This window comes from Limnohabitans sp. TEGF004, assembly GCF_027924965.1.
Taxonomy (GTDB): Bacteria; Pseudomonadota; Gammaproteobacteria; order Burkholderiales; family Burkholderiaceae_C; genus Limnohabitans.
Genome location: NZ_AP027056.1, coordinates 1,650,045 through 1,704,325, shown reverse-complemented (window position 1 = coordinate 1,704,325; position 54,281 = coordinate 1,650,045). Strand labels below are relative to the sequence as shown.

The window sequence follows — 54,281 nt, the reverse complement described above, 5'->3', positions numbered from 1 at the left end:
GCACGCAATCGCGTGCACACGCCACAGTGCTGGCCAGCAGCTGTGCCAAGTGCGCGTGTAGTTCGGCGGTGCTGAGTGATGCGACCAAGTTGGCTTCGAGATAAGACAGGTCTATTGCTGTATCGCTGTTGGTTTGTGAACAACGAATCTTGGCTTGCTCCACATCGTGTGCCATGTGGTGGCCGTAGCGCTCGGTCAGCACGCGCATCAATCGGTCATGCAAACGCACATCGCTGTAATTGACTTGCAGAGCTTTGGCTTGCGCTACAGCTTTGGGCTGGTATTGCCAGTTGATCAAGTGCCAAGTGGCCAAGTCAAAGAACACGCGGTTGGGTACCTCGCGTTTGTCGGGGCCTAAGTGGCCATAGCCCAGCAAGGGCATGACTTGTCCGAGGCTCAGCTTTTGGTCAAAGTCGGTGCCGCCAATGTGCACGCCGGTGGTGGCCAGCACATCGTCGGCACGGTTGGGCTTGTGCATCAGCGATGGCCCCAAGCGCACCACGGTGAAGTCAGAGGTGCCACCGCCAATGTCGGCCACCAGCACGGTGGTTTCGCGCGTGAGGCGTTGCTCATAGTCCAGTGCGGCAGCGATGGGTTCGAGTTGAAACGCAATGTCTTTGAAGCCCACGGCTTCAGCCGCTTGGCGCAACGAGGCTTCGGCTTGTGCATCACGCTCGGCATCGTCATCTACAAAGTGCACGGGGCGACCCAAGACCACACGCGTGGGTGCAGTGCCAAGGTGTTGTGCGGCACGCTTGCGTAACTCGGCTAGGTAGGTGGTGATGATGTCTGAGAAGTTCACCAACTGGTTGTTGATGACCGTGGTCTCCATCAGCAACGGGCTGCCAAGCAAGCTTTTGAGCGAGCGCATCAAGCGGCCCTCTGTGCCCTCTAGGTAATGCGTGACGGCCTCGCGACCAAAGTGCGTGCTGCCTTCTTCTGCGTTGTAAAACACAGCCGTGGGCATGGCCAGTGCATCGCCCTCTAAGGGGATGAGTTGGGCTGAACCTTGAGCCGATGCCCAAGCGATGGCGGAGTTGGAGGTGCCGAAATCAATGCCTAAGGTACCAAGGCCATCTTGTGTTGCAACTGTCATGCGTGAAATTAACCTGCCAGCCCCACGTAGACGTTTTGCACATCGTCGTTGTCGTCAATGGCAGAGAGGAAGGCTTCGACTTCTTCCAAAGCTTCTGGGCTCAGGTTGGCTGGATCTACAGGGTTCTTTGGCTTGTAGCCCAGCTTGGCTGACAACACATTGAAGCCATGCGCGGGCAGGGCGCGGCTGACCAAGTCCAACTCAGTGGGCTCGGTGATGAAGACCGTTGAGCCTTCGTCACCCGCTTCCACGTCTTGAGCGCCTGCTTCGATGGCGGCCATCTCGGCGTCTGCGTCAGGGGCGGTGGGTTCGGCTTCAATCAAACCAATGTGGTCAAAGTCCCACGACACCGAGCCCGATGTGCCCAGTTGACCTTTGCGAAATAGCAAGCGCATTTCAGGGGCGGTGCGTTTGACGTTGTCGGTCAAGCACTCCACCATCACCGCCACTTGGTGTGGCGCGTAGCCTTCGTAAATTACGCGTTCAAACTGCACGGTTTCACCCGTGAGTCCCGCCCCTTTTTTGATGGCGCGGTCCAGCGTGTCTTTGGGCATAGACACCTTGCGGGCTTGCTCCATCACCATGCGCAAACGCGAGTTAGCAGCGGGGTCTGCGCCGTTGCGAGCGGCCACCATGATGTCTTTGGCGAGTTTGCCAAACATGCGGCCTTTGGCGTTGGCGGCTAAGTCTTTGCCTTTGGCTTTCCATTGAGCGCCCATGTGTGTGTTCCTTTGTGTTTTGTATTGGGTGTTTAGTTATCGGTACTTGCGCTCCAGCGCGCGTCCCATGCGTGCTCGATTTGGCGACGGTCGCGCTTGGTGGGCCGGCCGTGCTCAATGCTGTGCGCAGGCTCTGCGGCCATGCGGTTTTGTTCGGCCAGTTTTGCGCGCAGCGCGATGCTCTCTGGCGTTTCTTCGTAAAGCTGTTGCGCCACGGGCGCGGAGCCACGTGCGGCGCTGATGCCTTTGACGACGATAGTTTTAGTGATGTTGCCTTGGCGCACGGTGAGGGTGTCGCCCACCTTTACTTCGCGTGCAGGCTTGACATCTTGCCCGTTGATTTGCACGCGGTGTTTGGTCACTTCATCACACGCGAGGCTGCGTGTTTTATAGAAGCGTGCAGCCCACAGCCACTTGTCAATGCGCAGGCTGTCCATCAGTGGTTGAACACGTCCAACACGCGCTTCAGGTCGTGGCCGGTGTAAGTGGGGTGTGGCCCGATGGTTTCAAAGGGTAACTGTTGGCGATTCACCCATAGCGTTGTGAAACCAAACCAAGTGGCACCCAATGCGTCCCAGCCGTTGCTGGAGACAAACAAAATGTCTTGCTTCTCTGCGGGGATGGTTTGTTGCACCAAGCCGTAGGCTTCAGGCGATGTTTTGAAGAGGCGAATGGGGTCAACTGAGATGACGTGGTCAATCAAATCCGTCATGCCTGCGCTCGATACGGCCGTGCTGAGCATGTCCATGCTGCCGTTCGACAAAATGGCTGTGGTGATGCCACGCTCTTTCAGGCTTTGCAACACGTCTAAGTTTTCAGCGAAGGGCGTGAGCTTGGCGTATTGGCCCATCAAGGCTTCGACGTGTTCGGGCTTGGCGTCTAGCTTGTAACGCTCTAGCGTGTAGAGCAAGGCGCTGCGCGTGATGTCCCAAAACGATTGGTAGTAGCGGCTGCCCTCAGCGCGGTGCGGGTCAGATAGGGTGATGAGTCGCGTGTAGTCAATCTGCTTGTCACGCCACAGCACCGAGATGGCCGCGCCTTGGCCGGGGTACAACTGCTCGGCCAAAGCACCAATCGAATACACATCGAACAGCGTGCCATAGGCATCGAACACAACGGCTTTGATGGACATGTTCAGCTTTCGTTGGGCAGCAAGCAGCAGGTGTCGCCACTGGCGGGGCGCTCAATCTTGATGCGGTGGATGTTGGGCAGCGTGTCTTTGAGATCGTTGTAAATGAAGGCGCACAGGTTCTCGAGCGTGGCGGGGCCAAGACCTGCCACTTCGTCGAGGAAATGGTGGTCCAGCTTCTCGCGCACTTTTTCAACTTCTTTACGCAAGAAGGCGAGGTCCATCATCATGCCGGTTTCAGGGTCTGGCTTGCCTGCAATGGTCACTTCGGCGTGATACGTGTGGCCGTGGATGCGCAGGCTGCCTTCTGCATCAATTTTGCGGCGCAGGGTGTGTGCGGCTTCAAAGTAGAAGCGCTGGCTGAGTTCGTATTTCATCGGATGCCAATCAACTTATGAGTTTGCACGCTCAGACGCCAGCGGGGATTCGCTTGGCAATAGGCCACGGCCGCAGCGGTATTGGCCGCTGCGTTTGGCCCATCCATGGGCTGCAAGTAGAAATTTTCAAAATTCAAAGCTTCATACAGCGCGGGTTCGGCGCCCACTTGCGGAAACACCAACTTTAGTTCTTGGCCTGTATCCACCACGCGCTGGCTGCCGGCCTTGGGGCTCATGCATAGCCAGTCAATGCCTTTGGGCGGCAGCACCGTGCCGTTGGTTTCCACCGCAATACTGAAGCCTTGCGCGTGCAGGGCGTCGACCAAGGCCTCGTCCACTTGCAGCAAGGGCTCACCACCGGTCAGCACCACAAAGCGGTGCTGGGTGTCGCTGGCAGGCCAAAAGCTGGCAATGGCAGAAGCCAAGGCTTGGGCGTTGTCAATCTTGCCGCCGTGTGTGCCATCGGTTCCTACAAAGTCGGTGTCGCAGAACTGGCAAATGGCCGTGCTGCGGTCTTCTTCGCGGCCGCTCCATAGGTTGCAACCGGCGAAACGGCAAAACACTGCAGGTTGCCCTGCATTGGCGCCTTCACCTTGCAGGGTATAGAACATTTCTTTCACGCTGTACGTCATCCCGCTATTTTCGCAGCAAGTTACGTGTCACCTTCTTGTGGGCAAATTAGGGCATGATAAATACCGCTCAACCCCTTGCCAACACCTTCGCGCCCACCGGTGAACTTCGCGTCGCCATCAACGTGGGCAACCCTATTCTTGCCCGCCGCCACCCTGACACGGGTGAGCCCGAGGGCGTGTCGATCGACCTGGCCACCCAGCTGGCGCAACGCTTGTGCGTGCCCTTGAAGCTGGTGGTGTTTGAAGCCGCCAGCAAATCGGTGGAAGCCGTGTCGGGTGAAGAAGCCGATGTGGGCTTTTTCGCTATCGACCCTCTGCGCGGCGCTGCCATTGCCTTTACAGCGCCCTATGTGCTGATTGAAGGAGCCTACATGGTCAAACAAGACTCGCCTTTGCACAGCAATGACGAGGTGGACCAAGCCCAACACACCGTGGTGGTGGGTAAGGGCAGTGCTTACGACCTGTACCTGAACCGCGAAATCAAACATGCCCAGCTCGTGCGCAGCCCTACCTCGCCCGAAGTGGTGAGCTACTTTTTAGAACATGGCCACGATGTGGCAGCAGGGGTAAAGCCCCAGCTCGAGGCGGAGCTGCCCCGCATTCCCGGCTTGCGCATGTTGCCCGGCCACTTCATGGTGATTTCGCAAGCCATGGGCTTGCCCAAGAGCCGTGGAGAAGCAGCGGCCACCTATTTGCACCAATTCGTGGAAGACATGAAAGCCACAGGTGTGGTGGCCCAAGCCATGGCGCGTCACCGCATCGAAGGTGCGACACTTGCACCTTTGGCTAATTAACAAAAGGTTCGGGCGATGGACGTCTTGACGACGCAAACCCTCTCAGGGGTGCAAACAAGCATTGAGGTTGCAGGCACGGTGGCCTTTGCCCTCTCTGGCGTGATGGAAGCTGCCCGCAAAAAGCTCGATGCCGTGGGCGTGTGCGCTGTGGCCAGTGTGGCGGCCTTTGGTGGCGGCACTCTGCGCGATGTGTTGCTGGACCGTCGCCCCTTGTTTTGGATTGAGCAGTCTTGGTATTTGTGGACGGTGTTGGCCTTGTGTTTGGCCGCGATGTTGTTGATGCGCGCCAAACATTTCAAGCCCACCGAACAATCCATTCAGTGGCCCGATGCGTTTGGCTTGGGGCTGTTTGCTGCCAGTGGCACACAAATCGCGCTCGGCATGCAAATGCCTGCGCTCATTGCTGTGTTGATGGGCGTCATCACCGCCACCTTTGGCGGCGTGTTGCGTGACATCGTGTGCAACGAAATCCCCACGGCGTTTCACGACCACCACCCTTACGCCGTGTGCGCGTTTGCGGGCGGCTGGGTGGTGGTGCTCTTGCACTACTTGGGCTTTGATCCGAATGCGGTGGTAGCCATTGGTGCCGCGACCGTGACGTTGTTGCGTTTGGCCGCGCTGCAGTTGGAGTGGCGCTTGCCCACGTGGAAGATTGAGGACTGAACACCTGCCACCTGAAACAAAAAAACCCGCCTAGGCGGGTTTGTTTTTGTGTGTAGTTGGTGTTTACTTGGCGGCCACTTCGTGGGCTGCCATCAACTCCAGCGACTTCACCAAGGCTGAATGGTCAAGCTGCCCCCAACCGTTGGATGCGCAGGCTTGCATGAGTTGTGCTGCCGATGCGGTTTGTGGCAAAGACACACCAATGGCTTTGGCGCCGTTGAGGGCCAAGGCTAAATCTTTTTGATGCAAGGCAATGCGAAAGCCAGGGTCAAACGTGCGTTTGATCATGCGTTCGCCATGCACTTCCAAAATGCGGCTAGCTGCAAAACCACCCATCAAGGCGGCACGTACTTTGGCAGGGTCAGCGCCTGCTTTGCTGGCAAACAACAAAGCTTCGCCCACGGCCGCAATGTTCAAGGCCACGATGATTTGGTTGGCCACTTTGGTGGTTTGACCGTCGCCATTGCCGCCCACGAGGGTGATGTTTTTGCCCATCAATTCGAACAAAGGCTTGACGGTGTTGAAGGTGGCTTCCGCGCCGCCCACCATGATGGTGAGGCTGGCAGCTCTCGCGCCCACTTCGCCGCCTGAGACGGGTGCATCAAGGTACTCGCAACCGAGGGCATTGATTTTTTGCGCAAAGGTTTTGGTGTCCATTGGCGAGATGGAGCTCATGTCCACCACGATCTTGCCTTGGCTCAAACCTTCGGCCACGCCGTCTTTGCCAAACAGCACAGCTTCTACATCGGGCGTGTCGGGCAACATCAAAAAGATGATGTCTGCGGCGCGGGCCACGTCGGCATTGGTGGCGCACACATGGGCGCTGGCCAATTCGGCGGGTACTTTGCTGCGTGTGCGAATGAACATCTCGTGTTGGGCTGCCAACAAATGTTGAGCCATGGGTGAACCCATGATGCCTAAGCCGATGAAACCGATTTTCATGAAAACTTCCTTTGTGAAATTAGTAAGTGCCAGAAGACGTGGCTGTCTTCGAGGCGTGCATTTTTGAGATGACTTGTTGTGCACCTGCAGCCATCAAACGTGCGTCTGAGCTGACGGTGACGAATTGAAAGCCTTTGGCGATGCGCTTGAGCGCAGACTCTGGCGTGCCGTTATGAATGCCAGCCACCACGCCGTGTGCTTTGGCGCGTGCCAAGATGTGGTCTACCGCCTCGGCGGCTTTGGGGTCGAGGTCGTCAAAGGTGGGGTTGCAGCCCAAGGCCAAGGACAGGTCGGAGGGGCCGATGTAAATCGCATCCAAACCTTCTACTGACAAGATGTCGTCCAAGTTGTCGAGTGCCGCAGCGGTCTCGATCATGGCGAAGGTGACGATGGTGTTGTTGGCGTGCTTGGGGTAGTCGGCACCGCCGTAGAGCAGGGCACGCACGGGGCCAAAGCTGCGTGTGCCTTGGGGGGCGTAATGGGTGTAGGCCACCAGTTTTTGAGCGTCCTCTTTGGTGTTGACCATGGGGCAAATCACGCCGTAAGCGCCTGCATCCAAGGTCTTCATCAAGATGCCGGGTTCCAACCAAGGCACGCGCACCACGGGCACGGTGTCGGTGGTGGAGATGGCTTGCAGCATGGTCACCATGGCTTGGTAGTCGACCACGCCATGTTGCAAATCGATGGTGAGGGAATCCCAGCCTTGGTGGGCCATGGTTTCTGCGGAAAAGCTGTTGGGAATGGCGAGCCAGCCGTTGACGACGGCTCCGCCTGCTTGCCAAATTTCTCTGAGTTTGTTGGGGCGCATGGTGTGAGGTGTGTGTGAAAAATTTATCGAACCATGCAGGGGCGTTTGTGGTCAAACGTCCAGCCGGGAATGAGGTATTGCATGGCCGCGGCATCATCGCGCGCGCCCAAGCCGTGTTGCAGATAGAGCTGGTGGGCTTTTTCAACTTCGACCATGTTGAGCTCAACGCCAAGGCCTGGCTTTTTGGGCACTTCCACATGGCCGTTGACGATTTGCAAAGGCTCTTGCGTGAGGCCTTGGCCGTCTTGCCAAATCCAGTGGGTGTCGATGGCCGTGACTTTGCCGGGCGCTGCCGCAGCCACATGGGTGAACATGGCGAGCGACACATCGAAATGGTTGTTGGAGTGCGAGCCCCACGTCAGCCCCCAATCACGGCAGGTTTGCGCCACGCGCACCGAGCCGGCCATGGTCCAAAAGTGCGGGTCTGCCAAGGGAATGTCCACGCTTTGCAGCGAGAGCGAGTGCACCATTTGTCGCCAGTCGGTGGCCACCATGTTGGTAGCGGTGGGCAAGCCAGTTTCGCGTCGGAACTCGGCCATCACCTCACGGCCGCTGAAGCCTTCTTCTGCACCGCAAGGGTCTTCGGCATAGGCCACCACGCCGCGCATGTCGCGCATCAAACGCACGGCGTCTTTCAGCAACCAGCCGCCGTTGGGGTCTAGGGTGACACGTGCTTGTGGAAAGCGTTGGTGCAGGGCGGTGACGGCTTCAATCTCAGCCTCGCCCGCGAGCACGCCGCCTTTGAGTTTGAAGTCGTTGAAGCCATATTTCTCGCGTGCGGCTTCGGCCAAGCGAACCACCGATTCAGGCGTCATGGCCTTTTCGTTGCGCAAGCGGAACCACGCGTTGTCCGCATCGTGTTCGGTGCGGTAGGGCAGGTCGGTTTGGGTGCGGTCGCCAATGAAAAACAAATACCCCAACATCTCCACCGAGCTGCGTTGTTGGCCTTCACCCAAGAGCGCGGCCACTGGCACGTTGAGGTGCTGACCCAGCAAATCGAGCAAGGCGGATTCAACAGCGGTGACGGCATGGATGGTGGTGCGCAAATCGAAGGTTTGCAAACCACGCCCACCCGTATCACGGTCTGCGAAGCGAGTGCGCAGGGTGTTGAGCACCGCTTGCACATTGCCAATGCTTTGATCCACTACCAACTCAGTGGCATCTTCCAGTGTGGCTCTGATTTTTTCACCGCCTGGCACTTCACCAATGCCGGTGCGACCGGCGTTGTCGGTGAGGATGAGCAAGTTGCGTGTGAAGAAAGCGCCGTGCGCGCCTGAGAGGTTCATCAACATGCTGTCATGCCCCGCAACGGGGATGACGCGTAACTGTGTGATGACGGGAGAGGAGTGAGGCATGACGTGATGTACTTGAAAGGACGGTTTAGTCGGCTTTGATGTTGCGGGTTTCGATCAGCTTTTTCCAGCGTGCGAATTCGGCCGCTTGAAATGCGGTGAATTGCTCTGGCGTGTTTGCCACCAGCTCGAAGCCCAAATCCAACAACTTGGTTTTGACTTGTGGGTCGTTCAAACCGGCCACGATGGCAGCATGCAACTTGGCTTTGATGTCTGCAGGCAAACCTTTGGGCGCTGCAATGGCTTGCCATGAATACACATTGGCTTCTTTGATGCCCAGCTCTTCGAGTGAAGGGACGTTAGGCAAGAGCGGCGAACGCTTGGCGCTGGTAATGGACAGAGGACGTAACTTGCCTGCCAAGATTTGTGGCATGGCGGTGTTGATGTTCATGAACGATGAGTCCACTTGGGCGCCGAGCAAATCGGTCATCACGGGACCGCCGCCTTTGTAGGGAACGTGAATGCCTGTGGTGCCCGTTTGTTGCCAGAACAACTCGGCGGTGAGGTGGTCACTGCTGCCGTTGCCTGATGAGGCGAAGGTCATTTTGTTGGGGTTGGCTTTTTGGAACGCGATCACATCGGCCATCGATTTGTGCGGCGAGCTCGCGGGCACCACCAACACATTGGGCGCTTGGACGGCGATGCTGATGTAGTCGAAGTCTTTCAGCGCGTCGTAGGGAACTTTGGCTAGAAGGTGGGGCGCAATCACGTAGGGGCCAAGAGATGCAACCAGCAAGGTGTGGCCATCCGCAGGTGCACGAGTCACAAAGCCTGCACCAATCGTGCCGGTGGCACCGGCTTTGTTGTCGGTGATGAAACTGCCGCCCAGTTTTTCTTGCAGCTTGGGGGCTAAGGTGCGGGCTATCAAATCGGTGGCGCCGCCAGGTGGGAAGGGCACGACCAAGGTGACGGGTTTGTCGGGCCAAGCGTATGCGGCACTTGTCATGACGAGGCCTAAAGCGAGGGCGATAAGTGAACGACGTTGATGTTTCATGAGAGGTCTCCGATTTGATTTTGGTAGCGCTACCATTTGAGGTGAGTGGATGTTAGCCACGGCAAAACTGGCCGTCAATGCTTTTACGTCAGGGTTTTCGCTAGGCGCGGGTGCTGTCGCGCTCGATGATGGAAAAGCCCACATCCACGACGCGTGGCTCTACGTCACGGCCTTCGGCGCGGTCCATCAAAAAGCGGGCTGCGAGGGTACCAATTTGCCCGCCATTGATGCGCACTGTGGTGAGTGCGGGCACCATGTCGGCCACAAAAGGCACATCGCCAAAGCCCATCACGGCGATGTCGTCTGGCACGGTCAAGCCACGTGCGCGGGCTTCGGTCATGACGCCCAAAGCGAGCAGGTCAGAGCTGCAAAAAATGGCTTGCGCATCGGGGGCTTCGGCCAAGATGTGAGCCATGGCTTCGCGGCCACTCTTGAGTGAGCGCGAGGCGCCCACATTGGCTACAAACACAGGGGGTAAATCCAGTTGCGCCACGGTCTCTTGAAAGGCTAGGGTGCGGCGCTTGGCGCGCTCATCTTCGGCGCGCACGATGGCAAATTTTGTGTAGCCTCTGCGCACCAAAAATTGGGCCACTTCACGGCCAATGTCCGAGTGAGAGAAGCCAATCAGCATGTCAATCGGTGTGGGGGTCAAGTCCCAGGTTTCGACCACCGGAATGCCCGAGGCCAGCAAGCGTGTACGCGCCTTGCCCGGCGGCAAAATGCCAGTGATGAAAATGCCATCGGGTCGGCGACCAATGATGGCTTCGAGCAGCAGCTCTTCACGTTCGGCGGAGTAGCCCGATTGGCCCAGCATCAGCTGGTAGCCGGCGTCAAACAAGGTGCCGTTCAAAGACTCGATGGTTTCCATGAACACCGACACCACCGTGCTGGGCACCACGGCCGCAATCAGGCGGCTGCGCGAGGAAGCCAAACCACCGGCCATGCGGTTGGGTACGTAGCCGGTGCGTTGCACCGCCTCTTGCACTTTGCGCAACACATCGGGCGAGACTTGGTTGGGTGTGTTGATGGCCCGCGACGCCGTGATGGGGGCCACGCCCGCGAGCATGGCCACATCGCGCAGAGTGATGGCACCGCTGCTGCGGCGTGAGCGTTTGGGCTGTTCTTTGTCGGTCATGGAATTCTTTGTTTTGCCTGACTTGCGTGTTTACAAATGGTACCGCTATCATTGCGTTTGTAAAGGTTTCGATGCGAAGCCGAATGATAGGAGACCTTGATGACCCCACTCACCATCCGCATGCAGCCCCGAGACAACGTGGCGATTGTGGCCAACCACGGTGGTTTGCCAGCAGGCACGGCATTGCCAGATGGCTTGTGCTTGCGTGACGCTGTGCCCCAAGGGCACAAGGTGGCGTTGGTGGAGATTCCTGCGAATGGTGCCGTGCTGCGCTATGGCATTGCCATTGGCTATGCCTTGAAAGACGTTCCTGCGGGCAGCTGGGTGCATGAGCGTTTGCTCCAAATGCCTTCCGCTCGCGAGTTGGACAACTTGCCTATGGCCACCGTGAAGCCTGAACCCTTGCCGCCGCTGGAGGGCTACACCTTCGAGGGCTACCGCAATGCCGATGGTTCGGTGGGCACGCGCAACATCTTGGCGATCACCACCACCGTGCAATGTGTGTCGGGCGTGGTCGAGTTTGCTGTGGCGCGCATCAAGACCGAGTTGTTGCCCAAGTTCCCCCATGTGGATGACGTGGTGGGCCTTGAACACACCTATGGCTGTGGTGTGGCCATTGATGCCGATGGAGCAGAAATTCCCATTCGCACCCTGCGCAACATCAGCCTCAACCCCAACTTTGGCGGTGAGGTGATGGTGGTGAGTTTGGGCTGCGAAAAACTGCAACCTGAGCGTTTGATGCCACCGGGTGCCATTCCCATCAACGACCAACGTGGCGAAGCCCTCGATGTGGTGTGTCTGCAAGACGATGCGCATGTGGGCTTCATGTCCATGATCGACGACATCATGCAAACCGCCACGCGCCATCTCGAACGCCTGAACTCGCGCCGCCGCGAAACCGTGCCTGCCAGCGAACTGGTGGTGGGCGTGCAGTGCGGGGGCAGCGATGCGTTTTCGGGCGTGACCGCCAACCCAGCGGTGGGCTACTGCACCGATTTGTTGGTGCGTGCTGGCGCGAGCGTGATGTTCTCAGAGGTGACCGAAGTGCGCGATGGCATTGACCAACTCACCTCACGTGCCACCACGCCCGAAGTGGCTGAGGCCATGATTCGTGAGATGGCGTGGTACGACGCTTACCTGGCCCGTGGCCGCGCAGACCGCAGTGCCAACACCACGCCAGGCAATAAAAAAGGTGGCTTGTCCAACATCGTGGAAAAAGCCATGGGCTCAATCGTCAAGTCGGGTTCTGCGCCGATTTCGGGCGTGTTATCGCCGGGTGAAAAGCTCAAACAAAAAGGCCTGATTTATGCTGCCACGCCAGCCAGCGATTTCATTTGCGGCACGCTGCAATTGGCCGCAGGCATGAACTTGCATGTGTTCACCACAGGGCGTGGCACGCCTTATGGTTTGGCGGAGGTGCCTGTCATCAAAGTGGCCACGCGCACAGACTTGGCCCGTCGCTGGCATGACTTGATGGACGTGAACGCCGGCACCATTGCCGATGGCACCAAGACGATTGAAGAGGTGGGCACTGAGCTGTTTCAGCTCATGCTCGATGTGGCCAGTGGCCGCAAAAAGACATGGGCTGAACATTGGAAGTTACACAACGCGCTGGTGTTGTTCAACCCCGCGCCTGTGACTTAAGGCCAGGGCTGCAACAATCTTGGCGTGATGCCCATTCTTTATTCTTTTCGCCGTTGCCCCTACGCCATGCGCGCACGCTTGGCCCTGGTTGCCAGCGGTGTGACGTATGAACACCGTGAAGTCGCGCTGAAGGCCAAGCCCGTTGAGATGTTGGCGGTGTCGCCCAAAGGCACCGTGCCTGTGTTGTGTTTGGCGACAGGTAAGGTGTTAGAGCAAAGCTTGGACATCATGTGGTGGGCGCTGAAGCAAAGCGACCCACACGGATGGTTGCCCCTCACGCCAGAGGCGTTGAGCGATGCGCAAAACATGATTGCCACCCTTGATGGGAATTTCAAAGCCAACTTGGACCGCTACAAATACCCGCAACGGTTTGGCTTGACGGAAGGGGCGCGTCACCGCGATGAAGCGGCGGCGTGGTTGTTGACGCTTGATGTGCGTTTGCAGAGCCAAGCGTTTTTGTCTGGTCAACGGTGGGGCTGGTTGGATGCTTGTGTGGCGCCGTTTGTACGGCAGTTTGCGCGGACGGACCGTGCATGGTTTGATGCACAACCTTGGCCGCAATTGGCGCAATGGCTGGTGGCGTTTGAAAACTCAGAGGCCTTTGCTGCCGTGATGCACAAGCACCCGCTGTGGGGGTCGCCGCAAACTTAACCTTGACCGACTTAGCGGCTCGCTTTCAAGAAATCTCTCACCAATTGCCATTGCGCAGGCACATTCAATGCAGGCGCATGGCCGCAACCGGCAATCTCTTCCGTGCGTAGCAAACCTTTTGCCCCTGGGCCGCGCGTGCGCATGGTTTGGATGGTGTCGGGGGAAATCAGATCTGAATTTGCACCGCGCATCACCATCACGGGCATATCGAGTGTGTCGTACTCGGTCCACATGGGGTACTCGGGTACTTCGCGGAAAAACTGTTGGGTGATGTGGGGGTCGTAGTGCGGTGTCACGCTGCCATCCGGCAAACGGCGGGTGGAGCTTTCGCTCAAGTGCCGCCATTGCGCATCGGTGAGTGCGCCAAAGGGCGCATAGGCAGCGCGAAAGAACGCTTCTAACTCAGGCACGGTGTCAAACGCAGGAGGCTGGCCTGCATAGGCTTTGATGCGATCGACAGCGGCCACCGAAATTTCAGGTGCGATGTCGTTGAGCAAAAGACTGCGAATGCGCGCTTTGAAGCCAGGCTGTACCAAACCCGCCGCGCACACCAAGCCAAGTGCGCCCCCCATGGAGGTGCCAATCCAGTGGGCTTGAGGGATGTTCAAGGCTTGCAACATGTCCCATGCGATGTGGGTGTAGGTGACAAAGCTGTAGTCTTCTTTTGGGTCGCGCGCCCATTGGCTCAAGCCTCGGCCAATTGTGTCGGGGCAGATGACGTAATAGTCGTTGCACAGCTGCTCGGCCAACCAATCGAAGTCACGGCCCGTGCGGGCCAAGCCGTGCCATGCAATGACGGCGGGTTGCGATGCATCGCCCCATGTGGTGACATGCAAGTCAAAGCCGTGGCAGTGGAGGTAGTGCGAAGAGGGTGTCATGGCGTGCCTTGTGAATCCAATGATTGTGCCCATGCGCCGATGGGCTAGTGCTCAGCGTTTACGATTGCACGTATGCAATTGCAAGATATTTTGTATTCCCAAGGTTTTGGCACGCGCCGTATTTGCGCGGGTCTCATTCAACAAGGCTATGTGCAGGTCGATGTGGGCGAGGGCTTGGTCACCTGTGACGATGCGCTGGAAGACATCGACGTGCATGAAGGTCTGCAGTACTCGGTGCAAGGCGTGGTGTGGCCGTATCACGCCAAAGCTTATGTGCTCCTGCACAAACCCGCAGGCTACGAGTGTTCGCACAAGCCTTCGGCGTGGCCCAGCATGTACACCTTGCTGCCACCACCCTTGCGCTACCGTCCGCAAAAAAGCGCGGTGCAAGGCGTGCAAGCGGTGGGGCGCTTGGACCAAGACACCACGGGCATGTTGGTGCTGACCGACGACGGCCCGCTGATTCACCGCATGAGCTCACCGCGCCACCATGTGCCCAAGGTGTATGAGGTGACCACGGACGACCCGCTGGACGACCAACAAGTGCAACGCTTGCTCGATGGTGTGGTGTTGGACGACTCGCCCAAGCCCGTCAAAGCCGCAGCGTGTGTGGCGGTGGCCGAGCACCATCTGCGCCTGACCTTGACCGAAGGCAAGTACCACCAAGTCAAACGCATGTTGGCCGCGGTGGGCAACAAAGTGGTGGGGCTGCACCGTTCGCAAATTGGTGCCATGCCATTGCCTGCTGATTTGGCGCCGGGTCAGTGGCGTTGGATCAGCCCTGACGAGTTGAAGCTGCTAGCTACAAACGCTTAATTTCATTCCGCGTTTGTGGCTTGTGCCCTTTGCGCAGGTTTGCGTAGCTTGGCTCGTTACACTGAGAGTAGATTTTTCAAGGTGTTTTTTGTGTTTTTGATTCAACGTTTAACGCTGGCTTTTGCCAGCGCGCTGCTGTTGGCGGCAACCCCTGCAGCGCAAGCCGGTAACCCAATTTTTGTGCTGAATTCGCAAGACGCGAATGTGAGCGTGATTGACCCCGCCACATGGAAAGAAACCCGTCGCATCGCCACGGGCAAAGAGCCGCATCACATCTACCTCACGCCCGATGAAACCTCGGTCATTGTGGCCAACGCGGGTGGCGATTCACTGACCTTCATCGATCCACGCACCGCCGAAGTGCAACGCGTGGTGCGTGGCACCTTGGACCCTTACCAGCTGCGTTTTTCACCCGACATGAAATGGTTTGTCACGGTGGCCAACCGCCTGAACCACATCGACATTTACCGTTGGGACGGCAAAGAGTTGACGCTGGCCAAGCGCATTCCATCCAGCAAAACACCCAGCCACATTTGGATTGACACCAAAAGCACCACGGCCTACGCCACCATGCAAGACAGCAATGAGTTGGTGGCTGTCGATTTGGCCACGCAAACGTTGAAGTGGCGCATGAAAACAGGTGAAATGCCTGCCGACGTGTTTGGCACACCCAACGACAAATACCTGTTGGTGGGACTCACAGGCGACAACCATGTGCAGGTGTTTGACGTGTCGGGTGCTCAGCCTAAATTGTTCAAAACCATTCCCACCGGTGCAGGCGCACATGCCTTCCGTGCGGCGGGTGATGGTCGCCATGTGTTTGTGGGCAACCGTGTGGCCAACACCATCAACAAAATCGATTACCTCAGCTTAGAGTCGGTCATGCAGTTCGCTGCACCTGGCGGACCTGATTGCATGGAGGTCACGGCAGACGGTAAGTTGTTGTTCGTGTCCTCGCGCTGGATCAAAAAAATGAGCGTGATTGATACGGCCACAGGCCAGCTCGTGCGCCAAGTCAAAGTCGGCAAATCGCCTCACGGCATTTGGACTTTGGACCACGCCAAACGGTATTGATGTTGATGCGTTGCTTGCGTTGGGTTGTCTTAGCCTCACTGAGCATCGCTGCACATGTGGCGCACGCGGCTGCGCCTTGTCACAAGCCGCTATACCTCACGTTTGACACAGGCCACATGGGTGTGGCGCCGTTGATTGCGGAGGTGTTGAACCGTCACAACGTCAAAGTCACTTTCTTCGCAGCCAATGAAGCCACCAAAGAAGGCGATGGTTCGCTGGGCGAGCATTGGGCACCTTGGTGGAAGGCACGTGGCGCAGAGGGTCATGCCTTCGCTTCGCACACCTTTGACCATGTGTACTGGCGCTCGGACCTGCCACGCGGCAGCTGGCAAATGCGCCCCACAGCAGGGCCCAGCAAAGGTCAAACCGAGGTGTGGACCAGCCAGCGTTACTGTGACCAATTGCAACTGGCCAACACGCGTTTGGAGCAAATCACAGGTGTCAAACCCTTGCCTTTGTTTCGTGCACCGGGCGGGAAAACCTCTCCCTCGTTGTTGATCGCTGCTAAGCAGTGTGGCTTTGCCCATGTGGGGTGGGCGGATGCAGGCTTCTTGGGCGACGAGCTGCCCAGCGATAAATTTCCCAACGCCATGCTGCTGCAACGCGCATTAAGCAACATCCGCTCGGGCGATATCTTGATGGCGCATTTGGGCATTTGGTCACGCCAAGACCCATGGGCACCGGCGGTGCTGGAGCCGTTGATTGAAGGCCTCAAAGCCAAAGGGTTTTGCTTTGCCACACTCAAAGAGCATCCACAATTCAAACCATGGATACGCTGATCGACTTATTTGCCAACGCGCAAGCCGCCTTGTATGAAAGCGTGATGCAGCCCATCGCGTTTGCGGTGGGGTTGGGCAATCGTTTGGAAGATGTGTTTGATGGCACGGGGTGGTTGTTGGTGGGCTTGATTCAAATCGCCCTCATGGTGGGTGTGATTGGGCCTCTGCAGCGTTGGCGTCCGGTTGAAGCGGTGACCCATAAAGCTGCCATTTATACCGATGTGATTTACACCCTGATTCACCGTTTGGGTTTGTTTCGCGTGGTGCTGTTTTTGTTGGTCGAGCCCGTGTTGGACACCTTGCTGGGCGAGCTGCGTGTACAGGGCGTGGGGACGTTCCATTTGGAAGACCTCTGGCCAGGTGTGACCGATGGCCCGCTGACCAGCTTTGTGCTGTACCTCGTGGTGTTTGACTTCGTCAATTACTGGCTGCACCGCGCGCAGCACCAGTGGAACTGGTGGTGGGCTTTACATGCCTTGCACCACTCGCAGCGTCAGATGACGCAGTGGACCGACAACCGCAACCACTTGCTGGATGACTTGATGGGCGCTGTCATTTGGGTGTGCATCGCGCAACTCATAGGCATTGCGCCCACGCAGTTTGTGGCGGTGGTGGCCATCACCCAGTTGTTTGAAAATTTCCAACACGCCAATTTGCGCGTGAGCTTTGGCGCGTTGGGCGAGCGCTTGTGGGTCAGCCCGCGCTTTCATCGCTTGCACCACGCGGTTGGGCTGGGGCATGAGTCCTCTCAAGGTGTCAAGACGGTTCTAGGTGGACACAATTTTGGTGTCTTGCTGCCATGGTGGGATGTCTTGTTTGGAACCGCTAACTTCGATGTGCGTTTTGAGCCCACCGGCATCCGCGATCAAGTGGAGCAGGGGGTGGATTACGGCGAAGGTTTCTGGTCGCAGCAGCGATTGGGTATCAAACGCCTCATGCAAGCCTTGGGATTTTCTTCCGCACGTTAAATAGCTGCGGTATGCTTTTGGCATGCGTTTGTTTTTGGATTCTTTTTGGCGTGCACTGGCGTATTGCTTGATGCCGCGCGTGATGCTCCTGTCACTGCTGCCACTGGCCATGTTGCTGGTGTTGTCGGTAAGTTGGGGGTATTTCTATTGGTCGCCCACCCAAGACTGGGTGCGCGAGATGTTGGCCTCGTGGCAGGTGCTGCAAGGCATGCTCGATTGGTTGCAAGAGCAGGGCGCAGGCGAGTTGCAATCGGTGGTCATACCGCTGGTCGTGATTTTTGCCATCACGCCCGTGTTGGTGGTCATCTCGTTATTGGCCGTGTCTTTGATGATGACCCCTGCTTTGGTCGACCTCGTGGTGCAACGCCGCTTTGCACATTTGGCACTCAAGCATGGCGGCACCACGCTGACCAGTTTGGCTTGGACCGTGGGTTCTACGCTGATCGCCATGGTGGCCATGTTCATTTCGCTACCGTTGTGGGCGGTACCACCTTTGATGTTCATCGTGCCTCCGCTGATTTGGGGGTGGCTCAGCTACCGCGTGATGGTGTTTGATGCCTTGGTCAACCATGCCAGTCGCGAAGAGCGCTTGGCCATTGGCCGCCAGCACCGCATCGGCTTGTTGACGATTGGTCTGCTGACAGGCTACATGGGTGCGCTGCCAAGCCTGGTGTGGGCATCGGGTGCTGTGTTTGCCGCTGCGTTTTTGGTGCTCATTCCACTGGCCATTTGGATTTACGCCTTGGTGTTTGCTTTCACCTCGCTCTGGTTCACGCATTACAGCTTGGCGGCGCTGGAAGCCCTGCGTGCCGAGTCGGGCACTGTGGTGATGGGCGCCTCGGTGCCGCTGCCCACGGTAGCATTGGGTGATGACTCAAATCCCACCTCCAGCATCTAAAGCCAGGCCAGAGTTTGGCCTCATCATCGTCGGCGATGAAATTCTCTCGGGCAAGCGTGCCGACAAGCACATGCCCAAACTCATTGAGCTTTTGAGTGCGCGTGGTTTGTCGCTGGATTGGGCGGACTACGTGGGCGATTCGCCCGAGCGCATCACCCGCACACTGGCCCGTGCTTTTGAGAGCCACAGCATTGTGTTTTCGTGCGGCGGCATTGGTGCCACGCCTGACGACCACACCCGTCAGTGTGCAGGCAAGGCATTGGGCCTAGACATCGTGCTGCACCCGCAAGCCGAAGCCTTGATTCGTGAACGCATGCAAGACACGGCGAAAGAGCAGGGCGTGCCCTACGAACCCGACCGCCACGACAACATCCACCGCCTCAACATGGGTGTGTTCCCCGTGGGAGCCAGCATCATCCCCAATCCGTACAACAAGATTCCAGGCTTCACTTGCCACGGTGCAGGTGGCGGCGTGGTGCACTTTGTGCCGGGCTTTCCCGTGATGGCGTGGCCCATGATGGCATGGGTGCTCGACACACATTACCCGCATCTGTTTCAGCATGAGGCTTGGATTGAGCAGTCTGTTGTCGTCTACGGCTCGATGGAGGCTACGCTGACGCCCTTGATGGAAGCCTTGGAGCGTGATTTCGAAGGTGTCAAAGTGTTCAGCTTGCCAAGCGTGGATCACCCAGTGCACGGGCGTCACATCGAGTTGGGCGTCAAGGGCGCACCTGAAATCGTGACTCAGGCTTATTCGGCGATGCTGACGGGGCTTCAACCGTTTGGCTTGAAGTTAGGCCCTGAATTGGTGCGAAAATAACAATGAACCATTTTGGTGCAAGATTGCACCAAAATAAAGCATTTTGTTTTTCTGTGTTTGATGCGCGTAATGGGCATCTTGAGTTAATTTGCGCCAATCTCGGTGCAAAATACGCGACTTGACGGTAGAGCTGATGAAGCTTGCTGCTGGCAAACGCTGGCACAGAAACTGCATTCTCAAACCTCGAAACACTTTTTAACCCAACTACCCAGCAGGAGAACTTGATGGCCAAGACCGTCGCAGACGTAATCAAAATGGTGAAAGAGAACGAAGTCAAATTCGTTGATTTCCGTTTCACCGATACCCGTGGCAAGTGGCAGCACATCACTGCGCCCGTGTCGCAGTTTGACGAAAGCAAGTTTGAAGAAGGTCAAGCGTTTGACGGTTCTTCTATTGCTGGTTGGAAAGGCATCGAAGCCTCTGACATGTTGTTGATGCCTGATCCAAGCAGCGCGATCATCGACCCCTTCTTTGAAGAAGTGACCCTTGTGTTGATCTGTGATGTGATCGAACCCACAGACGGTAAGGCCTACGAGCGTGACCCACGTTCGATCGCCAAGCGCGCCGAGTCCTTCCTCAAGCAATCTGGCGTGGGCGACACCGCTTACTTTGGTCCAGAGCCAGAGTTCTTCTTGTTTGACGATGTGCGATGGAGCACTGAGCCAAACAATACCTTCTACGCCATTGACGAAGCCGAAGCGCCTTGGAACAGCGGCACCAAGATGGACAACGGCAACAGCGGTCACCGCAACCGTGTCAAGGGTGGCTACTTCCCAGTGCCTCCGGTTGACAGCACACACGACATGCGCAGCGAAATGTCGCTGATCCTCGAGTCCGTGGGTATTCCTGTTGAAGTGCACCACCACGAAGTGGCTGGCGCAGGTCAATGCGAAATCGGCACCAAGTTCTCCACTTTGGTCGAGCGCGCTGACTGGACATTGCTGCAAAAGTACGTGATCCACAACGTGGCCAACGCTTACGGCAAAACCGCCACGTTCATGCCTAAGCCCTACGCTGGCGACAACGGTTCTGGCATGCACGTGCACCAGTCCATCTGGAAAGACGGCAAGAACTTGTTCGCAGGCAACGGCTACGCTGGTTTGTCAGACTTGGCGCTGTACTACATCGGCGGCATCATCAAGCACGCACGTGCTTTGAACGCCATCACCAACCCAGGTACCAACAGCTACAAGCGTTTGGTGCCTCACTTCGAAGCCCCAGTGAAATTGGCTTACTCTGCCAAGAACCGTTCTGCTTCGATCCGTATTCCTAACGTGGCCAGCGACAAGGGTCGCCGCGTAGAAGCGCGTTTCCCAGATCCATTGTGCAACCCTTACCTCGGCTTCGCAGCCTTGTTGATGGCTGGTTTGGACGGTATCGAGAACAAGATCCACCCAGGCGAAGCAGCGACCAAAGATTTGTACCACCTCCCACCCGAGGAAGACAAATTGGTCCCAACCGTGTGCTCTAGCTTGGACCAAGCTTTGGAAGCCCTCGATGCAGACCGTGCCTTCTTGACCAAAGGCGGCGTGTTCACCGACTCATGGATCGACGCTTACATCGACTTGAAGATGCAAGAAGTCACCCGTAGCCGCGTGGAAGTGTCTCCTGTCGAATACGACATGTACTACTCGCTGTAATTCGTTGCAACGACACGTGCAATCAAAGGACGGCGCAAGCCGTCCTTTTTTGTTTCAACTGTTATGAAGTGATGACATCTTTGTTGCGCCACTCTTTATTGTTTGATCGCGTTGTGCGTGATCTTTTGTTACCAGGCTTTTGTTTGGCCCTACTTTTGTTCGCGTGGCCAGCATGTGCTTCGTCTGAGCAGCAACGTATTTACCGCTGCGGCAACGCCTATACCAACCAACCCGACCCTGCGGCGAACTGCAAGCCCTTGGCTGGTGGCAGTGTGACGGTGATTGAAGGCACGCGTGTGCAAGGCGCATCCGTTGCATCTCCCCAAGTGAATGCCAGCGGCGGCACCAGTGCAGGCTCAGCGAAGGTCGACAGCGCCGAACAACGCCAACGCGACACACAGGCGCAAGCTGTGCTGCAAGCTGAATTGCAAAAAGTACAGCAACAACATGCCGGGTTGCTGCGCGAGTGGAACAACGGTGAGCCTGAACGTCGCGCCGATGAGTTCCGTCAGCCGCAAAAATACCAAGACCGTGTCGCGCAACTGCGCAGTGCGTTGCAACGCACAGAGGCTGATCTGGCAGGGCTGCAGCGCGAGTTGTCACGCTTGTCGGTCCCCGTTCAAACTGGAAGCAAACCATGACCTTGCCGGTGATTCAATCCAATTACGCACAAGCGTTTGACTTGCTGGCGACCTTGGTGGCTGTGGTGCGCACCGACGGTGTGGTGGTGTTTGCCAATGCGGCGCTAGAAGATGTGATGGGTGTCTCGCGCCGCACCATTGAAGGCTCTGCCATGGCGAGCTACTTCAACGAAACCCAATCGTTTGAGAATGCCTTGCAAGGTGCGCAGACCAATGCGTTTGCCACCATGCGCTATGACGCACAGCTGCGCCGCCCCTTGCAAGACCCCATGCCTGTGCACGTCATCGTGGCGCCCACGGATGTGGCAGGCGAGGTGCTGGTCGAGCTGCTGCCGCTGGAGCTGCAAACCCGTCAAGACCGCGAAGAGCGCCTGATTGACCAAGCCCAAGCCAACAAAGAGCTGATTCGCAACTTGGCCCACGAAATCAAAAACCCATTAGGGGGCATTCGTGGCGCAGCGCAGTTGTTGCAAATGGAGGTGGAAAGCAAAGACCTCATCGAATACACCCAAGTCATCATCCACGAAGCCGACCGCTTGCAAGTGTTGGTGGACCGTTTGCTGGCGCCGCACCGCCGCCCGCATGTGGTGGGCGACGTCAACATCCATGAGGTGTGTGAGCGTGTGCGCAGCCTAATCTTGGCGGAGTTCCCCAAAGGTCTGCGCATGGTGCGCGACTACGACACGTCCATCCCCGAGTTCCGTGGCGACCGTGAGCAGCTCATTCAAGCCGTGCTCAACATCGTGCACAACGCGGCGCAAGCTTTGGCTGATCGAGTCGCTGAAGGTGACGCTGAGATTGTTTTACGCACACGCATCAACCGCCAAGTGACTTTTGGCAAACAACGCTATCGGTTGGCACTGGAATTGCATGTAATAGACAACGGGCCCGGCATTCCGGAAGAAATCAAGGACAGGTTATTTTTCCCCTTGGTTTCTGGACGAGATGGCGGTTCTGGCCTTGGGCTGAATTTGGCACAAACCTTTGTACAGCAGCACCATGGCTTGATTGAGTGTGACAGTGTGCCGGGGCGAACAGATTTCAAAATTCTGATCCCGCTACCCTGAAGCCTCGCGTGGCCTCTAACTTAGAAACAGAAAGTGCCGAGATGAAATCGATTTGGATTGTGGACGACGACCAGTCAATTCGCTTCGTGCTGGAAAAAGCGCTGTTGCGCGAGAACCTGCCCACCCGCAGCTTCACCAGCCCCCGCGAAGTGCTGCAAGCGCTCGACTCGGTGAGCGAGGATGACGGCCCGCAAATTTTGGTCAGCGACATCCGCATGCCGGGTGGTTCGGGTTTGGATTTGCTCACCAAAGTGAAAGAGCGCTTGCCCTCGCTGCCCGTCATCATCATGACGGCCTTTTCCGATTTGGACAGCGCAGTATCTGCTTTTCAAGGCGGTGCGTTTGAATATCTGCCCAAGCCTTTTGATTTGCCCAAAGCGGTCGAGCTGATTCGCCGCGCTTTGGACGAAAGCCAACGCGAGCAAGCGCAAAGCGAAGCACAAGATGCCACACCCGAAATGCTGGGCCAAGCTCCTGCCATGCAAGACGTGTTTCGTGCGATTGGTCGCCTGAGTCAAAGCAATGTGACCGTGATGATCACGGGTGAAAGCGGCTCGGGTAAAGAACTCGTGGCACGTGCGCTGCACAAACATTCGCCCCGTGGTGATGCGGGCAACAAAGGCCCGTTTGTGGCCATCAACACCGCGGCGATTCCTAAAGATTTGCTGGAGAGCGAACTCTTCGGCCACGAACGTGGTGCTTTTACCGGTGCGCAAACCACGCGCCGTGGCCGCTTTGAGCAGGCTGAGAGCGGCACCTTGTTCTTAGATGAAATCGGTGACATGCCGTTTGATTTGCAAACCCGCTTGCTGCGTGTGTTGAGCGATGGCACGTATTACCGCGTGGGAGGCCACAGCGCCATCAAAGCCAATGTGCGCGTGATTGCAGCAACGCACCAAGACTTGGAGAAACGTGTCAAAGACGGTGTGTTCCGCGAAGACTTGTTTCACCGCTTGAACGTGATTCGCTTGCGTTTGCCTGCTTTGCGTGAGCGCCGTGAAGACATCCCCACGTTGACGCGCCACTTTTTGCAGCAGAGCGCACAACAATTGGGCGTGGAGCCCAAACGTATCTCGGATGGTGCACAAACGGTGCTCAACCAGTTTTCGTTTCCGGGCAACGTGCGTCAGCTCGAAAATATTTGCCACTGGTTGACCGTGATGGCACCGGCGCAAGTGATTGAGCCCAAAGATTTGCCACCTGAAGTGACCTTGTCGGGGGAAGCCTTGGCAGCCCTCAGCCACACAGGGCAAGACACCTCAGGTTTCAGTGCACCTGTGCCTCAAGAGGTGAACCATGCATTGCCTGTGGCTGCACCTTCTTCGTCAGACGGCTCTGCGCCTGTGGTGCTCAATATGCCGGGTGCAGATTGGGAGCAAGGTCTGGAAGCCGAAGCCATGAGCTTGCTCGTGGCAGGGCGCACGGATGTGTGGGATGTGTTGGTCAACCGTTTTGAAGCGCGTTTGATTCAAACAGCCTTGGTCAACACGCGAGGCCGTCGCATCGAAGCCGCGCAAAAGTTGGGCATTGGTCGCAACACCATCACCCGCAAAATTCAAGAGCTGGGTTTAGACGATTGAATTTTTAAGCGAGCTTCACAACCACAGGCGTGTGGTCGCTGGGGCGCTCGTTTTTACGCGGTGCTTTGTCAATCACGCAGGCTTGCACCGATGCCTTCAGCGCATCGCTGACCAAAATGTGGTCAATGCGCAGACCACGGTTGCGACGGAACGCAAACTCGCGGTAGTCCCACCAGCTGTAGCTCTTCTCGGCTTGTTCAAACAAGCGGAAGGCATCGTGTGTGCCCAAGTCAATCAAGGCTTGAAAGTGGTCACGCTCTTGCACGGTGCAGTGGATGGTGTCTTTCAAGGCCACAGGGTCCCACACATCGCGGTCATCGACGGTGATGTTGAAGTCACCCATCAACACCAGATTGGGGTGTTGTTTGAGTTCTTCACGCAACCAGTTTTGCAAGGCTTCGAGCCAACGCATTTTGTAAACAAACTTGTCGCTGTCGGGGGCTTGGCCATTGGGGAAGTACGCGCCAATCACGCGCACACTGTCGACCGTGCCGGCAATCACGCGGGCCATGTCGTCTTCAAAGCCGGGGATGTTTTTCACCACATCGGTGGCTTCGCTGCGCGAGAGCAGGGCCACGCCGTTGTAGGTTTTTTGGCCGAAAAATGCCACCTTGTAACCTGCCGCCTCGATGGCCTCTTGCGGAAACTTATCGTCCGTGCATTTGGTTTCTTGCAGGACCAAAGCATCAACGGGATTGGCCGCCAACCAGTCCAGCACTTGCGGTAAGCGCACGGTGAGTGAGTTGACGTTCCAAGTAGCGAGTTGCATATGTGAGTGTTCTTTGCTTAACGTGTGCGATCTAGGGTGACGAGGCTGTAGCTCAAGCCGTTCGCGGCCACGTGGGTGGTGCGTGCAGTTTCTTGCCAGTTGGCATCGAAGGTAGGGGCAAAGGCATCGCCTTCAAAATCAGCATCAATTTCGGTAACAACCGCACGTGAAGCCAGAGGCATGGCTTGCGCATACACCTCAGCGCCGCCAATGACCCACACTTGGGCGTCTGCAGGACAGTGTTGCACTGCTTCTTCGATCGAGTGTGCAACGACGGCACCAACGGCTTGCCAATCGGTTTGGCGTGTCACCACGATGTTGGTGCGCCCGGGCAGAGGGCGAAATTTAGGTGGCAGCGATTCCCATGTTTTGCGGCCCATGACGACGGGCTGGCCGAGCGTGGTTTGTTTAAAGTGGGCGAGGTCTTCGGGCAAGTGCCAAGGCAGGGTGTTGTCTTTGCCAATGACGCCGTTGCGCGCACGCGCAAAAATCAAATTCAAAGCCATGGCTTAAACGGCGACAGGCGCTTTGATGGCGCCGTGGCATTGGTAGTCCAACACCTCGAAGTCTTCAAACTGGTAGTCAAAGATGGAGTCGGGTTTGCGTTTGATGTGCAGTGTGGGATAGGCAAACGGCTCGCGGCTGAGTTGCAACGCCACTTGTTCGTGGTGGTTGCTGTAGATGTGACAGTCGCCACCGGTCCAGATGAAGTCGCCCACATCCAAGTCGCACTGCTGGGCCACCATGTGCGTGAGCAGGGCGTAGCTGGCGATGTTGAAGGGCACGCCCAAAAAGATGTCGGCACTACGCTGGTACAGCTGGCAACTGAGCTTGGCTTTGTCGCCTGGGTTTTGCGCGGGGGCCACATAGAACTGAAAGAACGCATGGCAGGGCATGAGCGCCATCTTGTCGAGCTCGGCCACGTTCCATGCACTCACGATGATGCGGCGGCTGTCAGGGTTGTTCTTCAGGGTGTCGATGACCTGCTGAATTTGGTCAATGTGGCCACCATCGGGTGTGGGCCAGCTGCGCCATTGCACGCCATACACGGGGCCAAGGTCGCCGTCTTCGCGGGCCCATTCGTCCCAGATGGTGACGTTGCGTTCTTTGAGCCAGTTGTTGTTGCTCGACCCAGTCAAAAACCACAGCAGCTCTTGGATGATGGAGCGCAGGTGAACCTTTTTGGTGGTGACCAGCGGGAAGCCTTCGTTCAGGTCAAAGCGCATTTGGTAACCAAATACGCTTTTCGTGCCTGTGCCCGTGCGGTCTGTTTTGGCAACGCCGTGGCTGTCCACGTGTTGCATGAAGTCTTCGTATTGGCGGCGGATGGGGCGCATAAGGGTAATTCGGTAAAAAACTCTTGCAGAGTTTACGCGCTGCCGTCTTAGAGTCCGTTAGCATACCGACTTGCTTACTTTGGACGCATACTTAAGTTGTCTACGCCAAGCGGCGTATTGACGACAATTGCTTCCACGGCGACAGTACGATTTTATTTTTAGACAAGTTGTGACAAAGCTGTCAAATATGACACCCAACGGCCATTCAGAAGAACCTAAGCGCAGCGTGTATGACACCTGTGACCCTCACTACCTTCGCACCTTGCGTGAGGCTGCGGGCATGGATATGTTTGTGTTGGCGCGCACGGCTTGTTTGTCTGTCGCTCAAGTTCGCCAACTCGAGAGTGACGATAGCGACAGCCTGTTTTATTCTGAGTCCATCAAGCGCCAAGCCTATAAGCGTTTGCTCATGATTTTGGGGGCAGAGCCACCCTCTGTCGAGATTCCAGAAGAGCTACGTGATGCAGCGAAGGTTGCGGATGCGCACTTGACCACGTTGGATCAAATTGTGGCCATGAGCGAGCAGCCGCCCATGAACCATTCTGCGTTCGATGCTGTGCATGCTGGTTTGGCCAAATTGAGAGAACACAAGCAAGCAACGGCTGCCTTGCTGTTATTGGTGGCAGCGGTGACCTTGTTTGTTTTGCATGGGCCACAGAGTGTGGTGGAGGCAACATCTGAGCTTGCAGCAGCTTCGCCAACGCCCAAGGTGTCTGCTGTCGCGGTATCGGTGGAGCCGCCTTCTGTGACAACCGCTTCGGTTCCCGTGGCTGCTGTCGCTGCGGCATCAGCCTCTGTGGCGGCTGCTTCTGCTTTGGTGGCAGCATCTCCAACCGCGCCTAGCAAGACAATGGGGGCATGCACTCATTCCAATGAGGCTATGCCACAGTTGTCACCATTCGTGGCTCAAAAAGAAGGCAGGTATGTTTACTTGGTAAGTGCTGCCAACGCAGAAGTGTGCGTGGTTGATGGCAACAAACAAGCCACGCTGTTGCAGCTCAAAGCCGGTGAGAATCGCAGCGTCTATGGTGTATCGCCGTGGCAAGTGTCTAGCGCCAGCCTGCAAAAAGTTCAAATCTTCTTCCAAGGTGGGCGTGTTTCTTTGCCCGACGCCACAGTTAGCCGCGTGCAACTGGTTGAGATGACTGTCGCTCGCTAATCCTATGTTTAAGCATATGAAGTTCAGGCAGTCTGAACAAACCGACGCCACTCAAAAAACCATCATCGGTCAATCTGCGGTCGTGGTGGGCAATATCGTGTCACAAGATGTGGTTCAGCTCAAAGGCCATGTGGTCGGCAATATTGATGTGAATGGCAGTCCAAATGCCCAACTGTCTGTTCTTTCGCAAGCGCATGTTGAAGGTGACATCAGTGCGCAGCAAGCAGTTGTCAATGGCGTGGTCACAGGCAATATTGAATCAACCGGACGTGTCGAGTTGCACGCTGGCGCCGATGTCAAAGGTAATATTTCATACGCCACTATGGCGATTGAGCATGGCGCGAAGTTATACGGAATGATGAGCAGTACAGATGTCAAACAGCGCTGACATTTCAGAGAAATTGGGTCATGTCATCGTGATCGACGATGACGCCTCAGTCCGTCGCAGCTTGGCCACCATGCTTGAACGTGTGGGCTACAACGTGAGTTTGTACGACTGTGCCGATGCATTTTTGCAAAACCCTGTGGTGCCTTCCCCCGCTGTGATTTTGTTAGACATGCGCATGCCGGGTACCACTGGTGTGGGTTTGCAATCGCAGCTTAAAACCCTGGCGCGACATGTGCCTGTGATTTTTGTGAGCGGTGACAGTCGCCCAGAAGAAATCATCACTGCCATGAAGCAAGGCGCAGTGGACTTTTTGCTCAAGCCCTTCACAGCGCAGGCCATGATGGATGTAATTCAGCGTGCCATGCACATGTCTGAACAGGCCGTGGTGGAGGCTGATAAAAACATGCAAGTGTCGGAACGTTTAAAACGACTGACACCCCGCGAGATGGAGGTCTGTCATTGGATGGTGCGTGGTTACTCCAACCAACAAATCGCCACCATTGATGGAGGGGCATCAGCCACGATCAAATTGCATCGCGCCCGAGTGATGGAAAAAATGGCGGCTCGCACCTTGCCTGAGTTGATCGACATGCTGATCGGCATGGATCTCCCCGCACCTGCGCGCCAAGCTTTAGCGAACGACACGGCCCGGGTTGAGTAAGCCTTGCGGGTCAAGCGCACGCTTGACTTGCTGCATCAAGGCCAAAGCCACAGGGTCTTTGTAATCTGGCAAGCTGTCTACCTTCATGCTGCCCACGCCGTGTTCGGCAGAAATAGATCCACCAAAACGCTTCACGGATTGATAGACCAACGTGTTCACACGGTCTTCGTTCTCGTGCAAAAAAGCGCGTGTGTCGCAGTTCTCGGGGGCTTGTACGTTGTAGTGCAAATTGCCATCACCCAAGTGCCCAAAGTTCACCAAACGCACGCCTACAATTTCTCGCGTCAGCAATGCATCGGTTTCTGCCACAAACGCTGGAATAGATGAAATGGGCACAGAAATATCGTGCTTGATGTTCAGCCCTTCTTCAGCTTGGGCGAGGGTGATGCTCTCGCGGATGTGCCAAAGGTTGCGGGCTTGACCGAGGTTTTCTGCCACCACGGCATCGCTTACACAACCCGCTTCAAAAGCGACTTCTAGCAAATGCTCAAACCGTGCGCGGGCATGGGCTTCGGACTCGCTGTCGGAGTTTTCCAGCAGCACGCAGTAGGGAGACTCTTGCCACAAAGGCACGCGCAGTTGAGGGTAGTGCTTGTCGACCAAGCTCAGCGCAAATTGCCCCATCATTTCGAAGCCAGTCAAGCCTGCTCCTAAGTGCTGGTGCGCCAAGCTCAATAGCTTGACGGCATGTGCGACTGACGGCACAGCAGCCCAAGCGGTCAGGCTGACGGTTGGCATGGGGTAGAGCTTCATGGTGGCGGCGGTGATGATGCCTAGCGTGCCTTCGCTGCCAATCATCAGATTGCGCAAGTCGTAGCCCGTGTTGTCTTTGCGCAGGCCGCTCAAGCTGTGCATGACCTCGCCTTGCGCGGTGACGACTTCAAGCCCCAAGCACAAGTCGCGCGTGTTGCCATAACGCACCACCTGTGTGCCGCCTGCGTTGGTGGCCAAGTTGCCGCCTATGGTGCAACTGCCTTCGGCGCCCAAACTCAGAGGAAACAAGAAGCCCGCTTGTTCAGCGGCTTGCTGAAGATTTTGTAAAACACAACCGGCCTCGACCGTGATGGTGAGGTTGTCCGCATCTATCGCACGTACCGCATGCATGCGCTGCAGGCTCAACAACACTTGTGTGCCTGTGTCATCTGGAATGCCGCCGACGACCAAGCCGGTGTTACCGCCTTGCGGCACGATGCTCACGCCCGCTTGGGCACAGGCTTTGACCACATCCGCCACTTGCTGGGTGTTGGCGGGGCGAACAACGGCCAAGGCTTTGCCATGCGTGCGTTTGCGCCAATCTTGTTCGTAGGCCGATAAGTCACCCTCGATCAACACATGAGCGTTGCCCAGCAGCTGGCGCAGTTTGTTTAACAAATCAAACGAAGCGGTATTGGGCATGGCGGGCTTTTAATTTTTAATTGAAGCGTCGACTTGTTCGGCGAGGGGGTTGGCTTTGGCGTGCTTCAAACGTAGGCGCACATGAAAAGCACAAGCTGCAAACAGTACGATGCATAAGAGCACTTCCACCATCGCGAAATAGTTGCTGGGTGCTGCATCGCCCCACGCACGCACGACACCCTCTGTGAAGTACAGCCAAATTAACAGGCTCAGCCAGCGGTAGGTGTACATGCGGTTTTTGAGCAAACCTGTGAGCGGAAAACACAATGGCAACACTTTCAGTGCCAAGAGTGTGCCGCCAGGACGCAAAGGTGCCAGCCACAGCTCCCAAGCCAAGCCCAGCACGATGAGGCCCATCAGGCTGCTCACGGCGAGCAAGCGGGTGAGCGTCACGTGACGCAATGAATTTTCTTGGGGGGCGAGGGTGGAGTTGTGCATAGAAAGTGGGATGATTCAGACCATGATTGTCCCGCAACTCCAGAACTTTTTTGACCGCCTCGCACGATTCCCTTGGCGCAACACCGCCCGCACTTTGCGTCAGCGTTTTCGCGATGACCGCTTAGGCCAGACCGCGGGCAGCTTGACCTTCACCACCACCATTGCTTTGGTGCCAATGGTCACGGTGGCATTGGCGGTGCTGACCGTGTTTCCTATGTTTGCTGATTTTCAAACCGTGCTGCAAAAGCGTTTGATAGAGAGCTTGGTGCCCGACAACATTTCGCGCCAAGTGTTGGGTTATCTGACCCAGTTCGCTAGCAAAGCCAGCCGCTTGGGGGCTGCGGGTGTGGCGGCCTTGTTGTTCTCAGCATTGGCGTTGGTGTTCACGATTGACCGCACGCTCAACGCCATTTGGCGGGTGCGTAAACGCCGTCCTCTGGTGCACAGCATGCTGTTGTACTGGACCGCCATCACATTGGGCCCATTACTCATGGGCGCAAGCTTGGTGATGATGTCGCAGTTTGTGGCGGCATCGCGTGGCGTGGTTCCAGACATGGCCGGCAATTTACGCTGGGTGTTCAGTCTGTTGGAATTTTTCTTATTGGCTTGGGCGGTGAGTGCGCTTTACCGTTTTGTGCCATACACCCAAGTGCGCTGGAGCCATGCCTTGGTCGGCGGCGTGTGGGTGGCGGCGGCCACCGAAGTGGCGCGCAAAGTGCTGGCCTATTACTTTGGTCAAATGCCCACGTATTCGGTGGTGTACGGCGCATTTGCCACCGTGCCAATTTTGTTGGTCTGGATCTATTTGGCATGGTCCATCGTGTTGATCGGCGCGGTGTTGGTGGCCAATTTACCCAGTTTGTTGGGTGGCATTTCTCGTGACGGACGCAGCGTGGGTTGGCGTTTTCAGTTGGCGCTTGAAGTGCTGCAACGCTTGCAAGTGGCGCGCAACACGGACGAACACGGGGCGAGCATGAGCACTTTGTGCGAAGACCTTGCCCTGGACCCTTTGCAGATTGAAGACGTCTTAGCTGCCTTGGTAGACCTAGATTGGATTGCCCGTTTGAGCGAGTCGGTCGATGCCCGCCAAACCCACGTCAAAGAAGCACGCTATGTGATGTTGGCGGACCCGCATCGCACACCCTTAGCGCCACTCATGGAGCGCTTGCTGTTGGTGCGTAGCCCGGAGGCTGAAGGGCTGTGGATGAAATGGCAAGACCTGCGCTTGCGCGATGTGCTGTGAGCTTAAGACCTCAAGCCTAAAAACGCTTTCAACGCATCTAAGGTTTCTTCAGGCGATTCACTCATTTGGTGATGACCCATCGGCACCTTCGCTACCGTGAACGTTTTGCCATGGGCTTTGGCTTGGTCTGTCAAACTCTTGGCGGCGCGTGGGGGCGTCATCTGGTCGGCCTCACCCAACACAAACAGCACAGGGCAAGTCACGGCCGCCATGGCTTCTAAGCCGTTGGCATAGCTGTCACACGCCACAAAGCCTCGGTGAAAGATGTTGACCTGCGTGTTGCTGGCCAACACGCGTCGCCCCAACGCCATGGACGCGCCATACACCCATGTACCAGGCCCCAGCGCCGAGGGGGGCGCGGCCAACGTGGCGCGTGAAAACACATTCACCATTTGCAACGCTTTCATGGGCTCGTTCAACGACGCCTCAATCAAAGCGGGCGACACCTTCATGGGGAAGGCCGTGCCCACCAACGCCAAGTGCGTGATGCGGTCTTTCAACCGCGCGGCTGTTTCCAGTGCAATCAACGAGCCCCAGCTGTGGCCCACCAAGCCCGCTTGGCGAACGCCTGCAGCATCTAGCAACGCTTCGATGAATTGCGCGGCTTCTTCCACACTCGCGGGGGCGTCGCCGCCACTGCGCCCGTGACCGGGCAAGTCGACCGCGAGCACATTGAAGCCGTGGTGTGCGAGGTAGCGCGTTTGCAAAATCCACACGCTGTGGTCGTTGAGCACGCCGTGGATGAACACCAGCGTGGGCTTGGTCGCATCAAATGCTTTGCCGCCTGTGTAGGCATAGGCTTCGTAGTCGTGACCTGCGGCGGTTTTTAAAGTTAACTTCATCACGCACCTGCCTTCTCTGCGGCTTTCAGGGCGCGCTTCAAATCGTCAATCAAATCAGCAGAGTCTTCAAGTCCGATGGACAAACGAATGGTGCCTGGCCCAATGCCGGCGCCTGCCAAGGCTTCATCACTCATGCGGAAGTGCGTGGTGCTGGCGGGGTGAATGACCAAGCTGCGGCAGTCGCCCACATTGGCCAAGTGGCTGAAAATTTTCAGAGCTTCGATGAAGGCCTTGCCTTGCTCGCGTGAGCCTTGGATGTCAAAGCTGAACACCGAGCCCGCGCCGCGTGCGCCAAAGCGCAACAGTTTTTCAGCCAACGCGTGGCTGGGGTGGCTTTCGATGAGCGGATGCCCCACACGGCTGACCAGCGGATGGCTTGCTAAGAACTGCACCACTTTTTCGGTGTTGGCCATGTGGCGGTCCATGCGCAAAGAGAGGGTTTCGATGCCTTGCAAAATCAGCCACGCGCTGTGCGGGCTCAGGCATGCGCCAAAGTCGCGCAGGCCTTCGCGGCGAGCGCGCAGCAAGAATGCACCAACCGTGCTTTCTTCGCTGAACACCATGTTGTGAAAGCCTTCGTAACTTTGCGTCAGCTCTGGGAACTTGCCACTTTTCTCCCAATCAAAACTGCCGCCATCCACCACGATGCCGCCAATCACGGTGCCGTGGCCGCTGAGAAATTTGGTGGCTGAGTGGTACACCAAGTCAGCGCCTAGCTCGAATGGTTTGACCAAGTAAGGCGTGGTGAGTGTGCTGTCCACCAACAGAGGCACACCCGCTTCGTGGGCGATGGCAGAGATGGTCGGAATGTCCAACACATCCAAGCCAGGGTTGCCCACCGTTTCGCCAAAAAATAATTTGGTGTTGGGGCGCACAGCCGCGCGCCACGCATCGATGTCGTTGGGGCTGACGAATGTGGTGTCAATGCCAAAGCGACTCAGCGTGTAGTGCAACAGGTTGTGTGAGCCGCCGTACAACGCCGTGCTGGCGATGATGTGCGAGCCTGCGCCCATGAGTGTGGCAATCGTCAAGTGCAGCGCTGCTTGCCCGCTGGCGGTGGTGATGGCCCCGATGCCACCCTCTAAAGCTGCCACGCGCTGTTCTAAGACCGCGTTGGTGGGGTTGCTGATGCGGCTGTACACATGGCCTGCGCGTTCGAGGTTGAACAACGAGGCGGCATGGTCGCTGGACTCAAACACAAACGAGGTGCTCAGGTGGATGGGCACAGCGCGTGCGCCTGTGGCGGGGTCGGGTGCCGCACCTGCGTGCAAGGCGAGCGTGTCAAAACTGGGGTCGTTGTAGCCGGGCATGGTTTCCTCGGGTGCTTTGTCAGAAATTCGTTCCTCATTGTGGGCTATATTCAAAACCTCACTGGGGGAGAAAAACCATGAAAGTCAGCGATATTCTGCGCGTCAAAGGCCAAAGCGGCGGCACCTTGTTCACCATCGGACCTATGGAGCCGCTGGACTCAGCCGTGAATATCATGGCAGAAAAAGACATGGGTTCCTTGCTGGTCATGGAGGGCGGCGAGTTGGTCGGGGTGCTTTCGTTTCGAGAGGTCATCCAAACCCTCAGTCGCCATGGTGGCAAGTTAGAAGGTTTGACGGTTCGCCATGCGATGGAAACCAACCCACTCACCTGTTCGACAGACACCAGCATTGATGAGGTGCGCCGCATGATGTTGGGTAGCCATGCGCGTTACATCCCGATTTTGGACAACCGGGTGTTGCAAGGCGTCATCAGCTTTTATGACGTGGCCAAGTCTGTGGTGGACAGCCAAAACTTTGAAAATCAAATGCTCAAGGCCTACATCAAAGACTGGCCCAGCGGCACGCCTGAGCCTGAACACCCCTAAGCAAGAAGCCTTCATGGTGGTGGGATAATCTCAGCCCATGAGCGGCAATACCTTCGGAACCCTTTTTAGCGTCACCAACTTTGGTGAATCCCACGGCCCAGCCATTGGCTGCGTGATTGATGGTTGCCCTCCGGGCATGTCTCTGTGCGAGGCAGACATCCAGCATGACTTGGACCGTCGCCGCCCCGGCACCAGCCGTCACGTGACCCAGCGCAATGAACCCGACCAAGTGCAAATTTTGTCTGGCGTGTACGAGGGTAAAACCACAGGCACACCGATTGCGTTGTTGATTCAAAACACCGACCAGCGCAGCAAAGACTACGGCAACATTTTGCAAACCTTCCGCCCGGGTCATGCAGACTACACCTATTTTCAAAAGTTCGGCATTCGCGACCCACGCGGTGGTGGCCGTTCTTCGGCACGTCTGACAGCGCCCACCGTGGCGGCAGGTGCGGTGGCCAAGAAGTGGCTCAAAGAAAAATATGGCACCACGTTTTATGGCTGCATGACGCAAATTGGCGAGCTGCCTATTCCTTTCGAGAGCTGGGACCACGTTGGCCATAACCCGTTTTACGCCCCTTGTGCCGACGTGCAAGCGTTCGAAGACTACATGGACAGCCTGCGCAAAGCGGGCGACTCGTGCGGCGCACGCATTCGTGTGGTGGCCACGGGCATGCCTGTGGGCTTGGGTCAACCCATTTACGACCGCTTGGATGCCAACATTGCTTACGCCATGATGGGTCTCAACGCTGTGAAAGGTGTGGAGATTGGCGCTGGTTTTGCCAGTGTGGCGCAACGCGGCACCACGCATGGCGACTCGCTCACGCCAGAAGGCTTTGCCACCAACAACTCAGGCGGCGTGTTGGGGGGCATCAGCACGGGCCAAGACCTAGAGGTGAGCATTGCCATCAAGCCCACGAGCTCGATCTTGAGCCCGCGCGATTCAATTGACCAAAACAGCCAACCCACCGAGGTGGTGACCAAGGGCCGCCACGACCCGTGCGTAGGCATCCGTGCCACGCCGATTGCTGAGGCCTTGCTGGCTTTGGTGGTGATGGACCATGCCTTGTTGCACCGCGCCCAATGCGGTGATGTACAAGTGGCGATGCCAGCCATTCCAGGTCACATTGCCTGATGGCCTTGCACGCAGGTCTGCTTTGACATCTCCCACCTCAGAAGCGCGTTCGGGTAACGCGCTTTCTCGTTTTCAGCTCTTTCCTTTTGCAGCGCTGTCTGCCAGCTACTTTGCGCACATCGGATTTTTCAACCCGTACTTGCCGTTGTGGCTCAAAGACTTGGGCTTCTCCATCACCATCATTGGTTTGCTCACGGCGGTGCAAGCGGCCACGCGCGTGTTGGCTCCCTATGGCTGGGGCTGGCTGAGCGACCACACCGGCGAACGCGTCAAGCTGCTGCGCTTTTGCGCCAGTGCTGCGTTGATCTGTTCGGCGGGCTTGTTGGTTGATGGCAGCGTGGTGTGGATTGCGGTGGTGTTGCTGTTAATGTTCATTCATACCAGCGCCATGATGCCCATGAGCGAGGCCGCTTTGGCGCATTTGGTCAGCACCGACCAAGGCTTTGATTCGCGTCGCTATGGTCGCGTGCGTTTGTGGGGTTCGTTGGGGTTTTTGGTCACGGTGTTTGTGGCGGGGGCGTGGTTTGAAGTGCAGGGCATGCAGAGCTTTCCTGCGTGGGCGGTGGGGTCCTTGGTCTTGCTCAACCTCAGCGTGTGGTGGCTGCCCAATCGCAAAGAAGCGGTGCATCACGACGAGGTGCGTCCATCCGTCATGCCTGTGTTGCGTCAACGCCAGGTGCAGTGGTTTTTTGCCACGGTGTTTTTCCATGTGTTGTCGCACATTGGTATTTATGTGTTCTTCTCGCTCTACCTCGATGAGTTGGGTTACAGCAAAACCATGATTGGTGTGTTGTGGGCCGTGTCAGTGGCTGCGGAGATTGTGTGGTTCTTCACCCAAAGCCGTTGGCTGCCCAAGTTCAGTTTGTCGATGTGGATGTTCATTTGCGCCGTTGCGATGGTGCTGCGCATGGTGCTCACCACATGGGCGGCCGAGTGGTTGTGGGCCTTGCTGTTTGCTCAGGTGTTGCATGCGCTCACCTTTGCCACGCAACACACGGCATGCATTGCTTTGTTGTCGCACCATTTTCCTGGACGCTTGCGGGGCAGAGGGCAGGCCTTGTATGCCTCGATTGGCTATGGTGTGCCAGGGGTTTTGGGTGCTTTAGGCGGTGGAGCCTTAAGCGATGCTTTGGGTCTGTCGTCGGTCTATGCCGTGTCGATTGCCACAGCGGCGCTGGCTTGTGTGTGTGCATGGCAATGCATGCGACAACACGCCAAGCACTGAATCGGTCGTCAGCGTGTCAAACGCGCAAAAAGTGGCTTGGTTTTGCGAGCGGCCCAGTGGTGAATAGGGACCTCGACTTTCTCATGCAGAAATAAGCCTATGCCCACACAGCACAACCAAGCAAACCCCGTCAGTGCAAAGGCCGTGTTGGGGCTGTCAAGATGGCTTTCGTTCCACATTGCGCTGAACAACACGATGACGCCAAAGTGCGTCAAGAACAGCACATACGCACTGTTAGACAAACGGTGCACCACGCGTTTCATGGGCGTCCAGTGCACCATGCCTTTTGGCTTGATGACCAGCCACACGGCGGTGAGCAACGCCAGTGACAAACGCGTGCGGTATTCAAACCACAAGGCACCCACGGTCAGCAGTGCCGTGACCCCAAACACCCTGGCTTCAAAGGGAGAGCGCTTGGCCCACGCCGCCAATACGCCTAAGCCATAGGCTGCAAAAAAGTAAATGGCCCACATGTCCAGCTCATCCACACGGTTGAATTGCCACATCGAGGCCACGCACAGCAAAGCCACGGTGATGGACAGACGCTTGTTGGTGTCGGTGTGCAAAGCGTGGCACAACACCATCAGCAATGCGTAGAGCTGGAAATCGATGGCCACATACCAGGCCCCGCTGGAAAGCGCCTCAAACCCCAAGAGGTCATGCACCAAAAAACCATGTGCCAAAAACTGCCACACGGTAGGTTCGTTGGGAAGCCAACTGGCATGGATGCTGTCACGCGACACCGCCACCGCCACGCTGATGAGAGTCAGCGCAAGCACATAAAACGGCACCAGCCGCAAATAGCGTTTGATGATGCTGATGAGCGGATGCTGGATAGATTTGTGCATCACCGATTGCGCGGCCAAATAGCCCCCCACCACCAAGAACACTTGCACGGCCAAGCGTGCATAGCGGTAGAGCCAATCCATGAGCTGTGGCCACATGAGGGTCATGGTGTCAGCCATCGGGCCGTAGGCTGAAAAGTGGTGCCACACAATCAACTGTGCGGCTACAACTTTCAACACATCGACAGTGAGGGAGCGTTCTAGCAAACGAATCTATTCCAAGAAGGGTTTAGTCGTTGGGCTTGAACACCAGCAACAGTGGTGAGTGCACGCGGCCATCGGTGTCACGTGGCAAGATTTCGGTCTTGTCGATGGCTTTGAGTACTGCGTTGTCCCATGCTGAGTTACCGCTGGACTTGGTGAGTTTGCGGCTCACGATGGTGCCGTCGGGGGCGCAACGCACTTCCACTTCGGCAGCGGGATTGCCCGACACAGAGCTGGGATCAAACGTGATGTTGGGTTTGACGCGCGCGCGGATGCGGCCGCCATAGCTGTCCGATGGGCCTGAAGACTTCATGGCTGTGCCGGTGGCGTTCTCGCTACCGCTGGCACCTGCTAAGCCTGCAATGCGTTTCATGTTTTCTTTGCGAATGGCTTCGAGCTTTTTGGCTTCTTCGGCAGAAGCTTTGCTGTCTTTTTGCTCGGCCTGCTTCTTGGCTTCTTTTTCTTTGCGTTCCTTCTCGGCGCGCTCTTTCTCTTTACGCTCTTTGTCCTTGCGCTCTTCTTCTTTCTTCGCTTCTAGTTTGCGCTTGTCTTCGTCGAGCTTGGCCTTGGCTTTTTTCTCTGCCTCTTTTTTCACTTCTTCTTTGCGGCGCTCTTCCGCCTTCAACGCTTCTTGAATCTTTTTCTCTTCTTCAATCTTGCGTTTCTTGGCCAGTGCAATGTCTGCATCGCGGTTGGGGGCAGGTGGCTCGGGCGCTTTCACCACGGGCTTAGGCGCAGGCTCTGGTTTGGGGGCAGGCGGGGGCGGTGGTGCTTCAACCTCGACCAACTTAGGCGCAGCCGCCATGGGTACGGCAGACCACAACTCCGCCTCGACAGACAAGCTGTTGTCTTGCTTCCACTGAATGCCGGCAGTCAGCGCCACGATGAGCAAAGCGTGCACCACCAAGGCCGCACCCACAGAGCGGGCGGTTCCTTCAGGTGGCGGAGGAGCAAACTCCAGATGCTTTGCTTGTGCGCTCATGGCTTAAAAATCAATCCACCAATTGAACCGCGAGGCCCACACGTTGCACACCCGAGCGCTGCAGCGTGTCCATGGCTTTGACCACAGTTTCGTATTTGATGGTGCGGTCTGCAGTGATCACCACAGGGCCTTGTGATGTCTCGCCTTGCAGCTCTTTCACGTCACGGGCCAGTCCAAGCAATGTGCTGTTGACAGACTTGTTCACAGTACCTGTGCTCTTGACAGTGATCCGCTCTTCTTTGCTGATCTCCACATGAATCACTTGGTCAGGCACGGTGGCAGCTTTGCCCACACTGGGCAAATCAATCACGGTGGGCGAGATGAGGGGCGCAGTCACCATGAAGATGATGAGCAACACCAACATCACGTCGATGAACGGCACCATGTTGATGTCGTTCATAGCGCGGCGGCCGCGTCCTGAGCGAGGGGCAATAGAAGCCATGCTGGGTGTTCCTGCTTAGTGAGCTGTGCCGCTGGCGCTGACGTTGCGCTGCAAGATGTTGCTGAACTCTTCGATGAAGGTTTCCAGTTTGATCGACACGCGGTCAATGTCACGTGAGAAACGGTTGTAGGCCAACACCGCAGGAATCGCGGCAAACAAACCAATGGCGGTCGCCACCAGCGCTTCGGCAATACCCGGGGCCACTTTGGCCAAGGTCACTTGCTGCATGCCAGCCAAACCCGTGAAGGCGTGCATGATGCCCCATACCGTGCCAAACAAGCCCACGTAAGGCGACACAGAGCCGACGGAGGCCAGCATGGAGAGGTTGGATTCAATTGCATCCATCTCACGTTGGTAGCTCGCACGCATCGCGCGGCGCGCACCGTCCATCAATGCGCTGCTGTCGTTGATGCGGCGTTCGCGCAGTTTTTGGTACTCGCGCATGCCGCTGGCGAAGATGCGTTCCATGGGGCCAGAGGTCTTGGCGTTTTGGGCGGCGGCTGCGAACAGCTCGTTCAAGCTGGTGCCAGACCAAAAGTCGCGTTCGAACTCCTCGTTGAGTTCTTTGATGCGCTTGATGGAACCGATCTTGCGAAAGATCGCAGCCCAACTCACGATAGAAACCGTCATGAGCATCAGCACCACAACTTGGACAACCCAACTCGCGTTGAGCAATAAATGGACGATGGAAAAGTCTTGTGTCATGTCAGTCGTTCCAATACAGAAGAGGGGATTCTCGCAGGCTTCATGGCAGCAGCATCGACCCAACCAATACGGATGGAGCCTTCGCAAAGTAAAGTTTCGCCTAGCCATGCTTGTTGGGCAATGACGAGGCTGGCTCGACCACCTTCGGCCAAGGTGGCGGTGACGCGCAGCTGGTCATCCAGCTTGGCGGGGCGGTGGTATTTGACGGTGGTTTCACTCACCACAAACATGCCACCGGTTTCCTCGCGCAGCGCGTGTTGGCCAATGCCAAGTGCGCGCAGCCACTCGGTGCGTGCACGCTCGAAGAACTTGAGGTAGTTGGCATAAAACACAATGCCACCGGCATCTGTGTCTTCCCAATAAACCCGAATGGGGTGTTCAAAAACGGTGCTCATGGTTTAGCTCAGAGTTTTTTGTAAACGCGCAATCGCAGCTTGCAACTCAGGCAGCGAGCGGGCGGTGGAGAAGCGCACAAAGCGCGAGGTGTCGGCATGGCCAAAGTCGCGCCCGGGTGTGATGGCTAAGTTGGCTTTGTTCATCACTTCAAACGTAAAGTCCCAACTGCCTTTGACGCCAAGTTTGTCGGCTGCTGCCGCGCAATCGGCCCACGCATAAAACGCGCCATCGGGCATGACTGGGACGTTCAGGCCTAATGCGTTGAGTGCGGGCACAAAGTAGTCACGGCGAGCCTTGAATTCATCACGACGACGTTCGTACTCGGCAATGCTCTCCGCCTCAAAACAGGCAAGTGCAGCGTGTTGCGCAACCGTGCTAGCGCAGATGAACAGGTTTTGCGCCAAACGCTCGACCACGGGCACGAGTGCGTCAGGCACCACCAACCAGCCCAAACGCCAGCCCGTCATGTTGAAGTATTTGCTGAAGCTGTTGATGCTGATGATTTGATCGTCAATGCCCAGGGCCGATTGGCCAAACTGTTCGTCGTGACTCAGGCCCAAATAAATTTCATCAATCAAGGTGGTGCCGCCACGTTGTGACACCTCGTTGTGAATGGCACGCAACTCATCGGGATGAATCGAGGTGCCTGTGGGGTTAGACGGAGAAGCCAGCAATACGCCGCGTGTGTGTGCCGTCCAATTCGCACGCACTTGCTCAGCGCTGAGCTGAAAACGCTCAGCTGCGGTGGTGGGGACCAATACTGCACGGCCTTCTGCAGCGCTCACAAAATGACGATTGCAGGGGTAGCTCGGGTCGGGCATCAGCACGTCGTCGCCCGCTTCGATCAACGCCAAGCAAGCCAGTTGCAAAGCAGCCGATGCACCGGCAGTGATGACGATGCGGCGGGCTGGCACATTCACACCAAAACGTGTGCTGTACCAAGCGCTGATGCGCTCGCGTAATTCTGGAATGCCAAGAGCAGGTGTGTATTGCGTCACGCCATCGTGCACAGCGCGTGCAGCAGCTTCTTGCACCAATGGCGGCGCGGTGAAATCAGGCTCGCCGATGTTCAGAAAAATCATGGGCGCATCGGTGTGCGCCACCAAAGCGGCACGTTCGGCGGCGGCCTTGGCCACCTCCATCACATAGAAAGGCTCAATGCGTTGCGCACGCTGGGCGATCTTCATCATCAATCGCGCAACTTACCTTTGGCGCGGTCAGACTCGACTTCGAGTGCGCGCAGTTTGGGTGCTAAACCGTTGAGCACGCCGTTGACGTACTTGTGACCATCGGTGCCGCCGAAAGACTTGGCGAGTTCGATGTATTCGTTCAGCACCACGCGCCATGGCACGTCGATGCAGTGTTGAAACTCATACGCGCCCATCCACATCACGGCGTGTTCGATGGGGGAGATTTCGTTGAGCTTGCGGTCAAGCAAGGGCTCAATGAGTGAGTCCAAAATTTCGCGTTGCTCAATGCAGCCATACAGCAGCGCGTCGTAATGCACCGAGTCAGATTTATGAAAACCACTCAGGTCGCGGGTGAACACATCTATGTCAGCCGCTTCGTTTTGGCCCACCAAAAATTGGTAGAGACCTTGCAACGCAAATTCACGCGAGCGGCTGCGGCCAGATTTGGCGGCGCTTTTGGTGGTGCCATTGCCGTCCGATTTAGGGGCCGTTTTGCGTGGGGCTTTGTCGTCGTGGGCGGGGGTGTGGTCGCTCATGCCAATTTCTCCAACAACAAAGCCATTTCGACGGCCACGCGAGCGGCGTCACGGCCCTTGTCGGTTTGACGCGCCATGGCCTGTGGCATGTCTTCGGTGGTGAGAATGGCGTTGGCAATCGGCACGTGGTAGTCCATGCCGACGCGGGTCACGCCTGCGCCAGATTCGTTGGCCACCAACTCAAAGTGGTAAGTCTCGCCACGGATGATGCAGCCCAGTGCGATGAGGGCGCTGAACGGTTCTGGGTCTTCAATTTGCGCGAGTGCAGCCAAGGCCAAGGGCACTTCGAGCGCGCCCGGCACATGCACGTGGGTGATGCGGTCATCTGCCACGCCCATGGCTTTGAGTTCGGCGATGCAAGCAGCAGCCAGTGCGTTGGTGATATCTTCGTTGAAGCGCGCTTGGACGATGCCAATTTTCAAAGCACTGCCGTCAAGCGTGGTGGTGGAGGCGAGGTTAGAGACAAACATATTTTTATTCTTTGTGGTTTTATTCTTTGGACAGATAGCCCGTGATTTCAAGTCCGTAGCCGGTCATGCTGGGCATGCGGCGTGGGTTGCCCATGAGGCGCATCTTGTGCACGCCGCAGTCGCGCAAAATTTGCGCACCCACGCCGTAGCTGCGCAGGTCCATGCGGCCGCGCTCTGGGCCGTGAGCTGAGCGGGCAGTGCCATCAAATTGGTTCAGCAGTTGCTCACCGCTTTCGCCGCAGTTGAGCAAGACCACTACGCCTGTGCCCTCAAGGCTGATGCGTGCCAAAGCTGCATCCAAACCCCATGAGTGCATGACACGGTTGGGTTCCAGCGCATCGAGCACCGAGAGTGGCTCGTGTACGCGTGCCAACACTTCGGCGTCAGCGCCCCAAGTGCCTTTGACGAGGGCCATGTGCACAGCGCCGCTGGTCATGTCTTTGTAGGCGTTGGCGGTGAACTCGCCGTGCGCGGTGTGCATGGTGCGCGAGCTGACTTTGTGCACGAGTGATTCGTTGCGGCTGCGGTAGGCAATGAGGTCAGCGATGGTGCCAATTTTCAAACCGTGTTCGGCTGCGAAGATTTGCAAATCAGGCAAACGTGCCATCGTGCCATCGTCTTTCATGATTTCGCAAATCACGGAAGAGGGTGAACAACCAGCCATGGCGGCCAAGTCGCAACCTGCTTCGGTGTGGCCAGCACGCATGAGTACGCCGCCATCTACTGCTTGCAGTGGGAACACATGACCGGGTTGTACCAAGTCGGAGGGCTGGGTCGCTTTGGCCACGGCCACTTCGATGGTGCGCGAACGGTCGGCGGCAGAGATGCCGGTGGTCACGCCCTCAGCGGCTTCGATGGACACGGTGAACGCGGTGCTGTAGACCGTGCCATTGCGTGCGGCCATGGGAGGCAGCTTCAAATATTCGCAGCGCTCGCGGGTGAGCGTGAGGCAAATCAAGCCACGGCCAAAGCGGGCCATGAAGTTGATGGCTTCGGGTGTGACGTGGTCAGACGCCAGCACCAAGTCACCTTCGTTTTCGCGGTCTTCTTCGTCTACCAGGATGACGATGCGGCCGGCTTTCATGTCGGCCACGATGTCTTCAACAGGGGAAATAGCGACGGGCTTTAGCCCTTGGGTAACGCTCATGGCTGGGCTTTCAATGCGGCAGCGTCACCCAGCGAGGCGTCGACACGCAACATGCGTTCAACGTAGCGGGCAACGGTGTCAATTTCGAGGTTCACCGTGCTGCCCGTTTTGAGCGAGCCCAAAGCGGTGTTGTTCACGGTGTGAGGAATGAGGTTGATGCTGACTTCAGAGCCGCGCAAGCCCAATGGGCCGTCCGCGTTGAAGAAGTCTTGCACGCTGTTCACCGTCAGGCTCACGCCGTTGATGGTGATGGAGCCTTTGTAGGCCAAGTATTTGGCAAGGTCGGTGGGGGCCATGATGCGCAGTTCCCAGCTTTCGCCGATTTGCGCAAAGTGGCTCACGTGACCAATGCCGTCCACATGGCCCGACACGATGTGGCCGCCTAAGCGGTCGTGGGCGCGCAACGCTTTTTCAAGGTTGACGCGGCCGAGCTCAGTTAGACCACTGGTGCGAGCCAGTGATTCCACAGAGATGTCGATGGTGAAGGTGTGTGTGTCGAGGTCGAAGCTGGTGACTGTCATGCAAGCGCCGTTGAGCGCGATGCTGTCCCCCAGAGTGACGTCGTCGAGATACGCGGCAGGGGCCTCAATGGTGAGACGCTTGCCGTGGCTTAAAGAGCTACCCAGGTCGTGGACAGCGGTGATGCGCCCCACGCCGGTGATGATTCCGGTGAACATGGACGATATTTTCGCAGGTTTAAGTGCCGCTTACCGGCCGAGGCGGGCCAATATCCTTAAATCAGGACCGATTTGTGTCACTTCTTGAAACGCGAGGGCTTTGGAATCGTCCAAACTCGTGAAAGGCCCCAAATTTGTCATGCCGCGACCTTGACCCATGAGCTTGGGTGCGAGGTAGGTGAGCAGCTCATCCACCAAGCCTTCACGCAACAAAGAGCCATTGAGTTTGTTGCCCGCTTCCACATGCACTTCGTTGATTTGCTTTTGACCGAGGTCTTTGAGCATGGCAACTAGGTCGACTTTGCCTGATGAGTTGGGTAGGCAAATGACCTTTGCGCCTTTGGTCTCAAGGGCTTGGCGACGCTCGGCGTTGTCGACGGCGCAGTAAATCCAAACAGGGCGTTGCGGTTTGAAGAGCTTGGCCGTGAGGGGCGTTTCGAGCTGGCTGTCCATCACCACCAGCGTGGGCTGGCGTGGGGTGGGCACGGCGCGCACATCGAGTTGCGGGTCGTCTTCCAAAACGGTGCCGATGCCTGTGAGCACAGCGCATGCGCGGGCACGCCATGCATGGCCATCGTCACGCGCGGGGGCCGAGGTGATCCACTGGCTCACGCCGTTCTCTAACGCAGTTTGCCCGTCGAGCGATGCTGCCACTTTCATGCGCACCCAGGGGGTGCCGTGGGTCATGCGTTTGAAAAAACCGATGTTGAGTTCGTGCGCTTCTTCGCCAAGCAAGCCCACGTCCACCTGCACGCCTGCTGCACGCAAGCGTGCAATGCCTTGGCCTGCCACGTGTGAGTTGGGGTCACCTTCGGCCACCACCACGCGAGCCAAGCCTGCATCGATGAGTGCATCGCAACAGGGGCCGGTGCGGCCTTGGTGGCTGCAGGGCTCCAGCGTCACATAGGCCGTGGCGCCTTTGACGTCGATGTTTTTAGCTTGCGCATCACGTAAGGCCATCACTTCGGCGTGGGCTTCGCCTGCGCGTTGCGTGTGGCCGCTGCCCAGCACTGCGCCATCAGCACCCACGATGACGCAGCCCACGCGGGGGTTGGGCGAGGTCAAAAACAAAGCCTCGCGCGCTAAGGCCAAGGCGCTTGTCATGTGGGGGGTGTCGTGCGCTGAAAAAGTCATGGCGCAATTATGAATGGCGAGACCTGCAGTTCACATGGGGGTATTTCTTTTGCGCGTGGCCATGGTGCATTCCTACCGACTCCAGCACTGCGCCGCCGTTTGACTGGCGTCTTGCACGCTGCGCACGCCCAGGTGGTTGACCGTCAAGGTGCCGCAGGCATCCGCCGTTTGTGTGCCCAGTGGCATGGCGCTGAGGGTGTAGCTTTGTGCGGTGCTGGTGACGCTCATCTTGTAACGCTGCCCGTCAATTTGCAGCACGCTCGTGGGTACATCGTTTGCCAACGGATAGCTGCCGTTGGCGCTGGCTGCACGTTCTAGCCAATGGGCGGCTTGCAACAGTGATGCACGCGCTTGGGCGCGTTGGCTTCGCAGAATCAAACTTTGGTAGCTGGGCCAAGCAAGGCTGGCAAGTAGGGCCACGCAGGCGAGGGCGATGAGCAGCTCGATGAGGGTGAAGCCATGTTGGCGATGGGCGTGTGTCATGTGGGTTCAGTCGTGCAGCACATGCCAGCTGTGCCACTGGCCTGTGTGGGATGTGTCACTGGTTCGTGTCCAAATGGCTTGCAGCACGGTGGTGCTGCCGGGCGTGACGCCTTTGGCTAAGGTTGTGATGCGGTAAACGAATGGTGGGGTGGAGGTGACGTTGGCAGTGGCATTGCCGTTGCCGTTGTTCGGAAACACCTCGACCCAATACCAAGCGGTGTTGTCGCCATAGGGCGTATGGGCGGCGCTGACTTGCATGGCTGAGCCTGTTTGCGATTTCCAGTCGCTGGCTTTGGTGGCAGAGGGATTGAGTGCATGGGGCGCGCAAATGCCGGCGTTGCAAATGTTTGTGCCTAAGCGTTGGCGCAGCATGTCGTACTCAGCCAGGGTGTTGGGAAAGAACGCGTGGGTCTGCGTGGCGTTGCCGGCGGTGTGGCGCAAGTTGGTGGTTCCGTCGTTGTTGGTGGCGTTGCTCAGGATGTCGGCCAAGGCCAAGGGCAACACCGCTTCAGCTTTGTGTTGTGCGCGTAACTGGTCTGCTTCTGCGTTGAGCAGTTGGTCGTTCACCCAGAGGTTGCGCATCGCCAATAGCGTGGCGATGCTGGCCAGCGCAAGCATGACCATCAAGGTGGGAAGTGCAAATCCGTTGATGCGTGTTGAGTACCTCATGGCATGACTCCTTCGCGATTGCGCAAAGCCACCACACGTTTGAACGTTCGGCGTACGCGGCCATCAGACAGCAAAACCTCATCTTGGCAACCTTTGAGATGGCTGTTGGACTTGGTGTTGTGCACGGTGTTGATGCTGGCGACGCGCAAACACACCTCGATGGCCAACACCTGCCCCATGTCCGTCACTTGGTTGGCGGTTTTCCACTGAAGGGTTTGGGTGCTTGGGTTGGCTTCGGCGTAGCGCAACTGAAAATCTTCCACGCCTTCCGCCAAAGCTTGGTAGGTGCTGTTGGTGAGGTTGAGGTCTTTGCAGCTCAGCTCTTTGTTGGTGTTGAGTTTGTAATCGCTGCGCACTATGGCGTGGGTACTGCCGGTGTTGCCTTGGCAGTCCATGGTGTCGAGTGCATGCCAATGGCCGAGGGTGAGGCTCTCGACAGATTTGTTGCCATTCACACCCGCCAAAGCGGCTTGCCCCGCGTCTTCATTGAGTGAAATTTCCACGGTGAAGTTGCCGTTGCTGTTATTCGCTTTGAGGTAAGCGGCTCCTGCCACGTGTACTTGCTCGTGGATATTGTGCAAAGCCACGCGTGCGTTGGCGTGCACCGCATCCGCGGCTGCCATGGCGCTCCACGTTTGTTTGCTGGTGCCGTAGGCCGATGTCGCTGCCGCGATCACGAGCAGGCTGAGTGCCATGCCAATGAGCAACTCAGGCAAGGTGTAGCCGCGTTGCGATGGTGTGTTGTGTGTGCACTGGGTCATCGGTCTGGCCTAAGGAACAAACGCCAGCAACTCATCTGCGTTGGGCAGGTCGGCGAGCCTGAGGCCGTGTCGGTGCGGTAGGTTTCGTTGGCATCACGCCAAGCGATGACTATGCCCCACCAGCCCTCAGCATCTGTCAAGGCAAACACAGCGGCGTCGCCTTCTGGTAGTTGGCTTTGCAAGGTTTGGTGCAACTGTTGCATGTCCCACATGGCAAGGTCTTGGCGTGAACAGGCGGTGGCTGTGCAGTCGGGTGCTGCGGTGGTGGCATTGCCCCACGCCTTGGCGTATATCGCACGTTGCGGTGCGTTGAGACGCATGCGCTCAGCCAAGTCGTCTGCAATGCCTGTGGCGACCGAGCGCATGAGTTGTTGGCGCTGTTGCGTCAGGGCTTGCTGGTGCATCCACAACAGACCTAGGACGCCAAAGGCCAAGATGACCAAAGCCACAAGCGCTTCTAGCAAAGCAATGCCAAGCAGTTGTTGTCTGGCTTGCCTTGGATGCCGCATGAATTGCGGCTTAATTGGCTGATTCAGCTGCTGCATGCTTCACCCGATTGCCAGCGCAAACGGCTGGCGCTGCTGAGGCACAAGACGTTGGCAATGTTGAGTGTCGCTTGCCGTGACCTAATCACCCAGCGGTCGCCCACGGTGCCAAGGTCGCCACGTTGGCTGATATCAAGTGGCTCCGATTTGGTAAACGTCACTTGCAAAGGCGTTTGCACTTGCGAGGTGTGCAACACGGTTTGGTCGACCTTGACGACCAGCTGCCACCCGCAGCTCCAATCGTTGTTGGCAGACGTGCCCCATGTGCAATCGCGCAAGCGGGCGAGTTGCAAAGTTTCGCCACGTTGCAATGCGCGTACGCGGGCAGTTTGCAAATCGTTCATCAGTTGGTCACGGGCGGCTTCAACGCGGCTGCGTTCTTGCAAGCGTTGCCAGCTAGGGATAGCAAAAGATGCCATGACCGCGAGCACGCCCAAACACACCAACAGCTCCACCAGGGTGAAGCCTTGTGAGTTTGAATCCCGTAAGCGCCGGATATGAGGCGTAAAAAAACCTAGCCTTTGCATGGCGCAAATGCTAGGTTTTGACGGGGCATCAGCGCATGGCTGAGACTCGAAAACTACTTACGAACTTCGTCCACCAAACTCTTGAAGTCGTCGATGTCTTCAAAGCTGCGGTACACGCTGGCAAAGCGGATGTAGGCGACTTTGTCGAGTTTTTTGAGTTCGCGCATGACGAGCTCGCCAATCCGTGTGGAGGGCACTTCGCGTTGACCCAATGACATGAGCTTTTCTTCGATACGCTCAATGGCGTTGTCCACCTGCTCGGTACTGACAGGGCGTTTACGCAGTGCAAGGCCCATGGATTCGAGGAGTTTGTTGCGTTTGTATTCGATGCGTCGACCGTCTTTTTTGACGATATTGGGGAAGCTGACGTCGGGGCGCTCGTAGGTGGTGTAGCGCTTTTCACAGGCGCCGCATTGGCGACGGCGGCGAATGGAGTCGCCGTCTTCGGACATGCGGGTTTCGACGACTTGGGTTTCTAGGTGGCCGCAGAAGGGACATTTCATATGTTGTTCTCTCTTTTGCTTTTGTGCTTTCGGTGCATTGAGGTGCTTCCTTTTGTGCTGGGCTCGCTGACGGTGTTTGGTATTGGCCGCTTCCTCATGCTGGAGTACCAGAAATCGTCAGCGGCCAATACCAAACACCCTCAGTCTGCGTCATGCTTTGCTTCGCTCGCACGTTTCAGTCGCAAGGGTTAGGCAGCAAAGTTGCGTAGCAACGAGCGAACCATTTCAGACCTCAAACAGCGCGGGTTGTAGGTGCGGCGGGCGATGATTTCTGGTACCCCAGCATGAAGAGCCCGCCGCACCTGCAACCCGTGCCCTCTCCGGCGAGAACCCTTCACGAACGAAAAAACGAAAAGAGCGAAGACAAACAAAAACCCCGCCACACAGGACGGGGTTTGAAGAAGTTACTTGTAAACAGGAAACTTAGAAGTCAGCGCATGCACCTTGGCACGCACCGCAGCAATGTTGGCTTCGTCGTGTGGGTTGTCCAGCACGTCAGCAATCAAGTTGGCTGTGATGCGAGCTTCCTCGTCTTTGAAACCACGCGTTGTCATTGCAGGTGTACCGATACGCACACCGCTGGTGACGAAAGGTTTCTCTGGATCGTTCGGAATGGCGTTCTTATTGATCGTCATGTGCGCAGCGCCTAAAGCAGCCTCGGCTTCTTTGCCGGTGATCTTCTTGGAGCGCAAGTCCACCAACATCACATGGCTTTGAGTGCCGCCGCTCACGATGCGCAGACCGCGCGCTGTCAACGTTTCAGCCACGATCTTGGCGTTCTTCACCACCTGGGCTTGGTACTCTTTGAACTCAGGCTGCATGGCTTCTTTGAAAGCCACCGCCTTGGCGGCGATGACATGCATCAGCGGGCCGCCTTGCAGGCCAGGGAAGATGGCGCTGTTGATGGCTTTTTCGTGCTCGGCCTTCATCAAGATGATGCCGCCGCGAGGGCCGCGCAAGCTCTTGTGTGTGGTCGATGTCACCACGTCGGCGTGAGGCACGGGGTTGGGGTATTGGCCTGCGGCGATCAAGCCAGCGTAGTGGGCCATGTCGACCATGAAGATCGCGCCAACTTCCTTAGCGATCTTGGCAAAGCGTTCCCAGTCGATGTGCAAGCTGTAGGCAGAAGCGCCGGCCACGATGAGCTTGGGCTTGTGTTCGCGGGCCTTGGCTTCCATCGCTTCGTAGTCGATGGCTTCCTTGCTGTCCAAGCCGTAAGACACAACGTTGAACCATTTGCCAGACATGTTCAGGGCCATGCCGTGGGTCAAGTGACCGCCTTCGGCCAAGCTCATGCCCATGATGGTGTCGCCGGGCTTCAAGAAAGCGAGGAACACGGCTTCGTTGGCCGATGCACCGCAATGGGGTTGCACGTTGGCAGCGTCTGCACCGAAGATGGTTTTGATGCGGTCGATGGCCAGTTGTTCGGCCACGTCCACGAATTCGCAGCCACCGTAGTAGCGCTTGCCTGGGTAGCCTTCGGCGTATTTGTTGGTCAGTTGTGAGCCTTGGGCTTGCATGACAGCGGGAGACGCGTAGTTCTCGCTGGCGATCAGCTCGATGTGGTGTTCTTGACGGGCGTTTTCGGCCTGAATAGAAGCCCAGAGTTCTGGATCGGTTTGTTCGATGGTGATGTTGCGGTTGTACATACTGGCAGTCCTAGAAAAAGGTGGTGTTGTGGCTGCCCAGGCGAACGGCAAAACACCTCTGTGAACAGAGGCTGCGCGCTTCCCAGTGGTCATACATCCACGTCAGCGTTGTGGGGCTGATGCCTCACACGCCTATCGCCAGTTGCGCGCGGATGAGAGTTTACCGCGCTTGGATAGCCTCACTTATTCGCCGTCATCCTTGCCGAATGGCGTCAATCTCTGGGCTTTTTCCCACAAGCTCTCCAACCGGGCGGTGGCAGCCTCGGCGGCGGTAGAGGGTGGCGGGGTAATGGGCACTTTCAAGCCCTTGGCGACTTGCTGGAGGCGGGCGTTTTCGGCCATGACCTTGCTTGCGTAGCCTTGGTCATCCTTCATATTGCCGGCGCCCACATAAAGCTTGAGGCCGCCTTCAATGCTGCCCGCGCGGTTGATGCACTCTTTGAGCACGTTCACGCCCACGCGCACATTGGCCACGGGATCAAATGCGGCTAAGGCGCCGCCGAAGCCTTGGTACTTTTGCTCGTGGACTTTGGTCATCACTTGCATCAGGCCCTGGGCGCCTACATGGCTTTGGGCGAAGGGATTGAAGCCAGACTCCACGGCCATCACGGCCAAGATGAGGGTGGGCTCGATTTGGTTGGCTGGCCCCACATCGTAGGCTTCGGAGACCAACGCGCTCAGGGGTTCAGGCGCGACACGGTATTTTTTGCTCAACCAATAGGCGAGGTTGGCTTGTTGTTTGGGCAGGTCGCGGGGGTCTGTGGCGGTGGCACGGTCAACGGCATCGGCATCGGTGGCAATGCCTGTTTCGTCATATTGGCGTTCTTGCAGCCAGCTGATGACCTTGGCTTCGGTCACCACGCGCAGGTCAGGGCGCACGGTCAGCGCCACGACGAAAAAGAAAATGGACAGGCCCACCACGGCTAAGCCGTTGTGAGAAATGGCGAAAAAACCTTGTGCCACGTCAGCTGCAAAGGTACGTAGACCTAGCTGTAAGCGGGCAATGAAAGGAATAGACATAAATTAATTAAATAGGAAGTAGCTGAAATTTTAAAGCCTCGGCGACAATCACCCCTAATTTACTGTGAGCCCTACTTGTGACTGATGCTTTGAACAAACCCCTCGACCTCGCCGCCTTAGACAAATTGACTGGCGGGGCCTTTACCGTTTCGACCTCGGCAGACCGCACCACGCGCCTGCGCGACTGGCTGGCTGGCCAGCCCACTTTGGACCAAGTGCAAGCCGTCTTTGATGAAATGAGCCACCGAGACAAAGGTGCTGCCAAAGTCTTGCGCGAAAAGCTGGATGAGCTGCGTCGCAGCAAAGATCAAGACGCTTTGATCGTGGAGTGGGCTGCCAAAGGCGAAGCCTTGCGCGATGCGCCCCACATCAATTTGGCTGACGCCATGGGCTGGCAGCGCGATGCCGCCAAAGCAGGTGCGCCCTTGTCACGCGAACCCTTGGCTGGTCTGAAAACCGCTTTGGCTGAACGTGTCAAGGCGATTGAAGATTTGCAACACCAAACCCAAGTGCAGCGCGAAGCCGCTGTGCTGTTGGCCCAGCGCATTGAAGTGTTGTCCACCAAGCCTTGGCAAGACGCCTTGGCCCAGCGCGAAGCCCTGCAAGCTGACCTTGACCGTTGGGTGGCGCAAGCCCAAGCGTTGGCCGCCGATGCCCAGTGGCCTAGCGTGGATGCCAAATTTGCGTCTGCTCTGCAAACCAGCACCCAACAAGTGCAAGCCGTGTGGACTGCTTTTGGCGAGGCCTTGACCTTGACCGAGGCAGCTGCGGCCGATGCCGCCGCGCCATTGCCAGCTGTGCCCGCATGGTCTGACCAAATTCGTGTGGCCCGTGGTGAAGTATTGCCTCAAGCTGCCGCACCAGAAAAAGCAGCCAAGCCTGCTGCGGGTGTGGATGCAACGCGCAAAGTTAAACCAACAGCCGACAAAGCTGTGGTGGACCAAAAGCGTTTGGAGCTGGCCATTCAAGCCGAAGCGTTGTTCAAGCCTGCGCCTGCGGCTAAGCCTGTGAAAGCCAAAGTGGCGAAGGCGGATGACGCTGCGCTTGCGCAAGATGCTGCTGAAGCCGCCGCGATTGACGCGGTTGCCACTGAGGCTGTCAGCGCACCTGAAGTTAGCGCAGCACCTGCCGATGAAGTTACGCCAACATCAGAAGCCATTGCAGAAGCGGCAACCGAGACGGTCGTGCCCGAAGCCGCAGCTCAAGCAACTGCTGCAGAAAAACCAGCCGCTAAAGCTGACGACGTGGTTCGCATCCCCGCCATGGGCGGACGCAAGATGCAAGAAACCTTGCGCAACTTGCGCGAGCAATGGAAAAAAATCGACAAAGAAGCCGCGCCCAACCCCGCGTTGTGGAAGCGCTTTGACAGCGCCTGCAACCGCGCTCACGAAGTGGTGGACGCATGGCTCAAGGAAGCCCGCGCCCAAACCACCGCGCACAAAGCCCAGCGCTTGGCTTTGATTGAAGAAGTCAAAGCATGGGCAGTTGCGCATGCCAATGGCCCCGACTGGAAGGGCGTGGCCCGCCAGTTGCACCAGTTTGCCCAGCGCTGGCGCGAAAGCGGCCACTTGAGCGAGAAAATGTTTGCCGAGTTGCAACCCGTTTGGAAAGCCGCCATCCACGCCGCGCACGAACCATTGGAAGCCGTGCAAAAAGCAAGTCTTGCACGCCGCCATGCCCTGATTGCCGAAGCCCAAGCTTTGGGCGCTGCGCCTTCGCTGCGTGTGGATGCCGTGAAGGCTTTGCAACAACGCTGGCAAGAAGAAGCCCACGCCGTTGTACTCGACCGCAAGCAAGAACAAAAACTGTGGGATGCCTTCCGTCAACCGATTGACGAAGCCTTTGCCCGCAAGTCGTCGGTGCGCGAGCAATCGCAAGCCGCGCTCACGCCGCACGACAAAGCCGTGCTGGATGCGGCCAAGATTTTGGATTCAGCCACGGCCAAAGGTGATGCTGCTGCCATCCGTGCGGCCATGCAAACACTGGAGCAAATCGCGCGCGGTGAAGTGGTGGCTGGCGCTGCTTCCCCAGCTGCCCCAGCTGCCCCAGCTGCCCCAGCTGCCGCTGAGCCTGTTGCGACACCTGCACAAGAAGCGCCTGCAACTTCAGAATCTGCTGACGTAACTGCCGAAGGCTCTGCAGAGGCGACCTCAACAGATGAAGCAGAAGTTGCAAACGAAGCACCCGCCGCAGAGACTCCAGATGCCGAAGTATCTGCAGAGCCCGTGGCAGAAGTAGCCTCTGCCAAACCCAAAGCTGCGCCACGCCCAGTAGTGGCTGTGCGCGGTGATGACCGCCCAGGTCAAAAACGTACCGAAGCCGCACCTGCTGGCCGTGGCCGCGATGGCAAGCCCAGCGGCAAGTTTGGTGACAAGCCAAGCTTTGGCCGTGACGGCAAACCAGGCCGCGATGGTGGACGTGATGGTGGACGTGATGGTGGCCGCGAGGGCTTTGCACCGCGTGGCCCACGTTTGGGTGATGCAGCTTTCCGCGCCCAACGCTTTGCTTTGGAGTCTGCACAAGATGCCTTGCGTCGTTTGGCTTCACAAGCGCACGGCGAGGTGTTGACCCAGCTCATGCACGCTTGGGAAAAGCGCGATGCTTCCCAATTGCCAGCGGCGCAAGCCATTGGTAGCAAGCTCAGCCCAGCGCAGCGCACGCAATGGTCGCAAGCTTTGTCGGCTCAGCCGCAAGGCGCGGCCGTCACGCCCTTGTTGCGTTTGGAAGTGGCCGCTGACTTGCCCACGCCTGCTGCGCAAATGGATGCACGCCGTGCCTTGCAGTTGCAAATGCTCACGCGCCGCAATGACCCGTCGCCTCAAATGACATGGGCTGCTGATGCGGCTCAGGTC

The 54,281-nt window shown here is 57.2% G+C and carries 59 protein-coding genes, 1 pseudogene and 1 riboswitch (2 of these 61 cut by a window edge); of the genes and pseudogenes, 22 read left to right on the top strand and 38 right to left on the bottom strand.

Annotation, left to right across the window (positions count from 1 at the left end; all coding sequences use genetic code 11):
* The 6 genes in view from LINBF2_RS08120 to queE are tightly spaced (at most 32 nt apart) and all read right to left on the bottom strand, a layout consistent with a single transcriptional unit that may run on beyond the window.
* Window positions 1-1,096, bottom strand: partial view of an Hsp70 family protein gene (locus LINBF2_RS08120; protein ID WP_281888072.1) — the 5' portion only. 170 nt of this gene lie to the left of the window's left edge; only the first 1,096 of its 1,266 coding nucleotides appear in the window; its start codon is at window positions 1,094-1,096; its stop codon lies beyond the left edge, outside the window.
* 8 nt (window positions 1,097-1,104) lie between these two features.
* Complete coding sequence (locus LINBF2_RS08115) at window positions 1,105-1,815, bottom strand: YebC/PmpR family DNA-binding transcriptional regulator (protein ID WP_281888070.1); 711 nt, start codon at window positions 1,813-1,815, stop codon at window positions 1,105-1,107.
* 32 nt (window positions 1,816-1,847) lie between these two features.
* A complete protein-coding gene (locus LINBF2_RS08110) occupies window positions 1,848-2,252 on the bottom strand; it encodes a S4 domain-containing protein (RefSeq protein WP_281888069.1) in 405 nt (134 codons plus the stop codon).
* On the bottom strand, window positions 2,252-2,947 hold the full coding sequence (locus tag LINBF2_RS08105) for a haloacid dehalogenase type II (RefSeq protein WP_281888067.1): 696 nt from the start codon (window positions 2,945-2,947) through the stop codon (window positions 2,252-2,254). Before LINBF2_RS08105 ends, LINBF2_RS08110 begins: the two co-directional genes overlap by 1 nt.
* A gap of 2 nt (window positions 2,948-2,949) precedes the next feature.
* Entirely contained in the window at window positions 2,950-3,321 is a 372-nt protein-coding gene (locus LINBF2_RS08100; RefSeq protein WP_281888065.1) for a 6-carboxytetrahydropterin synthase, read from the bottom strand.
* The gene (gene queE / locus LINBF2_RS08095) at window positions 3,318-3,953 is read right to left on the bottom strand and encodes a 7-carboxy-7-deazaguanine synthase (RefSeq protein ID WP_281888063.1); all 636 of its coding nucleotides are present in this window, start codon (window positions 3,951-3,953) and stop codon (window positions 3,318-3,320) included. The genes LINBF2_RS08100 and queE overlap by 4 nt, the downstream gene beginning before the upstream one ends.
* Window positions 3,954-4,006: 53 nt before the next feature.
* On the opposite strand from queE, the gene LINBF2_RS08090 reads away from it, so the two are divergent.
* Together LINBF2_RS08090 and LINBF2_RS08085 are read left to right on the top strand one after the other, a co-directional pair.
* A complete protein-coding gene (locus LINBF2_RS08090) occupies window positions 4,007-4,747 on the top strand; it encodes an ABC transporter substrate-binding protein (RefSeq protein ID WP_281888061.1) in 741 nt (246 codons plus the stop codon).
* 15 nt (window positions 4,748-4,762) lie between these two features.
* Window positions 4,763-5,410, top strand: a complete 648-nt coding sequence (locus LINBF2_RS08085) for a trimeric intracellular cation channel family protein (protein WP_281888059.1) — start codon at window positions 4,763-4,765, stop codon at window positions 5,408-5,410.
* 63 nt (window positions 5,411-5,473) lie between these two features.
* Here the strand turns inward: LINBF2_RS08085 and LINBF2_RS08080 are convergent, their stop codons facing one another.
* From LINBF2_RS08080 to LINBF2_RS08060, 5 genes are all read right to left on the bottom strand, one after another.
* Window positions 5,474-6,352: a 2-hydroxy-3-oxopropionate reductase gene (locus LINBF2_RS08080; protein WP_281888057.1), complete on the bottom strand. Its 879-nt coding sequence runs from the start codon at window positions 6,350-6,352 to the stop codon at window positions 5,474-5,476.
* A 19-nt stretch (window positions 6,353-6,371) separates the two neighbouring features.
* Window positions 6,372-7,160, bottom strand: a complete 789-nt coding sequence (locus LINBF2_RS08075; protein ID WP_281888055.1) for an aldolase/citrate lyase family protein — start codon at window positions 7,158-7,160, stop codon at window positions 6,372-6,374.
* A gap of 23 nt (window positions 7,161-7,183) precedes the next feature.
* Entirely contained in the window at window positions 7,184-8,515 is a 1,332-nt protein-coding gene (gudD, locus tag LINBF2_RS08070; protein WP_281888053.1) for a glucarate dehydratase, read from the bottom strand.
* A 25-nt stretch (window positions 8,516-8,540) separates the two neighbouring features.
* On the bottom strand, window positions 8,541-9,506 hold the full coding sequence (locus tag LINBF2_RS08065; RefSeq protein WP_104801107.1) for a tripartite tricarboxylate transporter substrate binding protein: 966 nt from the start codon (window positions 9,504-9,506) through the stop codon (window positions 8,541-8,543).
* 100 nt (window positions 9,507-9,606) lie between these two features.
* Complete coding sequence (locus LINBF2_RS08060; RefSeq protein WP_281888050.1) at window positions 9,607-10,641, bottom strand: LacI family DNA-binding transcriptional regulator; 1,035 nt, start codon at window positions 10,639-10,641, stop codon at window positions 9,607-9,609.
* A gap of 99 nt (window positions 10,642-10,740) precedes the next feature.
* On the opposite strand from LINBF2_RS08060, the gene garD reads away from it, so the two are divergent.
* Window positions 10,741-12,285, top strand: coding sequence for a galactarate dehydratase (garD, locus tag LINBF2_RS08055; protein WP_281888049.1), 1,545 nt, complete (start codon window positions 10,741-10,743; stop codon window positions 12,283-12,285).
* A 27-nt stretch (window positions 12,286-12,312) separates the two neighbouring features.
* Complete coding sequence (locus LINBF2_RS08050; RefSeq protein WP_281888047.1) at window positions 12,313-12,936, top strand: glutathione S-transferase; 624 nt, start codon at window positions 12,313-12,315, stop codon at window positions 12,934-12,936.
* Between the two features lie 11 nt (window positions 12,937-12,947).
* Here LINBF2_RS08050 and LINBF2_RS08045 read toward each other — a convergent pair whose 3' ends face one another.
* Window positions 12,948-13,814 carry an alpha/beta hydrolase gene (locus LINBF2_RS08045; RefSeq protein WP_281888045.1) on the bottom strand — a complete coding sequence of 289 codons (867 nt, stop codon included), beginning with the start codon at window positions 13,812-13,814 and terminating at the stop codon, window positions 12,948-12,950.
* Between the two features lie 72 nt (window positions 13,815-13,886).
* Between LINBF2_RS08045 and LINBF2_RS08040 the strand changes: the two genes are divergently transcribed.
* The 10 genes from LINBF2_RS08040 to ntrC all read left to right on the top strand — a co-directional run bounded on the left by LINBF2_RS08040 (window position 13,887) and on the right by ntrC (window position 24,097).
* Window positions 13,887-14,630 (top strand): 16S rRNA pseudouridine(516) synthase, encoded by a 744-nt coding sequence (locus LINBF2_RS08040; RefSeq protein ID WP_281888043.1) that lies wholly within the window; start codon window positions 13,887-13,889, stop codon window positions 14,628-14,630.
* 114 nt (window positions 14,631-14,744) lie between these two features.
* Window positions 14,745-15,704, top strand: a complete 960-nt coding sequence (locus LINBF2_RS08035) for a beta-propeller fold lactonase family protein (RefSeq protein ID WP_281891307.1) — start codon at window positions 14,745-14,747, stop codon at window positions 15,702-15,704.
* A complete protein-coding gene (locus LINBF2_RS08030; protein WP_281888041.1) occupies window positions 15,704-16,483 on the top strand; it encodes a polysaccharide deacetylase family protein in 780 nt (259 codons plus the stop codon). The genes LINBF2_RS08035 and LINBF2_RS08030 overlap by 1 nt, the downstream gene beginning before the upstream one ends.
* A complete protein-coding gene (locus LINBF2_RS08025) occupies window positions 16,471-17,451 on the top strand; it encodes a sterol desaturase family protein (protein WP_281888039.1) in 981 nt (326 codons plus the stop codon). The genes LINBF2_RS08030 and LINBF2_RS08025 overlap by 13 nt, the downstream gene beginning before the upstream one ends.
* Window positions 17,452-17,473: 22 nt before the next feature.
* On the top strand, window positions 17,474-18,349 hold the full coding sequence (locus LINBF2_RS08020; protein ID WP_281888037.1) for an EI24 domain-containing protein: 876 nt from the start codon (window positions 17,474-17,476) through the stop codon (window positions 18,347-18,349).
* Entirely contained in the window at window positions 18,321-19,169 is an 849-nt protein-coding gene (locus LINBF2_RS08015) for a molybdopterin-binding protein (protein WP_104801116.1), read from the top strand. The genes LINBF2_RS08020 and LINBF2_RS08015 overlap by 29 nt, the downstream gene beginning before the upstream one ends.
* A gap of 224 nt (window positions 19,170-19,393) precedes the next feature.
* Entirely contained in the window at window positions 19,394-20,809 is a 1,416-nt protein-coding gene (gene glnA, locus LINBF2_RS08010) for a type I glutamate--ammonia ligase (RefSeq protein ID WP_104801117.1), read from the top strand.
* A gap of 71 nt (window positions 20,810-20,880) precedes the next feature.
* Window positions 20,881-21,450 carry a hypothetical protein gene (locus LINBF2_RS08005; protein ID WP_281888034.1) on the top strand — a complete coding sequence of 190 codons (570 nt, stop codon included), beginning with the start codon at window positions 20,881-20,883 and terminating at the stop codon, window positions 21,448-21,450.
* Entirely contained in the window at window positions 21,447-22,517 is a 1,071-nt protein-coding gene (gene glnL / locus LINBF2_RS08000; protein ID WP_281888032.1) for a nitrogen regulation protein NR(II), read from the top strand. The genes LINBF2_RS08005 and glnL overlap by 4 nt, the downstream gene beginning before the upstream one ends.
* A gap of 41 nt (window positions 22,518-22,558) precedes the next feature.
* Window positions 22,559-24,097, top strand: coding sequence for a nitrogen regulation protein NR(I) (gene ntrC, locus LINBF2_RS07995; protein ID WP_281888030.1), 1,539 nt, complete (start codon window positions 22,559-22,561; stop codon window positions 24,095-24,097).
* A gap of 4 nt (window positions 24,098-24,101) precedes the next feature.
* Here ntrC and xth read toward each other — a convergent pair whose 3' ends face one another.
* From xth to LINBF2_RS07980, 3 genes are read right to left on the bottom strand one after another with little or no spacing between them, the layout of a single operon-like run.
* Window positions 24,102-24,866 carry an exodeoxyribonuclease III gene (gene xth, locus LINBF2_RS07990; RefSeq protein ID WP_281888028.1) on the bottom strand — a complete coding sequence of 255 codons (765 nt, stop codon included), beginning with the start codon at window positions 24,864-24,866 and terminating at the stop codon, window positions 24,102-24,104.
* Window positions 24,867-24,883: 17 nt separating this feature from the next.
* Window positions 24,884-25,372 carry a dihydrofolate reductase gene (locus LINBF2_RS07985; RefSeq protein WP_281888026.1) on the bottom strand — a complete coding sequence of 163 codons (489 nt, stop codon included), beginning with the start codon at window positions 25,370-25,372 and terminating at the stop codon, window positions 24,884-24,886.
* Between the two features lie 3 nt (window positions 25,373-25,375).
* On the bottom strand, window positions 25,376-26,203 hold the full coding sequence (locus LINBF2_RS07980) for a thymidylate synthase (protein WP_104801122.1): 828 nt from the start codon (window positions 26,201-26,203) through the stop codon (window positions 25,376-25,378).
* A 187-nt stretch (window positions 26,204-26,390) separates the two neighbouring features.
* On the opposite strand from LINBF2_RS07980, the gene LINBF2_RS07975 reads away from it, so the two are divergent.
* The 3 genes from LINBF2_RS07975 to LINBF2_RS07965 are packed head-to-tail and all read left to right on the top strand — an operon-like array spanning window position 26,391 to window position 28,411.
* Window positions 26,391-27,362 (top strand): hypothetical protein, encoded by a 972-nt coding sequence (locus LINBF2_RS07975; protein WP_281888024.1) that lies wholly within the window; start codon window positions 26,391-26,393, stop codon window positions 27,360-27,362.
* A gap of 4 nt (window positions 27,363-27,366) precedes the next feature.
* On the top strand, window positions 27,367-27,750 hold the full coding sequence (locus tag LINBF2_RS07970) for a polymer-forming cytoskeletal protein (RefSeq protein WP_104801124.1): 384 nt from the start codon (window positions 27,367-27,369) through the stop codon (window positions 27,748-27,750).
* Window positions 27,734-28,411 carry a response regulator gene (locus LINBF2_RS07965; protein ID WP_281888022.1) on the top strand — a complete coding sequence of 226 codons (678 nt, stop codon included), beginning with the start codon at window positions 27,734-27,736 and terminating at the stop codon, window positions 28,409-28,411. The genes LINBF2_RS07970 and LINBF2_RS07965 overlap by 17 nt, the downstream gene beginning before the upstream one ends.
* Here LINBF2_RS07965 and LINBF2_RS07960 read toward each other — a convergent pair.
* Complete coding sequence (locus tag LINBF2_RS07960) at window positions 28,382-29,806, bottom strand: FAD-binding oxidoreductase (protein ID WP_281888020.1); 1,425 nt, start codon at window positions 29,804-29,806, stop codon at window positions 28,382-28,384. The two genes, LINBF2_RS07965 and LINBF2_RS07960, sit on opposite strands and share 30 nt — an antisense overlap.
* Before the next feature lie 9 nt (window positions 29,807-29,815).
* A complete protein-coding gene (locus LINBF2_RS07955; protein WP_281888018.1) occupies window positions 29,816-30,244 on the bottom strand; it encodes a DUF2069 domain-containing protein in 429 nt (142 codons plus the stop codon).
* Window positions 30,245-30,254: 10 nt separating this feature from the next.
* Between LINBF2_RS07955 and LINBF2_RS07950 the strand changes: the two genes are divergently transcribed.
* The gene (locus tag LINBF2_RS07950) at window positions 30,255-31,487 is read left to right on the top strand and encodes a YihY family inner membrane protein (protein ID WP_104801128.1); all 1,233 of its coding nucleotides are present in this window, start codon (window positions 30,255-30,257) and stop codon (window positions 31,485-31,487) included.
* A 2-nt stretch (window positions 31,488-31,489) separates the two neighbouring features.
* Here LINBF2_RS07950 and LINBF2_RS07945 read toward each other — a convergent pair whose 3' ends face one another.
* Both LINBF2_RS07945 and LINBF2_RS07940 read right to left on the bottom strand, forming a co-directional pair.
* Window positions 31,490-32,329 carry an alpha/beta hydrolase gene (locus tag LINBF2_RS07945; RefSeq protein ID WP_281888015.1) on the bottom strand — a complete coding sequence of 280 codons (840 nt, stop codon included), beginning with the start codon at window positions 32,327-32,329 and terminating at the stop codon, window positions 31,490-31,492.
* Window positions 32,329-33,639, bottom strand: a complete 1,311-nt coding sequence (locus LINBF2_RS07940) for an O-acetylhomoserine aminocarboxypropyltransferase (protein WP_281891306.1) — start codon at window positions 33,637-33,639, stop codon at window positions 32,329-32,331. The genes LINBF2_RS07945 and LINBF2_RS07940 overlap by 1 nt, the downstream gene beginning before the upstream one ends.
* A 77-nt stretch (window positions 33,640-33,716) precedes the next feature.
* Between LINBF2_RS07940 and LINBF2_RS07935 the strand changes: the two genes are divergently transcribed.
* From LINBF2_RS07935 to LINBF2_RS07925, 3 genes are read left to right on the top strand one after another with little or no spacing between them, the layout of a single operon-like run.
* A complete protein-coding gene (locus LINBF2_RS07935) occupies window positions 33,717-34,184 on the top strand; it encodes a CBS domain-containing protein (RefSeq protein WP_104801130.1) in 468 nt (155 codons plus the stop codon).
* A 37-nt stretch (window positions 34,185-34,221) separates the two neighbouring features.
* Window positions 34,222-35,319 (top strand): chorismate synthase, encoded by a 1,098-nt coding sequence (gene aroC, locus LINBF2_RS07930; RefSeq protein ID WP_281888012.1) that lies wholly within the window; start codon window positions 34,222-34,224, stop codon window positions 35,317-35,319.
* A 22-nt stretch (window positions 35,320-35,341) separates the two neighbouring features.
* Window positions 35,342-36,544, top strand: coding sequence for an MFS transporter (locus LINBF2_RS07925; RefSeq protein ID WP_281888010.1), 1,203 nt, complete (start codon window positions 35,342-35,344; stop codon window positions 36,542-36,544).
* Window positions 36,545-36,552: 8 nt separating this feature from the next.
* On the opposite strand, the gene LINBF2_RS07920 is transcribed toward LINBF2_RS07925, so the two are convergent.
* The 19 genes and pseudogenes from LINBF2_RS07920 to LINBF2_RS07830 all read right to left on the bottom strand — a co-directional run bounded on the left by LINBF2_RS07920 (window position 36,553) and on the right by LINBF2_RS07830 (window position 51,429).
* Window positions 36,553-37,596: an acyltransferase family protein gene (locus LINBF2_RS07920; RefSeq protein ID WP_161499764.1), complete on the bottom strand. Its 1,044-nt coding sequence runs from the start codon at window positions 37,594-37,596 to the stop codon at window positions 36,553-36,555.
* Between the two features lie 22 nt (window positions 37,597-37,618).
* Entirely contained in the window at window positions 37,619-38,575 is a 957-nt protein-coding gene (tolA, locus tag LINBF2_RS07915) for a cell envelope integrity protein TolA (RefSeq protein ID WP_281888006.1), read from the bottom strand.
* A 10-nt stretch (window positions 38,576-38,585) separates the two neighbouring features.
* Entirely contained in the window at window positions 38,586-39,017 is a 432-nt protein-coding gene (locus LINBF2_RS07910; protein WP_104801135.1) for a biopolymer transporter ExbD, read from the bottom strand.
* Between the two features lie 15 nt (window positions 39,018-39,032).
* Window positions 39,033-39,722 (bottom strand): protein TolQ, encoded by a 690-nt coding sequence (tolQ, locus tag LINBF2_RS07905; RefSeq protein WP_104801136.1) that lies wholly within the window; start codon window positions 39,720-39,722, stop codon window positions 39,033-39,035.
* The gene (ybgC, locus tag LINBF2_RS07900) at window positions 39,719-40,117 is read right to left on the bottom strand and encodes a tol-pal system-associated acyl-CoA thioesterase (RefSeq protein WP_281888003.1); all 399 of its coding nucleotides are present in this window, start codon (window positions 40,115-40,117) and stop codon (window positions 39,719-39,721) included. Before ybgC ends, tolQ begins: the two co-directional genes overlap by 4 nt.
* 3 nt (window positions 40,118-40,120) lie before the next feature.
* A complete protein-coding gene (locus tag LINBF2_RS07895; RefSeq protein ID WP_281891305.1) occupies window positions 40,121-41,305 on the bottom strand; it encodes a pyridoxal phosphate-dependent aminotransferase in 1,185 nt (394 codons plus the stop codon).
* Window positions 41,306-41,307: 2 nt separating this feature from the next.
* Window positions 41,308-41,766, bottom strand: a pseudogene (gene nusB / locus LINBF2_RS07890) (transcription antitermination factor NusB); the annotation flags it as partial.
* Window positions 41,767-41,840: 74 nt separating this feature from the next.
* The gene (gene ribH / locus LINBF2_RS07885; protein WP_281888001.1) at window positions 41,841-42,314 is read right to left on the bottom strand and encodes a 6,7-dimethyl-8-ribityllumazine synthase; all 474 of its coding nucleotides are present in this window, start codon (window positions 42,312-42,314) and stop codon (window positions 41,841-41,843) included.
* Between the two features lie 19 nt (window positions 42,315-42,333).
* Window positions 42,334-43,461 carry a bifunctional 3,4-dihydroxy-2-butanone-4-phosphate synthase/GTP cyclohydrolase II gene (ribBA, locus tag LINBF2_RS07880; protein WP_281887999.1) on the bottom strand — a complete coding sequence of 376 codons (1,128 nt, stop codon included), beginning with the start codon at window positions 43,459-43,461 and terminating at the stop codon, window positions 42,334-42,336.
* Window positions 43,458-44,138: a riboflavin synthase gene (locus LINBF2_RS07875; protein ID WP_281887998.1), complete on the bottom strand. Its 681-nt coding sequence runs from the start codon at window positions 44,136-44,138 to the stop codon at window positions 43,458-43,460. Before LINBF2_RS07875 ends, ribBA begins: the two co-directional genes overlap by 4 nt.
* Window positions 44,139-44,168: 30 nt before the next feature.
* The gene (gene ribD / locus LINBF2_RS07870) at window positions 44,169-45,272 is read right to left on the bottom strand and encodes a bifunctional diaminohydroxyphosphoribosylaminopyrimidine deaminase/5-amino-6-(5-phosphoribosylamino)uracil reductase RibD (RefSeq protein ID WP_281887996.1); all 1,104 of its coding nucleotides are present in this window, start codon (window positions 45,270-45,272) and stop codon (window positions 44,169-44,171) included.
* Window positions 45,273-45,344: 72 nt separating this feature from the next.
* Window positions 45,345-45,755 (bottom strand): type IV pilin protein, encoded by a 411-nt coding sequence (locus LINBF2_RS07865; protein WP_281887994.1) that lies wholly within the window; start codon window positions 45,753-45,755, stop codon window positions 45,345-45,347.
* Window positions 45,756-45,761: 6 nt separating this feature from the next.
* Window positions 45,762-46,424 (bottom strand): hypothetical protein, encoded by a 663-nt coding sequence (locus tag LINBF2_RS07860; protein ID WP_281887992.1) that lies wholly within the window; start codon window positions 46,422-46,424, stop codon window positions 45,762-45,764.
* Entirely contained in the window at window positions 46,421-47,185 is a 765-nt protein-coding gene (locus tag LINBF2_RS07855) for a PilW family protein (RefSeq protein WP_281887990.1), read from the bottom strand. The genes LINBF2_RS07860 and LINBF2_RS07855 overlap by 4 nt, the downstream gene beginning before the upstream one ends.
* Window positions 47,182-47,730, bottom strand: coding sequence for a type IV pilus modification protein PilV (gene pilV / locus LINBF2_RS07850; RefSeq protein ID WP_281887988.1), 549 nt, complete (start codon window positions 47,728-47,730; stop codon window positions 47,182-47,184). Before pilV ends, LINBF2_RS07855 begins: the two co-directional genes overlap by 4 nt.
* Window positions 47,718-48,257 (bottom strand): GspH/FimT family pseudopilin, encoded by a 540-nt coding sequence (locus tag LINBF2_RS07845; protein WP_281887986.1) that lies wholly within the window; start codon window positions 48,255-48,257, stop codon window positions 47,718-47,720. Before LINBF2_RS07845 ends, pilV begins: the two co-directional genes overlap by 13 nt.
* Before the next feature lie 53 nt (window positions 48,258-48,310).
* Window positions 48,311-48,760 (bottom strand): transcriptional regulator NrdR, encoded by a 450-nt coding sequence (gene nrdR, locus LINBF2_RS07840; RefSeq protein ID WP_104801149.1) that lies wholly within the window; start codon window positions 48,758-48,760, stop codon window positions 48,311-48,313.
* Window positions 48,761-49,164: 404 nt separating this feature from the next.
* Window positions 49,165-50,409 (bottom strand): serine hydroxymethyltransferase, encoded by a 1,245-nt coding sequence (gene glyA, locus LINBF2_RS07835; RefSeq protein WP_281887983.1) that lies wholly within the window; start codon window positions 50,407-50,409, stop codon window positions 49,165-49,167.
* A 27-nt stretch (window positions 50,410-50,436) separates the two neighbouring features.
* A riboswitch (ZMP/ZTP riboswitch) is annotated at window positions 50,437-50,565 on the bottom strand.
* Between the two features lie 27 nt (window positions 50,566-50,592).
* A complete protein-coding gene (locus tag LINBF2_RS07830; RefSeq protein WP_104801151.1) occupies window positions 50,593-51,429 on the bottom strand; it encodes a lytic transglycosylase domain-containing protein in 837 nt (278 codons plus the stop codon).
* Window positions 51,430-51,518: 89 nt separating this feature from the next.
* Here LINBF2_RS07830 and LINBF2_RS07825 point away from each other — a divergent pair, with 89 nt between their 5' ends.
* Window positions 51,519-54,281, top strand: partial view of a DUF349 domain-containing protein gene (locus LINBF2_RS07825; RefSeq protein ID WP_281887981.1) — the 5' portion only. 72 nt of this gene lie beyond the right edge of the window; 2,763 of the gene's 2,835 nt are visible here — the first part of the coding sequence; the start codon lies at window positions 51,519-51,521; its stop codon lies off the right edge, out of view.

What these genes read in the sequence shown, in the direction of transcription:
- LINBF2_RS08115 (WP_281888070.1), bottom strand. Translation starts at nt 1,815, where the DNA reads ATGGGCGCTCAATGGAAAGCCAAAGGCAAAGACTTAGCCGCCAACGCC.
- LINBF2_RS08110 (WP_281888069.1), bottom strand. Translation starts at nt 2,252, where the DNA reads ATGGACAGCCTGCGCATTGACAAGTGGCTGTGGGCTGCACGCTTCTAT.
- LINBF2_RS08105 (WP_281888067.1), bottom strand. Translation starts at nt 2,947, where the DNA reads ATGTCCATCAAAGCCGTTGTGTTCGATGCCTATGGCACGCTGTTCGAT.
- LINBF2_RS08100 (WP_281888065.1), bottom strand. Translation starts at nt 3,321, where the DNA reads ATGAAATACGAACTCAGCCAGCGCTTCTACTTTGAAGCCGCACACACC.
- queE (WP_281888063.1), bottom strand. Translation starts at nt 3,953, where the DNA reads ATGACGTACAGCGTGAAAGAAATGTTCTATACCCTGCAAGGTGAAGGC.
- LINBF2_RS08090 (WP_281888061.1), top strand. Translation starts at nt 4,007, where the DNA reads ATGATAAATACCGCTCAACCCCTTGCCAACACCTTCGCGCCCACCGGT.
- LINBF2_RS08085 (WP_281888059.1), top strand. Translation starts at nt 4,763, where the DNA reads ATGGACGTCTTGACGACGCAAACCCTCTCAGGGGTGCAAACAAGCATT.
- LINBF2_RS08080 (WP_281888057.1), bottom strand. Translation starts at nt 6,352, where the DNA reads ATGAAAATCGGTTTCATCGGCTTAGGCATCATGGGTTCACCCATGGCT.
- LINBF2_RS08075 (WP_281888055.1), bottom strand. Translation starts at nt 7,160, where the DNA reads ATGCGCCCCAACAAACTCAGAGAAATTTGGCAAGCAGGCGGAGCCGTC.
- gudD (WP_281888053.1), bottom strand. Translation starts at nt 8,515, where the DNA reads ATGCCTCACTCCTCTCCCGTCATCACACAGTTACGCGTCATCCCCGTT.
- LINBF2_RS08065 (WP_104801107.1), bottom strand. Translation starts at nt 9,506, where the DNA reads ATGAAACATCAACGTCGTTCACTTATCGCCCTCGCTTTAGGCCTCGTC.
- LINBF2_RS08060 (WP_281888050.1), bottom strand. Translation starts at nt 10,641, where the DNA reads ATGACCGACAAAGAACAGCCCAAACGCTCACGCCGCAGCAGCGGTGCC.
- garD (WP_281888049.1), top strand. Translation starts at nt 10,741, where the DNA reads ATGACCCCACTCACCATCCGCATGCAGCCCCGAGACAACGTGGCGATT.
- LINBF2_RS08050 (WP_281888047.1), top strand. Translation starts at nt 12,313, where the DNA reads ATGCCCATTCTTTATTCTTTTCGCCGTTGCCCCTACGCCATGCGCGCA.
- LINBF2_RS08045 (WP_281888045.1), bottom strand. Translation starts at nt 13,814, where the DNA reads ATGACACCCTCTTCGCACTACCTCCACTGCCACGGCTTTGACTTGCAT.
- LINBF2_RS08040 (WP_281888043.1), top strand. Translation starts at nt 13,887, where the DNA reads ATGCAATTGCAAGATATTTTGTATTCCCAAGGTTTTGGCACGCGCCGT.
- LINBF2_RS08030 (WP_281888041.1), top strand. Translation starts at nt 15,704, where the DNA reads ATGTTGATGCGTTGCTTGCGTTGGGTTGTCTTAGCCTCACTGAGCATC.
- LINBF2_RS08025 (WP_281888039.1), top strand. Translation starts at nt 16,471, where the DNA reads ATGGATACGCTGATCGACTTATTTGCCAACGCGCAAGCCGCCTTGTAT.
- LINBF2_RS08020 (WP_281888037.1), top strand. Translation starts at nt 17,474, where the DNA reads ATGCGTTTGTTTTTGGATTCTTTTTGGCGTGCACTGGCGTATTGCTTG.
- LINBF2_RS08015 (WP_104801116.1), top strand. Translation starts at nt 18,321, where the DNA reads ATGACTCAAATCCCACCTCCAGCATCTAAAGCCAGGCCAGAGTTTGGC.
- glnA (WP_104801117.1), top strand. Translation starts at nt 19,394, where the DNA reads ATGGCCAAGACCGTCGCAGACGTAATCAAAATGGTGAAAGAGAACGAA.
- LINBF2_RS08005 (WP_281888034.1), top strand. Translation starts at nt 20,881, where the DNA reads ATGACATCTTTGTTGCGCCACTCTTTATTGTTTGATCGCGTTGTGCGT.
- glnL (WP_281888032.1), top strand. Translation starts at nt 21,447, where the DNA reads ATGACCTTGCCGGTGATTCAATCCAATTACGCACAAGCGTTTGACTTG.
- ntrC (WP_281888030.1), top strand. Translation starts at nt 22,559, where the DNA reads ATGAAATCGATTTGGATTGTGGACGACGACCAGTCAATTCGCTTCGTG.
- xth (WP_281888028.1), bottom strand. Translation starts at nt 24,866, where the DNA reads ATGCAACTCGCTACTTGGAACGTCAACTCACTCACCGTGCGCTTACCG.
- LINBF2_RS07985 (WP_281888026.1), bottom strand. Translation starts at nt 25,372, where the DNA reads ATGGCTTTGAATTTGATTTTTGCGCGTGCGCGCAACGGCGTCATTGGC.
- LINBF2_RS07980 (WP_104801122.1), bottom strand. Translation starts at nt 26,203, where the DNA reads ATGCGCCCCATCCGCCGCCAATACGAAGACTTCATGCAACACGTGGAC.
- LINBF2_RS07975 (WP_281888024.1), top strand. Translation starts at nt 26,391, where the DNA reads ATGACACCCAACGGCCATTCAGAAGAACCTAAGCGCAGCGTGTATGAC.
- LINBF2_RS07970 (WP_104801124.1), top strand. Translation starts at nt 27,367, where the DNA reads ATGTTTAAGCATATGAAGTTCAGGCAGTCTGAACAAACCGACGCCACT.
- LINBF2_RS07965 (WP_281888022.1), top strand. Translation starts at nt 27,734, where the DNA reads ATGTCAAACAGCGCTGACATTTCAGAGAAATTGGGTCATGTCATCGTG.
- LINBF2_RS07960 (WP_281888020.1), bottom strand. Translation starts at nt 29,806, where the DNA reads ATGCCCAATACCGCTTCGTTTGATTTGTTAAACAAACTGCGCCAGCTG.
- LINBF2_RS07955 (WP_281888018.1), bottom strand. Translation starts at nt 30,244, where the DNA reads ATGCACAACTCCACCCTCGCCCCCCAAGAAAATTCATTGCGTCACGTG.
- LINBF2_RS07950 (WP_104801128.1), top strand. Translation starts at nt 30,255, where the DNA reads ATGATTCAGACCATGATTGTCCCGCAACTCCAGAACTTTTTTGACCGC.
- LINBF2_RS07945 (WP_281888015.1), bottom strand. Translation starts at nt 32,329, where the DNA reads ATGAAGTTAACTTTAAAAACCGCCGCAGGTCACGACTACGAAGCCTAT.
- LINBF2_RS07940 (WP_281891306.1), bottom strand. Translation starts at nt 33,639, where the DNA reads ATGCCCGGCTACAACGACCCCAGTTTTGACACGCTCGCCTTGCACGCA.
- LINBF2_RS07935 (WP_104801130.1), top strand. Translation starts at nt 33,717, where the DNA reads ATGAAAGTCAGCGATATTCTGCGCGTCAAAGGCCAAAGCGGCGGCACC.
- aroC (WP_281888012.1), top strand. Translation starts at nt 34,222, where the DNA reads ATGAGCGGCAATACCTTCGGAACCCTTTTTAGCGTCACCAACTTTGGT.
- tolA (WP_281888006.1), bottom strand. Translation starts at nt 38,575, where the DNA reads ATGAGCGCACAAGCAAAGCATCTGGAGTTTGCTCCTCCGCCACCTGAA.
- LINBF2_RS07910 (WP_104801135.1), bottom strand. Translation starts at nt 39,017, where the DNA reads ATGGCTTCTATTGCCCCTCGCTCAGGACGCGGCCGCCGCGCTATGAAC.
- tolQ (WP_104801136.1), bottom strand. Translation starts at nt 39,722, where the DNA reads ATGACACAAGACTTTTCCATCGTCCATTTATTGCTCAACGCGAGTTGG.
- ybgC (WP_281888003.1), bottom strand. Translation starts at nt 40,117, where the DNA reads ATGAGCACCGTTTTTGAACACCCCATTCGGGTTTATTGGGAAGACACA.
- LINBF2_RS07895 (WP_281891305.1), bottom strand. Translation starts at nt 41,305, where the DNA reads ATGAAGATCGCCCAGCGTGCGCAACGCATTGAGCCTTTCTATGTGATG.
- ribH (WP_281888001.1), bottom strand. Translation starts at nt 42,314, where the DNA reads ATGTTTGTCTCTAACCTCGCCTCCACCACCACGCTTGACGGCAGTGCT.
- ribBA (WP_281887999.1), bottom strand. Translation starts at nt 43,461, where the DNA reads ATGAGCGTTACCCAAGGGCTAAAGCCCGTCGCTATTTCCCCTGTTGAA.
- LINBF2_RS07875 (WP_281887998.1), bottom strand. Translation starts at nt 44,138, where the DNA reads ATGTTCACCGGAATCATCACCGGCGTGGGGCGCATCACCGCTGTCCAC.
- ribD (WP_281887996.1), bottom strand. Translation starts at nt 45,272, where the DNA reads ATGACTTTTTCAGCGCACGACACCCCCCACATGACAAGCGCCTTGGCC.
- LINBF2_RS07865 (WP_281887994.1), bottom strand. Translation starts at nt 45,755, where the DNA reads ATGACACACGCCCATCGCCAACATGGCTTCACCCTCATCGAGCTGCTC.
- LINBF2_RS07860 (WP_281887992.1), bottom strand. Translation starts at nt 46,424, where the DNA reads ATGAGGTACTCAACACGCATCAACGGATTTGCACTTCCCACCTTGATG.
- LINBF2_RS07855 (WP_281887990.1), bottom strand. Translation starts at nt 47,185, where the DNA reads ATGACCCAGTGCACACACAACACACCATCGCAACGCGGCTACACCTTG.
- pilV (WP_281887988.1), bottom strand. Translation starts at nt 47,730, where the DNA reads ATGCAGCAGCTGAATCAGCCAATTAAGCCGCAATTCATGCGGCATCCA.
- LINBF2_RS07845 (WP_281887986.1), bottom strand. Translation starts at nt 48,257, where the DNA reads ATGCAAAGGCTAGGTTTTTTTACGCCTCATATCCGGCGCTTACGGGAT.
- nrdR (WP_104801149.1), bottom strand. Translation starts at nt 48,760, where the DNA reads ATGAAATGTCCCTTCTGCGGCCACCTAGAAACCCAAGTCGTCGAAACC.
- glyA (WP_281887983.1), bottom strand. Translation starts at nt 50,409, where the DNA reads ATGTACAACCGCAACATCACCATCGAACAAACCGATCCAGAACTCTGG.
- LINBF2_RS07830 (WP_104801151.1), bottom strand. Translation starts at nt 51,429, where the DNA reads ATGTCTATTCCTTTCATTGCCCGCTTACAGCTAGGTCTACGTACCTTT.